General features: G+C 68.4%; 41 protein-coding genes and 7 pseudogenes. 27 read left to right on the top strand and 21 right to left on the bottom strand.

Translation table 11 applies throughout. From position 1 onward, the window contains the following. Nucleotides 1–324 precede the first annotated feature (324 nt). From WN71_RS34330 to WN71_RS34315, 4 genes are all read left to right on the top strand, one after another. On the top strand, nt 325–1,203 hold the full coding sequence (locus WN71_RS34330) for a PIN domain-containing protein (RefSeq protein ID WP_167382990.1): 879 nt from the start codon (nt 325–327) through the stop codon (nt 1,201–1,203). Nucleotides 1,204–1,225: 22 nt separating this feature from the next. Further along, nucleotides 1,226–2,068, top strand: a complete 843-nt coding sequence (locus tag WN71_RS34325; protein WP_046583998.1) for an 8-oxoguanine DNA glycosylase OGG fold protein — start codon at nt 1,226–1,228, stop codon at nt 2,066–2,068. Nucleotides 2,069–3,120: 1,052 nt separating this feature from the next. After that, nucleotides 3,121–3,264 (top strand): hypothetical protein, encoded by a 144-nt coding sequence (locus tag WN71_RS42085; protein ID WP_167382989.1) that lies wholly within the window; start codon nt 3,121–3,123, stop codon nt 3,262–3,264. Between the two features lie 12 nt (nt 3,265–3,276). Continuing rightward, nucleotides 3,277–4,470 (top strand): helix-turn-helix domain-containing protein, encoded by a 1,194-nt coding sequence (locus WN71_RS34315; protein ID WP_052742966.1) that lies wholly within the window; start codon nt 3,277–3,279, stop codon nt 4,468–4,470. 15 nt (nt 4,471–4,485) lie between these two features. On the opposite strand, the pseudogene WN71_RS43040 reads toward WN71_RS34315, so the two are convergent. After that, nucleotides 4,486–4,735, bottom strand: a pseudogene (locus WN71_RS43040) (hypothetical protein); the annotation flags it as partial. Between the two features lie 658 nt (nt 4,736–5,393). Here WN71_RS43040 and WN71_RS34305 point away from each other — a divergent pair. Beyond that, nucleotides 5,394–6,911, top strand: coding sequence for a restriction endonuclease (locus WN71_RS34305; RefSeq protein ID WP_052742967.1), 1,518 nt, complete (start codon nt 5,394–5,396; stop codon nt 6,909–6,911). Nucleotides 6,912–7,390: 479 nt separating this feature from the next. On the opposite strand, the gene WN71_RS34300 is transcribed toward WN71_RS34305, so the two are convergent. Continuing rightward, nucleotides 7,391–7,816, bottom strand: coding sequence for a hypothetical protein (locus WN71_RS34300; protein ID WP_143074917.1), 426 nt, complete (start codon nt 7,814–7,816; stop codon nt 7,391–7,393). A gap of 243 nt (nt 7,817–8,059) precedes the next feature. Further along, complete coding sequence (locus WN71_RS34295) at nt 8,060–8,365, bottom strand: DUF6247 family protein (RefSeq protein ID WP_046584033.1); 306 nt, start codon at nt 8,363–8,365, stop codon at nt 8,060–8,062. Between the two features lie 907 nt (nt 8,366–9,272). Between WN71_RS34295 and WN71_RS34290 the strand changes: the two genes are divergently transcribed. From WN71_RS34290 to WN71_RS34270, 5 genes are all read left to right on the top strand, one after another. Then, nucleotides 9,273–10,193 carry a hypothetical protein gene (locus tag WN71_RS34290; RefSeq protein WP_079178336.1) on the top strand — a complete coding sequence of 307 codons (921 nt, stop codon included), beginning with the start codon at nt 9,273–9,275 and terminating at the stop codon, nt 10,191–10,193. A gap of 20 nt (nt 10,194–10,213) precedes the next feature. Then, nucleotides 10,214–10,768, top strand: coding sequence for a hypothetical protein (locus WN71_RS34285; protein WP_046584001.1), 555 nt, complete (start codon nt 10,214–10,216; stop codon nt 10,766–10,768). A gap of 431 nt (nt 10,769–11,199) precedes the next feature. Beyond that, nucleotides 11,200–12,816 carry an IS21 family transposase gene (istA, locus tag WN71_RS34280; protein WP_167382991.1) on the top strand — a complete coding sequence of 539 codons (1,617 nt, stop codon included), beginning with the start codon at nt 11,200–11,202 and terminating at the stop codon, nt 12,814–12,816. Further along, a complete protein-coding gene (gene istB, locus WN71_RS34275) occupies nt 12,813–13,610 on the top strand; it encodes an IS21-like element helper ATPase IstB (protein WP_046584003.1) in 798 nt (265 codons plus the stop codon). The genes istA (WN71_RS34280) and istB (WN71_RS34275) overlap by 4 nt, the downstream gene beginning before the upstream one ends. Before the next feature lie 79 nt (nt 13,611–13,689). Further along, nucleotides 13,690–14,271 (top strand): suppressor of fused domain protein, encoded by a 582-nt coding sequence (locus WN71_RS34270; protein WP_046584004.1) that lies wholly within the window; start codon nt 13,690–13,692, stop codon nt 14,269–14,271. Nucleotides 14,272–14,538: 267 nt separating this feature from the next. On the opposite strand, the gene WN71_RS34265 is transcribed toward WN71_RS34270, so the two are convergent. Next, on the bottom strand, nt 14,539–16,941 hold the full coding sequence (locus tag WN71_RS34265; RefSeq protein WP_052742968.1) for a DEAD/DEAH box helicase: 2,403 nt from the start codon (nt 16,939–16,941) through the stop codon (nt 14,539–14,541). Between the two features lie 184 nt (nt 16,942–17,125). Between WN71_RS34265 and WN71_RS34260 the strand changes: the two genes are divergently transcribed. The 4 genes from WN71_RS34260 to WN71_RS34245 all read left to right on the top strand — a co-directional run bounded on the left by WN71_RS34260 (nt 17,126) and on the right by WN71_RS34245 (nt 21,623). Then, nucleotides 17,126–18,256, top strand: coding sequence for an ABC-three component system protein (locus WN71_RS34260; protein WP_052742969.1), 1,131 nt, complete (start codon nt 17,126–17,128; stop codon nt 18,254–18,256). Then, nucleotides 18,253–18,732: an ABC-three component system middle component 2 gene (locus tag WN71_RS34255; RefSeq protein ID WP_046584006.1), complete on the top strand. Its 480-nt coding sequence runs from the start codon at nt 18,253–18,255 to the stop codon at nt 18,730–18,732. Before WN71_RS34260 ends, WN71_RS34255 begins: the two co-directional genes overlap by 4 nt. Next, nucleotides 18,729–20,576, top strand: a complete 1,848-nt coding sequence (locus WN71_RS34250; RefSeq protein ID WP_046584007.1) for a coiled-coil domain-containing protein — start codon at nt 18,729–18,731, stop codon at nt 20,574–20,576. Before WN71_RS34255 ends, WN71_RS34250 begins: the two co-directional genes overlap by 4 nt. Nucleotides 20,577–20,981: 405 nt before the next feature. Next, nucleotides 20,982–21,623, top strand: coding sequence for a hypothetical protein (locus WN71_RS34245; protein WP_143074916.1), 642 nt, complete (start codon nt 20,982–20,984; stop codon nt 21,621–21,623). 94 nt (nt 21,624–21,717) lie between these two features. On the opposite strand, the gene WN71_RS41250 is transcribed toward WN71_RS34245, so the two are convergent. The 9 genes from WN71_RS41250 to WN71_RS34205 all read right to left on the bottom strand — a co-directional run bounded on the left by WN71_RS41250 (nt 21,718) and on the right by WN71_RS34205 (nt 31,097). Next, nucleotides 21,718–22,590 carry an IS3 family transposase gene (locus WN71_RS41250; protein ID WP_046584009.1) on the bottom strand — a complete coding sequence of 291 codons (873 nt, stop codon included), beginning with the start codon at nt 22,588–22,590 and terminating at the stop codon, nt 21,718–21,720. Then, complete coding sequence (locus tag WN71_RS34235; RefSeq protein ID WP_143074915.1) at nt 22,587–22,886, bottom strand: transposase; 300 nt, start codon at nt 22,884–22,886, stop codon at nt 22,587–22,589. Before WN71_RS34235 ends, WN71_RS41250 begins: the two co-directional genes overlap by 4 nt. A gap of 140 nt (nt 22,887–23,026) precedes the next feature. Then, a protein-coding gene (locus tag WN71_RS40415; protein WP_420856553.1) for an IS5 family transposase occupies nt 23,027–23,844 on the bottom strand; the annotation gives its coding sequence in 2 pieces (ribosomal slippage) (nt 23,027–23,512 and nt 23,515–23,844; 816 coding nt in all). A 181-nt stretch (nt 23,845–24,025) separates the two neighbouring features. After that, complete coding sequence (gene tpg, locus WN71_RS34225) at nt 24,026–24,583, bottom strand: telomere-protecting terminal protein Tpg (protein WP_046584011.1); 558 nt, start codon at nt 24,581–24,583, stop codon at nt 24,026–24,028. Between the two features lie 4 nt (nt 24,584–24,587). After that, nucleotides 24,588–26,711 carry a telomere-associated protein Tap gene (gene tap / locus WN71_RS34220; protein WP_046584012.1) on the bottom strand — a complete coding sequence of 708 codons (2,124 nt, stop codon included), beginning with the start codon at nt 26,709–26,711 and terminating at the stop codon, nt 24,588–24,590. A 913-nt stretch (nt 26,712–27,624) separates the two neighbouring features. Then, complete coding sequence (locus WN71_RS41620; RefSeq protein WP_143074914.1) at nt 27,625–28,167, bottom strand: hypothetical protein; 543 nt, start codon at nt 28,165–28,167, stop codon at nt 27,625–27,627. A 411-nt stretch (nt 28,168–28,578) separates the two neighbouring features. After that, nucleotides 28,579–29,472, bottom strand: a complete 894-nt coding sequence (locus WN71_RS34215) for a carbon-nitrogen hydrolase family protein (protein ID WP_240529866.1) — start codon at nt 29,470–29,472, stop codon at nt 28,579–28,581. Nucleotides 29,473–29,694: 222 nt separating this feature from the next. Then, the gene (locus WN71_RS34210) at nt 29,695–30,366 is read right to left on the bottom strand and encodes a hypothetical protein (protein WP_046584014.1); all 672 of its coding nucleotides are present in this window, start codon (nt 30,364–30,366) and stop codon (nt 29,695–29,697) included. A 266-nt stretch (nt 30,367–30,632) separates the two neighbouring features. Continuing rightward, the gene (locus tag WN71_RS34205; protein WP_046584015.1) at nt 30,633–31,097 is read right to left on the bottom strand and encodes an ATP-binding protein; all 465 of its coding nucleotides are present in this window, start codon (nt 31,095–31,097) and stop codon (nt 30,633–30,635) included. A gap of 290 nt (nt 31,098–31,387) precedes the next feature. Between WN71_RS34205 and WN71_RS34200 the strand changes: the two genes are divergently transcribed. Beyond that, complete coding sequence (locus tag WN71_RS34200) at nt 31,388–31,624, top strand: DUF397 domain-containing protein (protein WP_046584016.1); 237 nt, start codon at nt 31,388–31,390, stop codon at nt 31,622–31,624. A gap of 91 nt (nt 31,625–31,715) precedes the next feature. Further along, the gene (locus tag WN71_RS34195; protein WP_046584017.1) at nt 31,716–32,621 is read left to right on the top strand and encodes a helix-turn-helix domain-containing protein; all 906 of its coding nucleotides are present in this window, start codon (nt 31,716–31,718) and stop codon (nt 32,619–32,621) included. Between the two features lie 630 nt (nt 32,622–33,251). Here WN71_RS34195 and WN71_RS34190 read toward each other — a convergent pair. Together WN71_RS34190 and WN71_RS34185 are read right to left on the bottom strand one after the other, a co-directional pair. Further along, nucleotides 33,252–33,659, bottom strand: a complete 408-nt coding sequence (locus WN71_RS34190; protein ID WP_046584018.1) for a hypothetical protein — start codon at nt 33,657–33,659, stop codon at nt 33,252–33,254. Nucleotides 33,660–33,817: 158 nt separating this feature from the next. Continuing rightward, a complete protein-coding gene (locus tag WN71_RS34185; protein ID WP_046584019.1) occupies nt 33,818–34,792 on the bottom strand; it encodes a helix-turn-helix domain-containing protein in 975 nt (324 codons plus the stop codon). 1,440 nt (nt 34,793–36,232) lie between these two features. On the opposite strand from WN71_RS34185, the gene WN71_RS41615 reads away from it, so the two are divergent. Next, nucleotides 36,233–36,733 (top strand): hypothetical protein, encoded by a 501-nt coding sequence (locus WN71_RS41615; RefSeq protein ID WP_143074913.1) that lies wholly within the window; start codon nt 36,233–36,235, stop codon nt 36,731–36,733. A 245-nt stretch (nt 36,734–36,978) separates the two neighbouring features. Here the strand turns inward: WN71_RS41615 and WN71_RS43035 are convergent, their stop codons facing one another. Continuing rightward, on the bottom strand, nt 36,979–37,569 hold the full coding sequence (locus WN71_RS43035; protein WP_046584021.1) for a hypothetical protein: 591 nt from the start codon (nt 37,567–37,569) through the stop codon (nt 36,979–36,981). Between the two features lie 617 nt (nt 37,570–38,186). On the opposite strand from WN71_RS43035, the gene WN71_RS34170 reads away from it, so the two are divergent. The 8 genes and pseudogenes from WN71_RS34170 to WN71_RS34140 form a co-directional block, all read left to right on the top strand. After that, on the top strand, nt 38,187–38,450 hold the full coding sequence (locus WN71_RS34170; protein WP_046584023.1) for a helix-turn-helix transcriptional regulator: 264 nt from the start codon (nt 38,187–38,189) through the stop codon (nt 38,448–38,450). A 158-nt stretch (nt 38,451–38,608) separates the two neighbouring features. Beyond that, nucleotides 38,609–38,998 (top strand): annotated as a pseudogene (locus tag WN71_RS43030) (DUF6083 domain-containing protein); the annotation flags it as partial. Between the two features lie 102 nt (nt 38,999–39,100). Beyond that, on the top strand, nt 39,101–39,508 hold the full coding sequence (locus tag WN71_RS43025; RefSeq protein ID WP_240529868.1) for a hypothetical protein: 408 nt from the start codon (nt 39,101–39,103) through the stop codon (nt 39,506–39,508). Then, nucleotides 39,505–39,984 carry a hypothetical protein gene (locus WN71_RS34160; RefSeq protein ID WP_046584024.1) on the top strand — a complete coding sequence of 160 codons (480 nt, stop codon included), beginning with the start codon at nt 39,505–39,507 and terminating at the stop codon, nt 39,982–39,984. Before WN71_RS43025 ends, WN71_RS34160 begins: the two co-directional genes overlap by 4 nt. A 100-nt stretch (nt 39,985–40,084) precedes the next feature. After that, entirely contained in the window at nt 40,085–41,545 is a 1,461-nt protein-coding gene (locus tag WN71_RS34155; RefSeq protein ID WP_046584025.1) for a UvrD-helicase domain-containing protein, read from the top strand. A gap of 93 nt (nt 41,546–41,638) precedes the next feature. Further along, nucleotides 41,639–41,977, top strand: coding sequence for a hypothetical protein (locus tag WN71_RS34150; RefSeq protein WP_046584026.1), 339 nt, complete (start codon nt 41,639–41,641; stop codon nt 41,975–41,977). A 16-nt stretch (nt 41,978–41,993) separates the two neighbouring features. Then, nucleotides 41,994–42,753: pseudogene (locus WN71_RS34145) on the top strand (transposase). A 105-nt stretch (nt 42,754–42,858) separates the two neighbouring features. Further along, a pseudogene (locus WN71_RS34140) lies at nt 42,859–43,896 on the top strand (IS701 family transposase); the annotation flags it as partial. Nucleotides 43,897–43,925: 29 nt separating this feature from the next. Here WN71_RS34140 and WN71_RS34135 read toward each other — a convergent pair. After that, nucleotides 43,926–44,366: pseudogene (locus WN71_RS34135) on the bottom strand (IS256 family transposase); the annotation flags it as partial. 119 nt (nt 44,367–44,485) lie between these two features. Here WN71_RS34135 and WN71_RS42080 point away from each other — a divergent pair. Further along, the gene (locus WN71_RS42080; RefSeq protein ID WP_046584027.1) at nt 44,486–44,860 is read left to right on the top strand and encodes a hypothetical protein; all 375 of its coding nucleotides are present in this window, start codon (nt 44,486–44,488) and stop codon (nt 44,858–44,860) included. 34 nt (nt 44,861–44,894) lie between these two features. On the opposite strand, the gene istB (WN71_RS34125) is transcribed toward WN71_RS42080, so the two are convergent. The 4 genes and pseudogenes from istB (WN71_RS34125) to WN71_RS34110 form a co-directional block, all read right to left on the bottom strand. Further along, nucleotides 44,895–45,665, bottom strand: coding sequence for an IS21-like element helper ATPase IstB (gene istB / locus WN71_RS34125; protein ID WP_046584028.1), 771 nt, complete (start codon nt 45,663–45,665; stop codon nt 44,895–44,897). Then, the gene (istA, locus tag WN71_RS34120) at nt 45,662–47,080 is read right to left on the bottom strand and encodes an IS21 family transposase (protein ID WP_046584029.1); all 1,419 of its coding nucleotides are present in this window, start codon (nt 47,078–47,080) and stop codon (nt 45,662–45,664) included. The genes istB (WN71_RS34125) and istA (WN71_RS34120) overlap by 4 nt, the downstream gene beginning before the upstream one ends. Before the next feature lie 175 nt (nt 47,081–47,255). Continuing rightward, nucleotides 47,256–49,343: an ISAzo13 family transposase gene (locus tag WN71_RS34115; RefSeq protein ID WP_046584030.1), complete on the bottom strand. Its 2,088-nt coding sequence runs from the start codon at nt 49,341–49,343 to the stop codon at nt 47,256–47,258. Nucleotides 49,344–49,399: 56 nt separating this feature from the next. After that, nucleotides 49,400–50,167, bottom strand: a pseudogene (locus WN71_RS34110) (IS256 family transposase); the annotation flags it as partial. A gap of 159 nt (nt 50,168–50,326) precedes the next feature. Between WN71_RS34110 and WN71_RS41240 the strand changes: the two are divergent. Further along, nucleotides 50,327–50,458: pseudogene (locus WN71_RS41240) on the top strand (IS701 family transposase); the annotation flags it as partial. Between the last annotated feature and the right edge of the window lie 220 nt (nt 50,459–50,678).

Below are 50,678 nucleotides of genomic sequence, written 5' to 3'. Positions count from 1 at the left end.
ACAGCACCTACAGCCATAAGAAACGACGTCTTAGACGGCGCTCTTCGGCGACATCCGCTCGGGCTGCATCGCTGCCAGAAACCGTCACCCGCTGACCGCTGAGCGGCACCTGACGACGACACCGGGAAGTCTCGGGCGCGGCGACCCCGCCCGGAAGGGAGCAGGCCTCAACACGCAGGAAGCAGAACTCGCACCAGACGTCATCAACGCTGGCAGGATGGCCGGGACGGGGCGCACCGGTCCCCGTCCCCGGGGGAGAGCAAGGGCATGCTGAGAGCCGGAACGACCTGTACCGACGCGATCGATTTCCTGGAGCAGGGTCTCGTGGCCGGGAGCCTCAACGACGTCTCCATCCGGATCCCTCACTCGATGAGAACGGGCGCGGAAGCCGCGGCCGAGATGCGGGCCGTGCGCAAGCGGTACGACGAGTGGACCTGGAAGGCCGCCGAGGAGCTCAACCGGCGGTTCAGCGACCGGGAGATCGCGGGACAGCTCCGCGCGGGCCGCTACCGGGCAATCCTCACAGCACCGCTGGACGAGGCCCGGCTGATGATGTATGTGGAAATCGCAGAGCTCCAGGACTACTTCAGAACCCTGGCGAACCGGGTGCGTGCCCTGCAGGAGCGGTACGGCCACGCCGGTGCTGGCCGGTACGCGGTGCTGGACACGAACACCACGCTGCACTTCACGCAGTTCGACAAGGTCCCCTGGCAGCAGGTGTTCGGGAAGGGCACTGCGGTCATGGTGCCGCACGTCGTGGTCGACGAGATCGACACCAAGAGCTACCAGACCGGGGACAGGAAGATCTCCCGGCGGGCGCGCGGCCTGTTCCGGCTGCTGGAGTTGGTGCTGGAAGGGGCACCCGGGAAAGCGTCCGCGGAGGATGGAACGCCTGTGTTCATCGCGGCCGATGAGCCCGGGCATGCCCGCCTTGCGGTGCCGGACGACGAGTTGGTGGCCTCGGCACTGCGGCTGCACCAGGCTGTGGCTCCCGCGGAAGTGGTCGTCGTCAGCCGCGACATCGGCGTACGGACCCGCACCCGAGCCTGGGGGCTGCCTGCACGGCCCCTGCCCGACACATACCTGATCGAGGGCGGCGAACTCCGCCGGCAGGAACTGGAACAGGCAGCCGCCGAACAGGCGGAGGCGGACCGCAGCAGCCCGAACCGACGGAATCCGCCGCGTCCTCCCCGGACTCGGTAGAACGTCAGGCAAGGAGCGGCTCGTGAACGAACAGAACGGGCAGGACAGGCAGGGTCGCCAGGAGCGTGCGGACGCGGTGGACCGCGAGATGGCCGCACGCCCGCTGCCGGCTCCCGTTGTGCGGGCTCTGGGCCGCTGGTGGGAGACGAATGCGTCGGCATACCCGGACGGGACACCCGGCGCGCACTCCGTCCGCTACACACCCAGCCGATGGGCGCAGATCACCCCGTGGCCCTCCACGCTGGCCTCCACCTCTGCGGACGGTGATGCGGCGGTCAGCCGGGCGGAGGTCGCCTCGGGCGTCGCCGACGCGCTGCAGCGGGAGGCGTTCCGGGAAGCGCTGGTCACGACGTATGTGTGGGGCAAGGGAAAGCGCGGCACTCCCGGCGGCAGCGGACCAGCCGCCCTCCACAAGATCCTGGCCTTCGACGGCCTCGACGCGGCGCTGGCTGCTGCGGTCACCGCACTGCACGAGCACGGTGCACCGCAGGCGTACGCCGCGCTCTATAGGCAGGTTCCCGGGCTCGGGCCGGCCTTCTTCACCAAGTTCCTCTACTTCACCGGCCTCGCGCGGCGGCCCGCCCACGGCGCGCGGCCGCTCATCCTCGACCGCGTGCTGGCCAGACGCCTGAGGCGGATGGCCGCTGCCGTCGGCTGCGAGAGCGGCCACGATGTGGACGGCTCCATCGCCGCCTGGGTCTGGTCGGACAGCAACTGGACGCCCCACCGCTACCAGGTCTATCTCTCCTTCATGCACGCCGCCGCCAACCAGCTAGCTGCAGTTGAAGGATGGCCATCCGAAGTAGCCCCTGACCTGCTCGAATACGCATTGTTCAACGCTGCTACTTGGAAGACATCTGGCTGACGTACCACAGCGCCTGCCGGCACGACCTGGGGTGAGATGCCCGTGGCGCACGGCTTCGTGGATCTGCACCGCTGCCGTGCTGCCTTCGTCGACAGCGCGCACCCCACGCCTGCCTGCAGTCGTGCGGGTGGGTGTCGCGGGCCCGGGTAGGGACCTTGGCCGTCAAAGCTGTCCCGGCGCGGGCGGGGATACAGCGGTGGCGGTCGGCGGTGTGCGTACTGCCGCCCGGCGTCATAGCGGAAACCGGCTGCCCTCCCCGCCAACTCGCGTCTGTTGTCCGGCATGTCGGCGGGCAGCGGCGACCGTCGGCCAGTGCGGGACGCGCGAGACAACTCGGGATCGTAGCCGCGCGCGACAGCGCGGCTACCAATACGCACGAGGACCAGTCCCGTTGCCGGGGCCGGCCCTCGTGTCCGCGGGCACGCGTCACCATGACCTTCGGAGATGTCCCTGTCGCGTCGGTTTGCGGCCAGTAGCGGGTCAGGGAACCCATTGTCCCCGGACCAGTTGGTCCGGTCCCCCTGCACAGCACAGACAACGGAGTTATGACGCAGCATCAATGCCTGGCGGGCCGGGGGCAAGCCAGACTGGAACACCCGCGGACCGGGGGCCGTGGGGCATGGAGGACAAGGTGCTGGTCGCGGCGGGCAAGTGGGCGGCACGCTCGCAGCCGTCAACCGGAGGCATACCTGGAACACCCACGGACCAGTAAAAAGACATAGCGCGCATATGCGCTTTTCCGGTCGAGCGGGGCGGAGACTGGACGTGCCATCCTCTTCAGCACCGGAGGACGACAGCCGTCAACTGTCGCCCGCCTCACCGGTTTTGCGGCCAGTAGCAGCATCTGAATCGGGCCGCCGGATCCCGTTCGCGGACCGGCGGCCCCGGCATACCCCCGTCAGGGAGGATCTCCCATCGTGTCCACGCACCGCCCCGGCGCGCCCGCGCCTCAGTCTGAGCCGTCCCGCACTACGGCCCGACCGCTCACCGCCGCGCAGATCTGCGGCATCACCGTCTTCCCTCTCCTGGGCACCGGCCTCACCCTCGCCGGCATGCCCGTAAGCGACGCGCTCACCCTGCTCGCCGGGTGCGGCGGGATCGGCGCGGCCACCATCGCCGCCGGCGGCGGACGGCGCCTGCGCACCACGCTCGCCGCCGCCGTTGTCCGCGCGGCCGCCGACACCGAGGTCAGGTAGGAGACGGCCGCAATGACTTCGCCCTCGCGTACCTCATGTGCTGTACGCCGCGCCGGCCGACGCCACAACGACCTCGTCGTTTTCCTGACCGCGCTCAAGGACAGCTGCCAGCTCACATTCGCCGAGCTGGCCCTGCGCACCGCCGAGCTCGAGGACACCACCACCGTCTCCGCGACCACCCTCAAGCGCGCCATCGACGCCCGCGCCGTGCCCCAGGAGCGCGTCGTGACCGCCTTCGCCCGCGCCTGCGGCGCCAGTACCCAGCAAGAGCGGGGCGCCTGGGCTCTGTGGCAGGCCGCCCGCGCCGAGCACCGCGGCATCCTCGCTACCCTGCGGGCCCCGTCCGTGCCCAACATCCGCACCCCCCAGGACCTCAACGCCGCCCTCGCCGCCGCCTACGAACGCGCCGGCGCCCCGCCCCTGCGTGTCCTGCAGAAGCGCGCCACCACCGCTACCATCGACGGCACCGTGCTTCTGCCGCTCACCACTCTCTGGCGCATCACCCGCCGCGAGGCCCAGGCCATCACCTGGAAGCAGTGCAAGGCCTTCCTACGCGCCCTTGGCGCTGCCCACCCTTACACCGTGCGCCTCTGGCGCGAGGCCTTCACCCGCGCCCGCACCCCCGGGCCCGCCCCCGCAGACGGCCCACTCACCCAGTCCGCCAAACTCGCCCGCCTGGCCACCATGCACTACTCCACCAAGATCAGCACACAATTCAAAGTACTGCTGAACTGCATGACACCCCACGAGGTCGAGACCGCCCTCACCATCGGCACCGCCTACCTCACCACCGAGAACCTCCACCCCACCAATACTCCCCCCACTTACGACCACATCGCCGACGTCGGCCGGGAACTGTTCCTTCCTCCCTCCCCAGACAGCTCCGGCAGTCGGGAACGCGGCACCGTGGCGCCCGCCCACCAGGCCACGACAGCCGCACTGTCGGACGGCACTGGCACCCCCGCTCGGAAGATCTTTCTCTCTCCAGCCCTCACCCACATCCTCCGCGCCAAGGCTCGCCACAACGGCACCGCACCCGACACCGGCATCGACACCGTAGGCCTCAGCGAAGATGGGGCTCGCCTCCTGCTGCAGATCAAGCACTCCACCGAAACCACCCCATCCGGCACCAGTACCAGCACCGCCAGGCCTCCCGCCCGGCCGCCCAGCCAGCCCCGCGCCCGCCGCCTCTCCAGCGCCGGCTGACCGACCGTCCCGGCTCTACGGAGCAGCACGACGCCGTATGACGAACGCCTCGGCAGCAGCAGGCACCACCGTTGGGCACGCCAGCCAGGTACGCAGCAAGGCGGCTATCTTTCCGTCGGTGCAGGCGGGGTCTAGGAGGAGGTCCTTGAGGGCGGGTTTGACGGGGATGCCGGCGGCTTCGAGGTACATGAGGCCGGCGGCGGCCATGTTGGGGCTCCAGCCAGCGGCAACGGCCCCGGGTGTGCGCGGCCTGATTAGCCAGTGGCAGCGTGGTAGTGGGCGTCGGCCACCGGGACTGGGGTGCGGACCCGTTCCGAAAGATGTTCTGCGGCTCGGGTGGGTGCTCGGTGAGCTGGTTCGTCATCCGGGCCGGTCGACGCCGCCATTCTCTAGACCCACGCGCAGCTCGTGCCCCGCACCGCTGAACGCGTCCGCGAGGAGTGCGCTCCGCTCCTCGATGGCTCTGCCGGCTGGACGGCCCTCCTCGTCGTGTGCGCCGAACTCTTCCAGTCAGCCTCTCGGGGTGATCGCCCCGATCTGACATCCCCGCTCTGAGCCCTGGTCCAGGACGCTACAGCCGTCCGGAGCTGAAGGGTCTACGCGCCCTCGGGCGAGGACACCAGAAAGCGTGCTGCAGGACTCTACGGGCACCCGGGCCGGCTCGGGGATCAGCCCGGGTCCCACCTCATCATGCATCGTCCTGCGGCCGGAGGCGTCTCGTCATCAACAGCGCTGCCAGCAACCAGGCCGCGTGCCAGTGCCACGGGCGCCCGCTCCTTGCCGGGTGTCGCGGCGGCTCCTGCCGCTTTGGAGGTCGCAAAGACGTCCACCGAGCGACCTCTTGAGCCATCAAGCAAGTCGTTCGGATTGACGGTCTGTGCCGCAGGGCAGTTCTCCTTCTTCGGTCTGTCATAGGGGGGCGGATGGCACGCAGAAAGTCTCTGACGGCGCAGCTGCTGCAGGCGTACAGGGATGCGCAGAAGGAGAAGGCCGCTGCTGCCAAGCGGGCCGAGGCAGAACGTGATCGTCAAGCTCGCGCGGCAGAACGAGAGGCTGCTCAACGTGCCAAGGAGGAGGCCAGGCGGGAACGTGAGCAGGCGCAGGCTTGGGCCCGTGCCCAGAAGGAGAAGGAGGTTCAGCGTTCCGCCGAGTCCCGGAGAGCCGAGCAGATCGTCCGGGATCTGGAGAAACGTGAGGCAGCGCGAGCCAGAGAGGCCGAACAGAAAAAGCAGGCCGAGGCACGTGAGAAGGCGGCGGCAGAGCGGCAGGCGAAGCAGGAGGCGAGCGACCGACTGCGTCAGGAGGCGACGGCTAAGACATCCGAGCTGGAGATGCAGGTGGATCGCTTGGCGTCCGTGCTCCATGCGCGGCCTGGTGGTCTTCACGCGTATCGGCCAGAGGTGGAGGAGGCCTTCAGTGAAGGTGGCTCCGAGGGGCTGACCAACTGTGTGGAAGGGGCGCTCGGCGAAGTCCGCTACCCCGATGGCCTCCGCGGTGGACGTCGTGCGGCTTTCGCGCCGGAGGCGAGAGAACTGGTCCTGGAGGTCGAACTGCCTGGCCAGGTAGTGGTGCCGGCAGTTACGCAGTACCGGTTCAAGGCATCGGTGCCTCCGACAGTCGTACCGCAGCCGCGGAAGGAGACCGAGTGCAAGGCGATGTACCGAGACCTCGTCGCACGGTTGTCCCTGAGGGCAATTGCTGAGGCCTTTGCGGTGAGTCCGCCCTCGCTGGTCGACGTCGTGGCGTTCAACGGACACGTCCATGCCAAGGACCGCGCCACCGGGAAAGCCATCCGGCCCTGTCTGATCAGTCTGCGGGCGAGCCGGGAGACATTCGAAGACCTCATCCTGGACGAACCCGAACTCGACCCGGTCCAGACCCTGCACTTCCTCAACGCCATCGTCTCCCAGCACCCCTATGACCTGGAACCCGTCCGTCCCGTGGTCACCTTCGACCTGGCCAAGTACAAATTGGCCGCTGAGCGGGACGTCGTCGCCGGGCTGGACAGCCGGCCCGACCTCGTCGCGCTGGATCCCATCGAGTTCGAGCACCTCATCCGGCGTCTCTTCGAGAAGATCGGCCTCAAGTCGTGGGTCACCCAGGCCTCCCGCGATGACGGGGTCGACGCCGTGGCGGTCAACGAGGAACCCCTCATCGGCGGCCTGTGCATCATCCAGGCCAAACGCTCCAAGAACGCCGTGCCCGCCGAAGCCGTACGCGCACTCGCCGGCGTCATGCACGACAAAGCCGCCGCCAAGGGCATCGTCGTCACCACCGCATGGTTCGGCAAAGCCAGCTGGGACTTCGCCCACCGCACCGGCCGCATGGAACTCATCGACGGCCGCCACCTCAAAGCCCTCCTCCTCGAGCACCTCGGCATCGACGCCCTCATCGGACTGCCCAAACTCCCACCCGGCTGGGAAACCCGCGACCTCACCTGACCCCGACCGGCTCACACACAGGGGGCCTTGTCCGTGCGGGCAATGCCCCTCCGGTCTGGGCAGTCAGCAATCCCGAGGTGCGGGTGCCGATCCGCAGCAGGCAGTCGTCGGCACCGGCCTTTCGGGCCCCGAAGAAGCGAGCAGCGTACGGAGGCGACTGTCTAGGCCGAAGGGCATCTGCCAGTGCATGACCGATCGTTGGCGGCGTGCTTGTTCCACCAGATGTTGTAGCGGTGGATCACGCTGCCCTGCTCCTTGTGGCTGGCGTGGTCGGTGCCGTCCAGGACGAAGTAGCGCAGGGCGGTTGAATTGAGCTTCGATGCAGTCGTACAGGCGCCGGGAGTGGCGTCGGCCTAACGTGTCCGCGGGCGCGGGCGCGCTTGAAGGGCCAGGGCGATGCGGCGGTGCAGGACGCCACCAAAGGACCTGCACGCGGGGTTCTGCGTGCCCGCAGCCGCCAGCGCCATGATCCGGCGTTGTCAGAAGTGGGGCTGATCGGCGCCGTCGTCCGTGTCGTCGTACGCGTTGACGTAGACGAGGCGGAGCTTGGGGCCGCAGTGGCCGCTGTCGCCGTAGAGCCCCTCGTCGCCGAGCACCTGGTGCGCGGCTACAGAGAAAACGCCTTCCGCCGAGCCGACGACTTTGCCCTTCGTGTCGAGGAACTCATACCGGATGTCGTACGCCATGGAGTGCCCGGCGTGGTTGCGCAGCCAGAACGTCAGCTGCGGCGAGTCTCCGACCTCGCAGTTGCTCTTCACCCAGTACAGGTCTTTGACTGGGTGCAGGTAGCTCCGGCTCGGTGACGGGCTGGGCGCGGTGGGCTTGTCCTGCGACGAGGTGGCGGACGAACAGCCGACCGCGGCAATGGCGAGGGCCATCGCGGTGGCTATGTAGCGATATCTCACCAGGTCACATTGGCAGAGACCGAGCAGCCTGACGGTGGTTTCCCGCAGGACTTGCGAGGGTTGGCCGCCCTTGCAGGCAGCAACGGCCCGTTCTTGCGGGCTTGATCGTCAAGGGGTGGCCGAGTTGCCAGCCCAAACGCGGCCGCGTCCAGGACGTCCCACACGATGTCTTCGGCGTGCTCAGGCAGGGTGTCGAGGACCTTCGCGGCAGGTGGGAGCAGCGAATCGCATACGGCTGTCCGGTCATCGGCGTCTTCCTCGCAGTTCCGCCATGTCGATGGTCTCGCTGTCGTCGTAGCCGGAGGCGGCAAACGCGTCGACGGCCGGGGCGTGGGCGAGATGGCCCTGCCAGCCCTGGACGACCTCGTAGAGCGGGGCGAGGGAGAACGTGCGACGGGACTCCTCCAGCGCTGCGGTCCAGTCCCGTTCGAAGGCTGGCACCCACCGGTCCGCGCGGCGGTCGGCGCGCAGCTGGACGAGGAGTTCGGCGGGAGCTCCCGCTGCAGGGGCGTACGGAGTGACGGGAGCGTGGTCGGGTTGCTCGCTCATCTGGTCCTCCCGGCGGGTCGTCACCTCACGGTACGCGCGCCGGGTGACCGTAGATGCGGGCACGGGCAGATCCCCTCCGGCGGGATGAGCCGGCCGATGGCGTGCCGACCGGATGTCAGGCGGGAGCAGCGGAGGGTCCGGGGACCGCAGCGGCCGAGAAGGGGTCGTGAGTCAGGTGACAACCTCGTCGGTCAGATGCTGTAGCTGGTCGCGGATCCGTAGCATCCGTGCCAGGGGGTGTGCCCCCACTACTGGCCCAGGGGGGCCGCCGCGCTGGACTTCTGTGAGGAAGCAGATGTCTGGGTCGAGGACAGCTTCCAAGACGATGCGACGAGCAGGACTGTGATCTGTGCTGGCTGCTCGGAGCCAGGAGCGTCGGCGGCGTGCCAGTGACGCCGGTGAGCTGGTGGGTGTGGTGTGCGGAAGCGAGCGTGGAGACTCTGTCCTTGCTGGCGGCCCGGACACCCGACTGATCCACGGAAGACGTACAGAGCCCGGCTACGCGGCCGCCGCAAGTGGCGCACGAGCACGTCGAGCCCCTGCTTCCGGTTCAGACGCACCGGCGGCTTGCGGAGTGAGTGCGGGGCAGAGGCCTCGGCTGGTCTCGCTCATCATGCCGGAGCAGGGGACGTATTGCGGCGCCGGAGCAAACAAGGGCAAGCAGGGACACGCTTCGGCTCTCACCCATCAAATCACTCGTGTATTCGGATGCCGAAAGTCTGATTGAGACTTTTCGGGCACGGTCCGGCGGCGAGGGTGCCATGTGGGACATTAGTGTGACTCAGGGTGCTAGCGTCATATGCCCAACTGAGTCTGCAAGCGCGTCTGTTCGTCTCCCCGTCTCAGGGGTGCAAGTCGGCGTGCATCATCGACTGGCCGAGGAGACGCGGTGGCTTCCATCCGACGCATGCCCGAACGCACGATCGCCTTCTTCGAGGTCGTGGCGAGCGCTTCTGGGGAGCAGGTGCGGGTGCCTCCCATGGACTGGGACAGCGCTCTGAGCGACCTGGCCACGGCCAGCGTTGAGGACCGGATGGTCGCCAAGGAGGTCACTCTCGTCGGGTCGGTGGCCACCGTGCGCCAGCAGGATCACCTGCTGCTGCACCGGGTAAAGGACGCCACGGAGTGGCTGAGCGTGATGGACTGGGGCACGGGTCAGTGGCAGGAGCTGGAGCAGAACGCCAGCCGTGGTTTCGTGGACACCTCCGCGATCTGCTTCCTGCCGTTCGGGAACGTGATCGGTCTCATGCAGGGCTCCGTGTCGGCCCCGTCTCACAAGGCCTTGGAGACCTGGCTGAACGAGCTGCATCTGTTTCCCGACACGCGGCTGGTGGTCCGTCCCGTGCTCTCGAAGGCCGAGGTGGAACGGTTGGGGACCGCGCAGGGTGCGTCCCGTATCGAGATCCGTATCGGCAGCCATAAGGCCTCGGCACTGCGCGGCCGCAACGGCCGGCTGGCCAGTTTCCTGCGGCAGGCGCAGGAAGCGTACGGGGACATCAACGTCACGATGATCATCAGTGTGCCGCGGGGACGCGGACGGGACGCGGACCGCCAGGCCCTGCTGGCCGATCTGCGGGACATCGCGCCGGTGGCCCCCGATGCGGCCGCTCGCGCCCAGGCCAGGCTGGTGTTCGCGGAAGCCGACGGCGTCGAGCGCAGCCGTTTGGTGGAGCTGACCGAGCATCACATCACCGCGAAGCGGCGGGTCTCGGCGGTCGACAACGACGGCAATTCCATCCGGATCTTGTCAGCGGTGGATGCGATCCTTGACGTAGCGGCCGAGCACGAGAGTGAGCTGCGGGCAGCTGTGGGGGCTGACCTGGGCTGACATGCAATAGGGGGCGATGCGTGAGCGTACGGGAGTCTCTCGTCGACCGATGGTCGGAAGCCGTGTGGTGGGACTACGTGATCGCCCTCGTGGCGGTGTCGGCGCACGTGGCCATTGTGCGGGCCATGGGGCGGGGCGACTGGCTGTCCTGGATCGATTCCGAACAGCGTGTCTCCCTGTACGGGACCGCGGCCGGGGTCGTCTCCGCGATCGGCGGGTTGAGCTCGATCGCGATCTCCATCTACCTGTCAAGCAACGGAGAACGCATCCGCGCCGTACGTCGCCACTACCAGCAGGAACTGCGCCGCAACTGGAAGTCGTTGCTCACCGCGACCGCGCTGATCTGCGTGGGATGCCTCGCCGCGCAGAGCCTGGACAACAAGGCCGATACACATTCGGCGCGCTATCTCTTCGAGGCGGTCATGGCGCTGGCCGTAATCCGGTTTCTGCGCATGCTCTGGCTCCTCGACAGCATGATGACGGTCAACGACCGTGATCAGAGCGATCCCCCCGCTCAGCCGGCTCCGCGGTTCGATCCCGGATGGCGCCGACAACGGCGCAGTCCGTCAGCGTGAGCGGCCGGGTCTCGTCCACCACGGCACCGCCTCGCGGCGCTGTGGTGGACGTCATCGAGGTACGGGCCACGGCCTTGAATTGGGGACCCATGTGCGGAACCCGTTCGAACAGCCGGGTCTCCTTTCAGAGGAGACGCGGCGTTCCACCGGCGGTGACTCAACCTCGGAAGGCCTCCGTCATCATGTTGGACACTGCTCCGTCGAGTGAGTCCTGCCAAATGTCCGAGCGGTCCAGTCCGTTGGTGTGGTTGATCAGTATCTCTGCTATCCCTACGGGTGGCTTTATCAAGCAGTAGCGACGTCGCTTGTCGATGGGTTTGGGAGGCGCCCTGTTCCACGGATGGGTGATGTCGACGAGTTTGGGAGGCACCGGGGTTCTTGCCAGGGCAGCATCGGGATGCTCCTGGTGAAAGGTGCTGGTCATGCCGCGGATGTCGAAGGTCGAGCTGTACGCGGCGATCCGGCGTGACCACCGTGGTGGTATGTCGATGCGGGAGCTTGAGCGCAAGCACGGCGTGACGTGGCGGACGGTGCGGAAGGCGTTGGACTCGTCCTGGCCGGAGCCACGCAAGAAGCTGCCGCCAAGGGCGACCGGAGTGGACCGCTACAAGCCGGTGATCGACGAGATCCTGCGGGCGGACCTGGACGCGCCACGCAAGCAGCGGCACACGGTCACCCGGATCTTCCACCGGCTGGTCGAGGAACACGGCGCCGACGTCTCCTACGGGATGGTCCGCTACTACGTCGCGGCCCGGAAGCCCGAGATCCTGGTCGAGTCGGGCAAGGCGCCGCTGGAGGCGTTCGTCCCGCAGACTCACCAGCCGGGACACGAGGCGGAGGTCGACTTCGGGGACGTGACGATCCGCCTCGCCGGCGAGCTGGTGACCTGCTACCTGTTCTCCTTCCGTCTGTCGTATTCGGGCAAGGCCGTCCACCGCGTGTTCGCCTCCTGCGGCCAGGAGGCGTTCTTCGAAGGCCACGTCCACGCACTGCGGACGCTGGGCGGCGTCCCGCGGAGCAAGGTCCGCTACGACAACCTCAAGGCGGCCGTCGCCCGCGTGCTCGGGCTGAGCAGGGCGAGGGTGGAAGCGGACCGGTGGATCGCATTCAAATCGCACTACGGCATCGAGAGCTTCTACTGCCGCCCAGGCATCGAGGGCGCCCACGAGAAGGGCGGCGTCGAGGGGCAGATCGGGTACTTCCGGCGCAACCACTTCGTCCCGGTCCCCGAGGTGTCCTCGCTCGCTGAGCTGAACGAGATGGTTGAGCAGTGGGACCGGCAGGACGACGCCCGACGGATCGGCTCCAGGTCCCGGACCATCGCCGAGGACTTCGCGCTCGAACGATCGCTGCTGATGCCGTTGCCGGAGGAGCCGTTCGAGACCGGGCGGCTGTTCACCCCGCGAGTTGACCGCTATGGCCAGGTCCCGGTCCGCACGAACCGCTACTCGGTCCCCATCCGGCTGATCGGCAAGAGGGTGAGGGTCATCCTTCACGCCTCTCACCTGGTGGTTTACGACCAGAACGTGGAAGTCGCCCGGCACGAGCGACTGATCGCCAAAGGCGCCGTCCGCCTGGAGCTGGACCACTACCTGGAGGTGCTGGTCCGCAAGCCCGGCGCCTTCCCCGGCTCGACCGCTCTCGAACAGGCCCGCTCGGCGGGCAAGTTCACCCCGGTCCACGACGCCTGGTGGACCCAGGCCATGAAGATCCACGGCGAGCGGGACGGCACCCGCGCACTCATCGAGGTGCTGCTGCTCGGACGCCACATTGTCGTCGCCGGCCTGGCCGCCGCTCTGCGGGCCGGGGCCATGACCGCGGATGCGGTCGCGCTGGAGGCCCGCAAGGCCGCCCAGGCCGAGACCGAGCCCGCACCGGGCGCCCGGAACCTCGGCCAGCCGCCGGCGACGGTGACATCCCTGCACGAGTGGCGGCTCGCGCATCTTCCGCCGGACACCAGGCCGCTGCCCTCGGTGTCTCACTACGACCAGTTGCTCCGACGCCGCCGCACCAGCGGCAGCAGCCACCGTGAGGGAGAAGCGCAGTGACCATGCCCCGACAGCGAGGGTTGACCGAGCAGGCCGCCGACGCCGCGATCGACTCCGCCTGCCGCCTGCTGCGGCTGCCGTCGATCCGCAACGAGTTCTCCGACATCGCCGACCGGGCGATGAAGGACCAAATGACCTACCGCGGCTTCCTCGCTGAACTACTGATGGCCGAGTGCGACGACCGGGCCCGCCGCAGGTCGGAGAGGCGGATCAAGGCAGCCGGCTTCCCTCGGGAGAAGTCCCTGCGGTCCTTCGACTTCGACGCCAACCCGAACATCGACCCGGCCACCATCCACACCCTCGCCAGCTGCGAATGGATCAAGAAGAGCCAGCCGCTCTGCCTCATCGGCGACTCCGGCACCGGCAAGTCCCACATGCTCATCGCGCTGGGCACCGAGGCCGCCATGAAGGGCTACCGCGTCCGCTACACGCTCGCCACGAAACTGGTCAATGAGCTGGTCGAGGCCGCGGACGAGAAGCAGCTGAACAAGACGATCGCCCGCTACGGCCGTGTCGATCTCCTCTGCATCGACGAACTCGGCTACATGGAACTCGACCGCCACGGCGCCGAGCTCCTCTTCCAGGTCCTGACCGAACGCGAGGAGAAGAACAGCGTCGCGATCGCCTCCAACGAGTCGTTCGGAGGCTGGACCAAGACGTTCACCGACCCCCGTCTCTGCGCGGCCATCGTCGACCGGCTCACCTTCAACGGCACCATCATCGAGACCGGCACCGACTCCTACCGCCTCGCCAGCACCCGAGCCCGAGCTGAGGAACCGGTCAGGGCCAGCTGAACCATCTGAGTCCGCCCCGCCTGCGGCGGGGCGGACTCACAGCCAGGACACCTGGGCCAGCCGTGAGATCCTCTCCATCATGTTCGAGAGCGGGCGCAACCAGCGGGCGATAGCAGGCGTCGAGGCCCACGTTCGCGACTTCTTCACCGGCCACATGATCACGGTCAGCGACTACGACCTGGGACCTGAACGAAGGGAAGCGGTTCCCGACCTGCGGATCATCACCGTCAGCCCAGGACCGCGCGCCGACAGCTGGGCCTACATCACCGCCGGCTGCTGGTCCACGGTCGAGACGGCCGGCCACGGCCTCGAATTCGTCCTCACCGCTCCCGTCCGCGACGAACGCTTTGCTGAGCTCCTGGCCATGACCGCCTCCTACCACGCCGATCACCCCCTCGATGTCGAGCACAGCCTGCCCATCGGGGAGCCGTGGCTGCCCGGGTCCCACTGCGACCACCTGCTGATCAGCCTCCCCTACCTCCATGGCCCTGACCTGGAGCACTGCCCGCTGCCGGACGGCCATGCCCGCATCCTCTGGGCCCTGCCGGTCACCGCAGCCGAGATGACATACCGCCGCGAGCACGGTCATGAGGCCCTTGAGCAGCTCTTCGACGAGCACGGGATCGTCCCAACCGATCCAAGGCGTCCATCCGTTGCCTGAACCTCGCGGGCATGGTCCGGGCACGAGCGACAGCCGGGGAGTCCTCCAGTGCCGTCAAAACTCGTCGACATGTTGAGGCACAGCGATCACCGATCGCTGCCCAAAGTCATCGACAAACGCTGTCCGTCTTCATCAGCGAAGCCACTACGGGGTCTGGTTGAGCGGCGGGCAAGCCGCCAGGAGCTTCGCAGGGGAACAACAGGATCTTGCCGAGAATGCTGCGTGTTCGTGGACTCAGTTCCCTGAATGCTGGCTTCGGCCGGATCCCTACCTCAGGCCGGCGGGGGCGGCGTCTTCGGCCGTCCAGTCTCCGTCAAACAGGGTGGCGACCAGGCGAGCGTGTTCCTCGGGAAGCTGGCCGGAGCGGTGCTTGGTGCGGGCCTTGGCCAGCCAGGCGCCGATCTTGACGGTGTCGCTGTCGACGCTGATCTCTTCACGGGCGGCGGGGGCACGATGCTCGCGGTGCAGGAAGTTCTCGAGGATCTGGACGTTCTGCGCGAAGGTGCGTCGAGTGCGTCGGGTCGTGGTCAGCGGATGGGTCCGGGCGTCCAACCCGATGGCGGCGAGCAGGCGCCGCTGGTGGCCGGTGAGGGTGCGCCAGCCGGTGAGCTGGCGATGCAGCCAACTGCCGATCTTCACGGAGCCCAGCACGGTGCTGCTGTCGAGAGCGCGCGGGTCGTTGCCTGCGGCCAGGTGAATGCGCAGCAGGTGGTATTTGCGGTGCCAGTCCGGTCCGTGGGGCAGTTGCCAGTCGGGGTCGATGGCTGCGAGGTCTGTGGTGCGCTCGGGTTCGAGGCGGTGGTGGGCGGCCAGGTGGCGTTGCTCGGCGAGCCAGGCCCCGACGGGGGTGGTGGCCGGGGCGGCGAGGTGGCCGTGGCTTTGGTGGTAGTCGGCGGCGGCGGTGAGGCGGGCGCGCCAGGCCGCGTCGTGCTTGTCCCAGATCATGCCGAGGGCGTCGAGTTCGGCGGTCCACTCGTCGTCGAGGCGGCCGGCTGCTCGGGCTTCGCGTGTGGTGGTGATGAAGGCGCCGAGGGCGTAGCCGGCGGGGTCGCTGTGGTCGGCGGGGACGTCGAGGTGGCCGTAGGCGTCGTGGAAGGCCTGGGCGGCGGCGAGGCCGCGGCGGCGGGCGGTGTTGAGGGAGCCGTGGGGGTTGAAGGCGATGAGGTCCATGGCCCGGGCGATGCGGTCGGGGTGGAGGGTGAAGTCGAAGTGCCAGCGGTGCTGGATGAGGCGGCTGGTCTCGGTGGTCAGGCGGTTGGTCTTGGTGGGCAGGCGTTCGAGGATGCGGTAGTCGTGGCTGGCGAGGGCCGCACTGATGGCCCAGACGGGTTCGTAGGGGGTGCCGAGGATGTCTTCGGGGTCGGCGCCCGGCGGGATGTAGACGGGGACGATCAGGTTGGCGGTCTTGCCGCTGACGTCCAGGCGCAGGGCGCGGCCCAGGCCCTGGACGCAGCGGACGATGCTGCTGGTGGGGTCGGCGAAGACGACGGCGTCGACGCTGGGGATGTCGACGCCTTCGGCGATCACCTTGGCGTTGGCCAGGACGGCTGTCTTGGAGACGGCGAAGCGGGTGAAGAGGTCGGCGCGCTGTTCGGGGGTGTGGTCGCCGTGGACGAAGAAGGTCTCCGGGTCCAGGCCGGGAAAGGCGTCGGGTCGGACGGCGCGTACGCGGCGCAGGGTGTGGCCGAGTTCGGTGGCGAACCGTCGGGCGTCCTCGACCAGGTGGAAGAAGACCAGCACTCTGCGCAGAGTGTGCTGGGCCATGGCGTTGAGGACGGCCAGGTGCAGGGCGCTGGTGCGCAGCGCGTCGCCGGTGTCGGCGGTGGTGGCGGGCTGGTTGAGGCGGGTGCGCAGGTCGGCGTCGGTGATCGTGGGGATGACGATGCGGTAGTCCGCGGCCACGCCGTCGGCGATGGCCTGGGCGAGGGGGTATTCGAAGACCTTCTTGCCGTAGACGGCTTCGTTGTCCATCGAGTTCGCCGCCGCATCGAGGTCGGACGGCGCGCCGGTGCGGGGGCGGCGGGGCGGGGCTGCGGCGCCGGTGAGGTCGGGGGCGGCGAAGCTGCGGGGGGTGGCGGTCATGTAGAGGCGCCGGTCGGCGAGGATGCGGCGGCTGTCGTTGACGGCGGCCCATTTCTTGTCGGGCCGTCCGGCGATGCGGTGGGCTTCGTCCATCACTGCCAGGTCGAACGGGGGGACCGGGTAGCCGGTGTGCTGGGTCGCCTCGATCTTGTCGAGCGAGTCGTAGGTGCAGATCACGGTGAGGGCGGGCAGGTGGTCGGGGCCCTCCCCCACGACCGACATCAGTGCGGCCAGGGACTGGGAGTTGCTGGTTGAGCCGACCCGGCGGGCGGCGAGAGCGCCGTGGGCGGAGGCGTCCATGGAGGACACGATGACCATGTGCTCGCTGTGGCCGTCGCGGCGCCAGGCGAGGGCCGTCTGGGCGGCCAGGTCGAGGGTGGGCACCACGACCAAAACCAGACGTGCGTCGAGGGCGTCCGCGGCGCGGATCGCGACAAGTGTCTTGCCGGTGCCCGTCGCCGAGACGTACAGGGCCCGGCTGCGCGGCCGGCGCAGATGGCGCACGACCGCGTCGAGGCCCCGCTGCTGGTCCGGGCGCAGCTCCGCCTTCCGGGGCGGGCGGACGGTGGCGTCGACAGGCGTGACCATGCATCTCATGATGGCGCAGGAGCGGGTGGCAGTTGTGCGGTTGATGAGGCCAGCGCTGCCTCGGTCCACTCGGAAGGGGTTGCCTGTCGCGACTTGTCCTGGATCTGATCACGGGCTGTCGGGAACCGGTGGCGGGTGGTAATACATCGGTGAAGCGGTTGGCATCGGTACGACCGGGAGATCAATGAGCACATCGCAGCGGTCGTCCGGCCTGCCTGCCCAGTCCACGTTCACCGAGTTGCCGATGCCGTCGCAGGCGCCAGTGACAGTGGTGTCCCCCATGATGGCCCTACCTCCCGCTCTGACGCCGAAGCAGCGCCTGGTGCACTACTCGCCTGATGAATGGGAGGAGTTCATCTATGAGTGGGTGAGGTCGCTCCGGGAGGCCGGTTACGTGGACGTGGTGGGCATGGGGGGATCCAACGACCGGGGCGCGGACATTGCGGCCTTCTTGACGTCGCAGAAGACCGACGGCCGCTGGCACTGCTACCAGTGCAAGCACTACGACAAGGGCCTGGGGCCGTCTACAGCTCATCCGGAGATCCTCAAGATTCACTCCGCTGTGGCGGAGCGGCAGTACACGGTGCTGCCCGAGCGGTACGTCTTCGTGGCGCCACGTATCGGGGGCACGCTCATCCAGTTACTGGCGAAGCCGTCATCGCTGAAGGTGAGCTTCTTCGATTGGGTGAAACGGAATTCGGCCAAGCTCGCCCAGGAGTACGCGGGCGGCCTGCTCGAGCGGGCGCTGGATCTTGCCGACCGTTCCGAGTTCTCCCGCTTCGAAGCCGGCAACCTCGACACGATCCTCGAGCAGCACGCCTCGACCCCTCACCATGTGCAGCGGTTCGGGACACCGCTGCCGAACCGTCCTGCCCAGGAGCCGGCACCCGCCCAGCACGCTCCGGAGGAAGCGCGGTACGTCCAGCAACTGCTGGACGTCTACCACGAGAAGTGGGGCTGCTCTCCCTCCTCCCCAGCCGAGGCCACGGCGCACCCCCGGGCCGGCCGCAATCTGCAGAATCAGCGTGAGGCCTTCTACCGTGCGGAGCAGCTGCGCATGTTCGCCCGCGACAGCGTGCCCGAGGGAACGTTCGAATCCCTGCAGGAGGCGGTGTTCAGCGGCGTGGTGGAGGTCGAGGAGGACGACTTCCCCACCGGCTGGGCCCGGCTGAAGGCCGTGCTCGCGGCGGCCAGGGACATGGAGCTGGGCACCAACGTGCTGCTGCAGGTAGTGGACCCGGACGACCGCAAGGGCATCTGCCACCAGCTCGCCAACCATGACCGCCTGACCTGGGTGCAAGGAGAGGAAGGATGAACCCTCTCAACAGTCCGCTCGAGGTCGGCATGCGCACCCTGATGCTGCTGGCCGCGGCCTTCCCCCAGCCCCTGGACGTGGGGCAGTTGGTGTATCTGGACCATCTCATGCTGCACAGCAGCGAAGTCGACGGTCCGCCCAGCCTGCACCCGACACTGCCGGCGGGACCCGGCGAACTCGCCATGAAACGCGGTCTGATCGAGCAGGGGTTGATCGTGCTGCTGCGCGCGGGACTCGCCGACATCGAGGCCACCGCGGACGGTCTGCTCTACCGGGCCAGCGAGGAGGGCCCCGGCTTCGTGGACATCCTCGCGGCACCGTACGCGGGGGCGTTGAAGGAACGGGCCTCCTGGGCCATCGGTATCGAGGCCCTGCCCGACCAGAGCGTCCGCGCCCAGACGCAGGCCATCACACAGCGCTGGGCCGAAGACTTCGCCTCCCGCCTGCCGACTTCCGAAAGTGACCTCACCCCATGAGGCTGTTGCACCTCACCTTCGCCGGGCACGACCGTGATCCTGCCCAGGTCCTCTTCGACCCGAAGCTCACCGTGATCTACGGGGCCTCCGACACGGGCAAGTCGTTCGTCACCGAGTCGATCGACTACATGCTCGGCGCGCGGAAGCTCGGCATGATCCCTGAGGCGGAGGGATACACGCAGATCCTCCTCGGCGTGGAGTTTCCCGACGGCAGCGTCGTCACGCTGATGCGCGGCCCGCAGTCCAGCAAGGTCAGTGTGTACGACGCCGACCTGCGCAGCCTGATCTACCGCGCGGCCGACCTGGAGCTGAGCGCGCAGCACAGCGCCAGGAGCTCGAAGAACCTCTCCCGCTATCTTCTGGAACGCACCGGACTCGACGGCGCTTTGATCAGCACCAACGACACCGGCGGAACCAAGCTCCTGGGCTTTCGTGACCTGCTGCATCTGTGCCTGGTCAACGAGACCAGGATGGTTTCCAAGGTGCCGCCGGTCCTGCGCGCCACGGGCACCAGCGGGCAGACCGCCCACAAGTCCGTTCTGAAACTGCTGCTGACCGGGCAGGGCGAACCGTCGGGCGAAGGCCGACCGACCCCCGGCCAGCGCCGCGTCCACAAAGGCAAGATCACCCTCCTGGACGAACTGATCCTCGACTTGCAGCGCCAGCTCGACCCGCAGGCCGGCAACGAGGCGGAACTCACCGAGCAGCTGCGCCGCGTACTGGCGCACCTGGACGAAGCCGCCCTCTCCCTGCGGGAGATCACCCACCGGCACGCCGCAGCGGTGGCACACCAGGCGGAACTGTCGTTGAGGCTGGGCCAGTACGACCAGCGTCTGGGTGAAGTCGAAGACCTGCTGGGCCGCTTCGGTCTTCTGCGCAGCCAGTACGAGTCCGATCTCGCCCGCCTGGAGATGGTCGGCGAGGCAGGTAGCCTGCTGGGTTACTTCCGCACCGGAACATGCGTGTTCTGCGGCGCCGAACCCGAGCACCAGAGCGCCAACCACGGCCAGCAGGAGACGACAGCCCTGCACAGCGCCGTCCACGCCGAGAGCGCGAAGACGCAGCAGCTGCTGTCTGACCTGCACCTGACTCTTGACGACCTGCAGATCCAACGGCAGGAGATCTCCGAGGAGCGCACCGCGCACCAGCGGCAGGCGGCGGACGCGGACAACGTCATCGCCCGCGTCGAGGCCGAACTGCAGCCTCTGCAGGCCGAGGCCGCGGACATGATGGCGGCCCGCTCCCGCGTCGAGGCCCAACTCGGCCTGCACCAAAGGATCCAGCATCTCGAGGACGTCCGCGCGGGCCTGGTCGCCGACGGTGCCGTCCCCGGAGGACGGCCCAGCGGCAATGTCCCCGCCAGCGTCATCGCCGAGTTCGACCGCGCCATTGAGCGCACCCTAAAGCACTGGCACGTCAGGCTCCACGACGTGGCCTACGACCAGTACAACGCGGAACTGTTCGTCGGCGACCACGCCCGCTCCGGCCACGGAAAGGGGATGCGAGCCGTGCTCCACGCTTCCTTCGCCGTCTCCCTGGCGGACTACTGCCTGCGGAGGGAGCACCGCCACCCGGGATTCGTCATCCTCGACTCGCCTCTGGTCACCTACCGGCAGCCCGGCGTGCGACACACCGACGACCCCGACCTCCCCGACAGCGTCATCGACTACTTCTACCGCGACCTCTTCCACAGTTTCACCGGCCAGGCGATCGTCGTGGAGAACGACGACCCGCCCCGCGACATCGTCGAACAGGCTCTGGTGTACATGTTCAGCCGCGACCCGGCCGACCACCGCTTCGGGTTCTTCCCCGTACGGCCGGGCGGCCAAGTCGCCCACGAGTAGGGTCCGTTTGCAAGACCACAAGACAGGCAGCTGGAACCGGGTTGCATGCCAGCGGCTCGTCGTACATCGGGAGTACAGCCGGAGCGCGTCGCCCTCGAAGCAGTCACTTCGCCTGTCTGACCGTTCCCACAAGGTGGCGTAGCCATCGGCATCCTCGGGCATACAGAGCGAGCGTCCGTTCGCGTCCTGCATGCGACGGCCCAGGGGGGCTTGATGGGAAAAGGGATCACAATCGTTGCGGCCGCAGTGGCGACCGTTGCCTTGGGGCTCTTCACCAACTGGGCTTCTGAGCCTGGCCCGGACCGATGGTGGTGGATAGCCGCGTCGCTGAGCTGCGCAGCCGTCCTCGGTGCCATCGCTACTCCGGGCATCGCTCGAATCCTGCTTCGACGCCGGCCTGTGGATATGCACATCCAGATACCCCGAATCGAGACGGTACGTGGTGCTGCCCACTGGGCACTGCCCGGTCCCCTTTCGGGCCGGCATCTGGACGAAGCTAACCGTGCTCAAGCAAACAGCGGTGACATCACTGAGTGGGTGTATGCCAATGGCGGAGCTGATGTCGAGGACAGTTGGCGCGTGATCACTTTCCAGGGGGCAGGTCAGCCCACCACGATCACCGGGATGCGTGCCCGCGTCCTGTCACGCACTGAGGCTCTCACCGGCACTGTCATCGTCGCTGGTCTTGGAGGGTCCGATGAGATCGTATGCGTCGGTATGAACCTCGACGACGAGTTCCCTGCCGTCGACCACCTCGTGTCGAACATCATCAACATCGCAGCTGATGAGACGGTCGTTGTCGGTCTTCACGCCACTGCCATGTTGGCGACGGTCACTTGGGATCTGGAGATCGACTTTGTCACCGCCGGCAAGTTGAAGACAGTCACCGTCCGGTCCAAAGACGCGCTCCTTCGCACCACACCGCGGGCGGGGTGTGACGAAGCCGGCCGGGAACCGCCGGGCTATAGCCACAACTTTCACTACGATGTGTGCCTCTACGCGCATCGGGAGCGGCTGGAGCCGTGGATCGACCAGCCACGTGAATAGGCTTCAAGCCCTCCGCCTTCGCCTGCCCGCCCTCCTGCTAGAGGTATGCAGAGGTGAGCTTGTTCCGCTTTGACGGACACCATCGGTGTGGTGGTCAGGCTGCAAGTGCTGTCTCGTATTCGGCCGGACTCCGGTAGCCGAGGCTGCTGTGCAGACGGTGCAAGTTGTACCAGCCTTCGATGAAGTCGAAGATCGCGGTGCGGGCGGCGGCCCGACTGGGCCAGGAGCTCGTGTCGAGCAACTCCCGTTTGATGGTCGCGAAGAACGACTCGGCGAGTGCGTTGTCCCAGCACTGCCCGGTGCGGCCGACCGACAGACGGACTCCCAACCGGCTTGCCAGGAGGGCAAGTTGCTGGCTGGTGTATTGACAGCCGCGGTCCGAATGGAAGATCACCGGGCCGGTGGGGTGACGCTGTCGGCAGGCGGCCGTGAGGGCATCGGCGACCAGATCGGTCCGCAGATGATCGGCCGTTGCCCAGCCCACCACCCGGCGCGAGGCGATGTCGATGACGGTCGCCAGATAGAGCCAGCCCTCCGCGGTGGCGATGTAGGTGATGTCGCCGCACCAGCGGGTGTTCAGCGAGCCGGCGTCGGGCTGGAAGTCCCGGGCGACGAGATCGGGCCGCACCGCAGCTCGCGGATCGGGGATCGTCGTCAGATGCCGTCGTCTGCGGTGTCGGCCCTGGAGGCCGGCAGCGCGCATCAGCCGTGCGACACGGCGCCGGCCGCACCCGGTGCCCTGCCTCTTGAGTTCGGCATGGATGCGCGGGGCGCCGTAGGTTCCCCGCGATCGCAGGTGGACATCGGTGATCTGCCTGGCCAGCTCTGCGTCACGCACTGCCCTCGGGCCGGGCATGCCGGAACAGCGTGCGTAGTAGGCGGTCCGGGAGACCTTCAGCAGCTCACATGCTCGCTTGACGCTGTGGCCTGCACGCTTCTCCGCCTCGATGAACGGGTGCACCGTCACCGGGTCTCCTTCGCGAAGAAAGCCGTCGCACGCTTGAGGACCTCGACGTCCTCGCGCAGGCGGCGGTTCTCCCGCCTCAGTGCGGCCAGTTCCTCGCGTTCGCTGCTGGTCAGGCCGTCACGCTCGCCGGCGTCGACCTCGGCCTGCTTCACCCAGTCGCGCACCGCGGTTTCGGTCAGGTCGAAATCCTTGGCGATCTGACCGACCGAGCGGTCACCACGCCGGCACAGCTCGACGATCTCGGCCTTGAACTCCGGCGTGAACGATCGGCGAGGGCGAGGCTTCTTCTTCCCCATGCTCTCCATGATGGACATCCTCCCGGGGCTGAACCCCTGATCTCGGATGTCCGCCAAAGCGGATCAGGCCCAGAGGAGACCATTCGCCTCAAAGATCGGGTCCTCGCAGGCATGGAACAGTTGCAGGGCCGTAAGAGGTCCTAACAAAGCTGTTGGACGTGTCGGTGGGTGATGAGGCAGGTGGCGAGGCCGAGGAAGGCTTCGTGGATGTCGTCGCGTCGTTCCCAGCGGATGCGTAGGCGGCGGAAGCCGTGGAGCCAGGCGATGGTGCGTTCGACGACCCAGCGGTAGGTGCCCAGGCCGGAGCCGTGGAGGTGGCCGCGTTCGGCGATCACGGGTCTGATGCCGCGTTTCCAGAGCAGGCGGCGGTACTTGTCGTGGTCGTAGCCGCGGTCGGCAAAGAGTGCGTCGGGCCGCTGTCTGGGCCGGCCGACGAGGCCGGCGACGGCGGGGACCTCGTCGAGCAGGGGCAGCAGTTGGGTGACGTCGTTGCGGTTTCCGCCGGTCAGGGAGACGGCGAGGGGGATGCCCTGGGCGTCGGTCAGGACGTGGTGCTTGCTGCCCGGCCGTGCGCGGTCGACCGGGCTGGGTCCGCTTTTGGGCCCCGTCGAGCGGCCCGCACGTGGGAGGAGTCGATCACCGCCCGCGACCAGTCCAGCTTCTTCGCCGCCCGTAGCTTCCTCAGCAGGACCAGGTGCAGCTGGTCCCAGACCCCGGCCTCGTTCCATGCGGCCAGGCGCCGCCAGCAGGTCATACCCGACCCGAAGCCCAGCTCCTGGGGTAGGTACTCCCACTGGATGCCGGTGTGCAGCACGAACAGGATCCCGCACAAAGCCTGCCGGTCCGGGACCCGCGGCCGGCCCTCGACCAGCTTCGGCGCCGGTTCGGGCAGCAACGGCTCGATCAGCGACCACAGTTCATCCGACACGATCCACGGCCGCGACTGACGTTTCCCCACGACCCGACCAACGACCGTCCGCACCGAAAGTCACATGATCAACAACTTCTGTTAGGACCCCTAAGTGATGCCCGCCTGGGCATCCTCGACCCTTGTGATCACATGCGGCCCGGCAGGCGGGCGTGCGGCTGTCACTCATCAACATCTTAGGCCACCGCCAGAGCGCGAGCAGCTCTCGATGTCAGTAGCTCAGGTCCAGGTAGTCGATGTCCTGGATCTCGACATCGGACAGTCCCAGGGCGCGGCCCCCACCGTCTTGAAAGTAGATCTGCTTGAACCCATCGGCGATGATCTGCCGCATCTCCTGGTCGCTGGCACCGGCTTCGCGGGCGTCGAACAGCCGCTGGGCGTAGGCCGGGGTGAGGCGGACGGTGAGGCGGCGGAAGCGTCCGTCGTCGGTGGTTCCAGCGGGGGCGGTGTAGCCGAAGCGGGCGCGGGTCTCGACGGTGACGCCGCTGGTGGCGGCAGCTTGGCGGCGACGGCGTTTGCGTACGCCGGGCTGCCAGCGCTGCCGCACCGCCCGGTCGATCTTTTCTGCGATGTCCGGGCGCGGGTGCTTGCGGGCGCCGCGGCGGTAGCGGTTGACAGAGTCGGCGGTGACCCCGAGTTCCGCGGCCACGGCTTTTGCGCTGCCCAGATGGCGGATCAGGTAGCCGATCTGGCCCTTGAGGGTCTTCGGCGGCTGGCGGGTGAAGGTCTCCCGTTCGGCGCGTTCGAGGGCGTCCTCGATCTCCCCCATGGCGCTACTCGCCTTCCTCGAGGACGGCGTCGGTGCCCTTGATGTGGCGGGCGGGGTTGAGGCCCTGTTCCATCAGGTCGACCGCCCAGAGCATCGGCTGGACGCCCTCCAGTTTAGCCAGTCCGGGGGCGAGTCCGAGGCGGAAGCCGCCGGGCTGGGGCTTGCCGGAGGCTGCATAGGGCAGGAAGGCGAGCGGGCTGTCGCCAGGGCTGGGGTAGACGACGCAGTCGGACAGCACGGCCAGCGGGTACAGGCCGGTCATCTTGGCCATGTTGGTGAGCTTGCGGTGCATGTTGATCCGGGCTCGGGAGATGACGGCGGCGCGGATGTCGGGGCGCCAGGTCGGCCGCTCCAGTGCTGGCCAGCGTTCTCCGTCCTTGTAGTGGCGGCCCTGCGGGCGCTCGCGGAGTTTGCCGACGCCGCCCTTCACCGTCGCCTTGATCGCCGCAAGCACGGCGGCCAGGGCCGGGTCGGCCTCCTTGTGACGCTCCATGGCCGTGAGGAACTCGGTGTCGGTGAGGTCCTTGGTGACGCCGAGATCGGCGAGGGTGTCGACGTAGGCGTTCTTGAGGCGGTCGTGCCACGGGTCCAGGTAGGCGCCGGTCTCACGGCGCAGGTACGCCTCCAGCGGGTGGACGTTGTGGCCGAGTTCCTGGGCGTAGACGACGGTGTGGGTCTGGTACCAGGCCGGGCCCTGGGGGCGGTGGCCGGTCGGGGTGAAGGGGCTGGGCAGGCGTGGGTCGATCTCGATGTGGGAGAGGTCGACCAGCCAGGAGCCGGGGATCTTCGGGTTGAAGTGCGGGGTGTGGAAGTGTTCCGGTGCGGACAGGCCGACGGTCAGGCGGGCTGCGGCGGCGAGGAAGGCGGTGTTGAGGTCCAGGCCGACCGCGTAGGGCAGCAGGCATTCTTCGTCGGTCAGCAGGTCGACCGGCCGCACCCACTGGTAGGCCTCTTCGTCGAGGAAACCGCCCGTCCAGCCCGAGTTGACGACGACGGGGTGCTCGGGGGTGGCCTCCGGCGGTGCCGGGTCCACGGGCTCGGTGCCCAGGCTGCCCGGATTGTGGCCGGGCACCCAGTTCCCGCTCTGCTTGTCCTGCACGGCGCGGGTGGGCGGGCGCAGCGCGGTCATGAGTTCCAGCCCGGACACGGCGGTGGAGCCGCGGGGGGTGATGACGCGCTGGGCGTAGAGGGCGAGGACTCGGGCGATGTCGGCCGGTTCCATGGCGGTGACGCCGGGCCAGGACCGCTCGTCGAGTGCGTCCCAGGCGAGGACGGCGAGTTGCACGCACTGCCGTTCGCGTCCCTGGGCGGTGCGGTAGATGCGGGCCCAGGGGCCGAATCCGCGCTGGGTGAGCTGCCACTTGGCGCGGGTGATCTGCTTGATCACGGGGTGGTCGGCGGGCAGGCGCAGGCCGCGGCGGTCCTCCAGGTGCTCCGGCAGGCCCAGTTTCACGGCGGCCGCGGTGGTGAGGACGATCAGGGGGTCGGCGTCCTTGCTGTGCCGGTGCAGTCTGGTGGCGCCCAGGCCGGACTCGCGCAGCGTCCATTCCACGAGTTCCGGAACGGTGGTGGCCGGGCAGTCCAGCACGATGCCGTCGGCTCCGTAGGCGCTGCCGTCACCGTCGAGGACCGCGAGCGGGCCGTGGGGGAAGCGTGAATCTCCGGCCGGGCGGGGTTGTTCCGCAGCGGCCGGACGGCGCGCCGTCCCCTGACGGGCCGGATCGCGTTCGGTGCCGGCCGTGGACAAGCCGGCGGTCGCCGGTGCGGCATTCTCCGCCTCGCGGGGCTCGGGTGCGGCCGGGCCGCTGGTCGCGGCCGGTTTCTTCGGCTGCGGCGGGGCCGTTGGGGGCGTTGCGGGGACGGCTGCGGGAAGGTGGTGGGCGGGGTAGCGCTCGGTCCAGCCGCGCAACAGCCGCTGATACGCCGACAGTCGCGGTTCTTTCGGTTCGCTGCGGCCGTTCTCCCAGTTCTTCACGCTCTGCGTCGTCGTCTTCAGCGCCGTTGCGAGCCGGGCCTGGGTGACGCCAGCGGCCTCGCGCAGCCGGGCGCGCTCCGCTGGCGCGGGGAGCTGGGGCTCTGCCTCCAGCAGCGCGTCCACGCTCGCGAACAGCTCTTCCTCGGTGGCCATCCCGTCTCCCTTCCTTTTCGAGCCTAGCAGTTTTTAACCTCCTATTTAACCTGAAACGTAACCCAACTTCGCAGTCTCGGGGCCGACTTGCCGGCGTCGCCGGGGGCCGTGGCGAGACGGACCTCCCGAAGTTCCCCAGACGGGGGTTGCCGCCGCTCTGCCGGGGCGCCGTGGCCGCGTAAGCATCAGAGGCTTCCCGGAGGTCACTCTTCGGGGTACGCCCAGGGTCCGCCGAGAACTCGCCCACCAGTTCGGCCGGTCCACTCTCCCGCAGTCGCCCCGCGCCAAAGATGCGGCCGCCTGCCGGCCGGGAGCCGGCGCGCTTCGCGCAGGGCCACCTGCGGTCCGGCGTCAGCGGACCGCGGACCGGCGCGCGTTGCGGCTTCCGGCATGAGGGGTACGGTCGAGCGCGGCACAGGAGCAGGACAGCCCGTTGGCCGAAAGTTGCGTTGTTGTATGCGCCGATATCCAGCGGAGCGCACCCCGGACCCTGGATGATGGGTAACCAGTCAGTGACGGAAAGTGAAGAGGTGGGCGATCGTGGGGGCCGCGATGACCGCACAGGAAACCGATCACACGGGGGGTAACCCTCCGCACTGCTCCTCTCCGCACCATCCAGGCGGCGGACACCGGCACGCGCGCCCTTATGGCGCCCAGGCCCTGTCGTCCGCTGTGTTCATCACCGCGTGCACGGCTTTCGGATTGATCCTTGCGGCTGCGGCAGTTCTCGCCGCCCCCCGTTCCGCGCGCACGATGGTCTTCCTCGCCGTGCAGCCGGGTGCGAGCCTCCTGGCGGTGCTTTTGGGACTGCTGCGCCGTACGCGTCGCGGGCCGCACGTGCCGCCGGGCCTTCAATGGACCGCCCCGAGCGGATACCAGGGACCGGCGGTCAACGGCGGCGCGATTTCCGACCCTAGCTAGCACGGTGACCGCCTCGACGCCGTCCCTGCCGCTGCTTCGCACCGAGGCCGCGGGCGCTGCGGCGGCGGCTCGCAGTCACCGCCCCGGCTCCGCCGAGTGATGTCGCCGTCGTCCCCGTGGCGATCGCCCAGCCGGGGATGCCCACAAAATGAGCCACCATCACGCCTGCGATCAGCAGCGCCGCCGGCAGCGTGACGAGGAACGCGAGCTGGAGCACGGCAGACCACGGCTTGTCGTTCTTCGCGAAGAGCCGCTCCGAAAAGCGGTCCAGAAAATCCAGAAAGCTTTCAGGCGGCGTATCTGAACGGTCGTTCGCCGTATGTGTTCTCTGGACGTAGATATTTGCATCACTTGCAGGAGAGGTGCGTCCCCTCCCCTGCCGCCCCGGACCTCGTCTCCCATCGGGGCGGGCTCCGGTCTGCCGTGGGAAATCCGGCGTTCCGGAACCGGACTCAGGCACGCCCGATGCCGCGGAACGATCTGGCACCTGGAACTCCTGACTCATACACACCGACATGAAGCGCAGCGCGGGCATTCCCCTTGCACCGAACAGCTTCTCAGCCGCTGGTCACGGGCATGATGCAGGCGCACTGGGGACAGCCTGCGACGATCCGTCGGCCGCCCTTGCCCGTCCGCGCGCCGTCCCGTCATCGGCCCTGTGGGACAGCCGCGCACGGCCGGGAAACACAATCTATAGCCATTGGGCTCCCGGCAGGCGCGCGCCCAAAAAATGCGGCACCGATAACCGGAAATCTTTCGCCCGGTGTCCGACAAGAACAAAACCCGTTACATGCCTGTGTGGAGTCCTCGCACCGTCACCAGGTTCCTGAATTGCGCCCGATTCACTCCCGGGAGTGACACTGCACGCCCCCCTTGAACGCGACAAGTTCCCCGCGCCGCTCCGGATGCCGGTGGCGACTCGAAACCGGTACCCCGCCGGCCGGAGTCACAGCACGGTCTTCGCGCAGTCGTGGGCACCGCCGAAGGCCGGGTTCCGTCCGGCGAGTTCTGTTCGTGCTGCACGCCGCCAGGGGCGGGCGTAGCGGAGTGAGACGTGGATGTCCGAGTCGGACGCGTCGAGGTCGATGTCGGTGACGGCCAAGGCTGGACGGTTGTCGCCCGGGCAGCGGGCCAGCCACCGGCCTCCGGGCGCCACGATTCCCGAAGGGACCGTGGCACTGTACTGGGCGGGCACCGCATAGCCGATCCAGTAGCCGTACAGGGCCGCGTACGCCTGGGCGATGACGGCTCGCATGGCGTCGTCGACCATCACCGGCAACAGGACGCAGTCGACGTCCAGGCGCTCGTACTCGGCGAACAGTTCCGGGAAGTGGGCCTCGATGCACACGGCGATGCCGAAGCGGATGCCGTCGATCACGAAGACGCCGGGGGCGGTTCCGGGGGTGTACATGAACGAGGCTTCGGTGTGGGACAGCATCCGCTTGTCGTAGCGGAGAGCGAACTCCCCGGTGTCGCGGACCACGTGGACGCTGTTGTGAGGCCTCAGCGCCGCGCCAAGGGGGTTCGGCGCACCGAAGGCCACCCACAGTCCGAGGTCGCCGGCGAGTGCCGCGATCGACTCCTTCTCTTCCTCCAAGACGCCCCAGGGCATACGGGCCCAGTCCGCTTCAGCAAGGGTGCTGGGGCCTGCCGAGGACATCACGTACTTGCCGGGATAGGTGATCGCGCCTTCCGGGAACTGCACCAGCCGGGCGCCTGCCCGGCTCGCTTCGCGCATCAGAGCCCGGATCTGCGCCCCGCTGGTCCGCAGGTTCCGTGGATCGGTGGGGTCTTCGGGCACGGCGCTCTGGGCCACGGCCAACCTGAGGGTCTTCACCACCAGGGGACAGTACGGGACGGGGCGCGGCCGACCGTGGCGACACTCCAGCTTGCAGAGCGCCGGACGTCTGCCAGCCACGCCCGGTCTCGGCCTTGGTGTGTTCGACGCGGAAGGGCTACCAGGGATCTCCCGCGGTACGGGCTGTGCGCTCCCTCGCGAAGCGTGCGCAGCCTCATGCCTCAGCCGAGCCGGCGGGCGCCCGTTCGCCGTCTCACTGTGCAGTCAGGACAGGCCGAGGCTGCTGAGTGCGGTGGTCCAGTCGGTGACGATGGCCTGCTGCGCGGCTGTGAGCGACACCTTGCCGGCGCAGACTGCGGTGTGCAGCTTGGTCTCGACTGGGTCCTTGAGGTTGTTCACCCCGGATCCCTTCTTGTGGCCTGGGTCTGCGGGTTCCACCCACAGGTTGCGGTAGTCGTTGGGGTCGCCGCCGAGCTGCAGGCTGATCAGGTGGTCGTACTCGGCGTCCCCCATGTTGCCGGTGAAGTTGTAGGAGGCGGCGTTGAGCTTCTTCTCCTTGCCGGTGACGTAGGTGGAGGGGCGCACGCCAGAGGTGTAGCCGCCCTTGCGGCAGATCGTCGACTTCAGGTTCGCCTGGGTCACGGCCGGGGAGATCGCGCCCGGCGTGCATGCCGGGTCCTCCAACGGTTCGCCGTGCTCGTAGCGGTAGTGGCACGAGCCCGCGGCAGGCTGCTTCTGCACTGTGTAGTGCTTCTGCGGGCCGGCCCCCACCGCGATCGCCTCTCCGGAGACGGATGAGGCGGCCGTGCCCGGGGCTCCAGCTGCCGGGCTGCTGCTCTGGGACGACGCCGAGGTGCCCAGCGGGACGGACTTGCAGCCCGCAAGCAGCATGCAGGCGAGCAGGACGGGGGGTACAGCAAGGCGGACTGAACGCATGACGATCCTTCACAGGCGGCGGTGACTGAGCAGATGCTCCCCCATGCCTCATGGGTGGTGTCTCATGGGGATACGGCGCAAAGGCGCACACGGCAGCGGGGATCGGCGCGCCTTCGAGGAAGGCCCGGGAAAGCTTTGCGCCTCGCATGTCCGTTCTTCGTGCTCGGAGTGGACTTGCGAAGCGGCCGGCGCCGGTGAGATCACGGTCGGGCGGCGGGATGCTGATGCGAGCCAATGGATTTTCGCAGCGCATTTGTCGGTGTCCGTCAGAGGTCGGTTGCTGCGACGACGCGCGCCCAGACCATCTTTCCGGAACTCTGAGGGGCTGAGCAGCCCCAGGAGGAGCTGATGGCTTCGACGATGCGCAGTCCTCGGCCCGACTCGCTGAGGTGGCTTGGCTGTTGTGGCTCCGGGGCGCAAGGGTTCGGATCCGCCACGGCGCATATGACGGCGTGCGGTCTGCGGACGAGCCCCAGCCATGCCGTGGGGGCGCTGTCGCCACGGGGTTCGTGTTCGAGAGCGTGGGTGGCGGCGTTGGCGATCAGTTCGCCCACGACGATGACTGCGTCGTCTGCGCAGTGGGAAAGTCCCCATTCTTTCAGAACATTCCGGGCGAATAACCGGGCGTGGTGGAGACCGGTCGAGTCTGCGCTGAAGCGGTGGGCGCTGAACTCGGCTGCGCTGATGCCCAGCAGGAGTCCCCAGTCGCCGTCGCCGAAGAGGTCGGTCATCGTTCCTGCTGAGGCTGCCGGTTCGGCCGAATCGGATGCATCGTCAACATTCTTGGCGTGACACGCTGTAGTCGTGGCATGTGTCGGCACTGCTCATCCCCCCGCAGCCACCTGCTCCGGCGGCTATAAGAATGTCCTGCCCAAACCAGTATTGTCGCTCCGCACCCGTGGATGCAATTGCTTCTGAAATTGCATCCACACGAGGAAGGGGGATGCCAGTCATCCACAGTGACTTCCGACAGCCCGTCAGTAACATCGGAATTCGGACGCGTTAGCGAAAGAAGGCGGCAATGCAGCAGACCGTCAACGGGGTTTCCGCGAACACGCTCCAGAACGTCACCTGGATCAAGAGCAGGCGCAGTGCGATCGAGGGCAACTGTGTGGAACTCGCTGTCCTGCCGGACAGGAGTGTGGCCGTCCGCAACTCGAGGGAGCCGGACGGCCCGGCGCTGATCTACACACGGGCCGAGATGATCGCGTTCCTGGACGGGGCCCGGGAAGGCGAGTTCGACGCCCTGGTGAGCTGATCTCCCTTGGAACATGCATGACTTAGGGGACATTGCGAGCTCCGCGGTGAGAGGCTGGCCTTCGTTTTGACGGTCCCCTGCAGGAGCCCGCATGTTCGCTGCCGAGCAGAATCGGTTGCCCAGGCTGGAACGGTGCCTCAACTCTCCGCGGCACAATCCCACGGCGCTTCGCCTGATTTTGGCCTCACGGCTGCGCCGGATGCGGCTGACCTCGTCATACAGCCCCATAACGGCGAGTGATGCCCTGCGCTGTTCCGACTCCAAGATCAGCAGGCTGGAACGCGGTGAGGTTCCGCTCAAGGAGCGGGACGTCGCCGATCTTCTGCATCTGTACGGCGCCGGTCCGCAGGAACGCGAGGAGTTCGTGGCACTGGTGCGGCGGTCCAACGAGGCGGGCTGGTGGCACTGTTTCGAGGACGTGCTCCCCAAGTGGTTCGGCAAGTTCATCGGCCTTCAGGAGGCGGCGTCCGTCATCCGCAGCTACGAGGTGCTGCTGGTGCCGGGGCTTTTGCAGACTCCGGAGTACGCGCGGGCCGTCGGCGAGGGCAGCGATCTCGAAGACGACAAGGTGCTGGCGAGCCGGCGGGCCGAACTGCGTCTGGCACGACAGGAGCTCCTGGACTACCCCGATCCCCCGCAGTTGTGGGTGGTGCTGGAGGAGGCCGTGCTCCACCGGCAGGTCGCCCGGGGGGAGGTGATGGCGGACCAGATGCGTCATCTGGTGCAGATGGCCCAGCGCCCGGGCATCCGGGTGCAGGTCATTCCCTTTAATGCGCAGGCGTGCGTCACCGGCGGCTTCCCGATCACCCTCCTGCGCTTCGACCCGCCGGAGCTGCCCGAGATCGTGTATCTGGAGCATGTGGCGGACGCCGTCTACCTGGACAAGCAGGAAGATGCCGAGCAGTACCGCAGCATCCTGGACAGGCTCACGAATGCGGCGGAGTGCCCCGAGGCATCCCTGCGGCGGATCCAGGCAGCCGCTGAGCGGTACGCCTGACAGGACGAGGACAGATCGCCCGGCGGCCCTCTGGGGATCGCAGAACCCCAACGACGCCTGCGCGGCCGGCCGGCGACCGGCTGCCCCTGCCGGGCCCGGGACGAGTAGGCCCCGGCAGCCGGCTGAGCCAGCGCACAAAAGAGCGGTGCCCATGCCGGCTTGCCCGCGGACCCGGGGTGCACGGCGTCGGCCGGCCTCGTGCCGGTCATCCTGCGTGAGCAGCCCGCCCTCGATGCCGGGACACGGCTGTGCAGCGGGTACCGACGCCTGCGTGCGGAAGGAGGAAGGTAATCGGCAGCCCTGGGCGGTCGACCTCCCCAAGCCGAAGGTGTGTCCGGGACGTCTGCGGCACGTGTGCCTGGTGGCCGTGCATCTGCCTTCGGCGCCTCGGTCACGACTGTGCGTGCGGGCGGCACCCGGCCGTATGGAGGCCGGGGTGGGCGAGAGCGGAGTTCGACGCCTGTGATCCATCCGGCCCCTCACCGCCGTGTCAACACGGCACGCGGACTGTGTGCTGTCCATCGTAGGGAGCGGCTGCCGCCATGGGCCATTGTCCGGCCGGGACGTGGACGGGAGCGCTAGGGTGGGAAGTTGCCTCTGCCACAGGGGCCGTCGACGACGGTGAGACGGTCAGGTGGCTGCGCCCTCGGGGGCCTGGGAGTCCTGCTGGCGCCGCAGGATGGTGCGGTGGGCCATGCGCAGCTGGCTGGTGATGACGGACTCCTCCACCCCTAGGAGGTCGGCGGCCTGCTCGTCGCTGAGGCACAGGCGGTGGCGCAGGACGACGACGTCGGCCTGCAGCGGCGGAAGGCTCCGGTAGAGGTTGGTGCAGCGGCCGGCGACGGCGCGGGTGCGCACGGCCTGCGCGATGACCGAGCCGAGAATGTCCCAGGCTTCCGCCACGGGGCAGTGACTGGCCAGGATTCCGGTCCAGTTGGTGGCCACGCTGCCCAGCGCGGCTTCGACGAGTCTGCGGCTTAAGGCCGCATCGGCGACGCGGGCACGGGTGTAGCGCAGGTAGCGGTCCTGGTAGTGCATGCAGAAAGCGATGTAGTCCGCGGGCAGGGTGACCTCCAGGCCGCACGGACCGTGCTGGAGTACTGCTGCGCATCGGGGCTGCGGTGGGGACGGGGGCATGTTCCGCAGGGACGGCCTGGGCGGCGTCACGGTGCTGCCGGATCCGGGGCGGATCCCTCTCATGGCTGCTCGTTCCGGTTCTGGTCCTGGTCCTGGTCCTGGTGCACCATGCGGCCGCCGCCTGCATTGAAGGGCGGTGGCAGCGGGGTGTCGCCGTCGCCCGGGTCGAGGAAGACGAGAAAGGCGTAGTGCACGGCCTCCCACAGGGGGCGGATGTCCGTCGGTGTGCCGCCGACGGCCTGGATGAAGGTTGCGGTGGTCTTCCAGTCCGGGACGGTGCGTCCCTCGAGGATGTCCTTGATCATGCGCACGGTGAGCGTGCAGCCGCTGGCGTCGTGGATGCGTGCGGGCGAGGGCGCCGCGGCTGCCAGGTACAGGCCGCGCAGTGCGGCGTTGAGGCGGGCGGCCGCGTCGGGCAGCGGCTGTCGGGCCGGCGGGGTCATGCCGTGGGCGTTCTCCCACAGGACGGTGAGTTCGTCCGGGTCGCCCCGGAAGAGGTCGGCGAGCATCGCCACCGCGGACCAGTTCGGCAGCCTTTCACCGGACATGATCCGCGACACGTAGGACGGCGACAGGTCGGTCGCCGCGGCCACCTGCCGGATGGTGAGACCGCTGTTGCGGTGCAGGTGGGACAGCGCCGCGGCAAGCTTGCTGGCGGAGCGGTCGCTGGGCTGCACCCGGCTCTTGCCGTCCGTGCGCGGCGGGACGGGCAGAGTGACCGGATCACGCTGGCGCAGCTCCAGCTGCTCGGCCGCGCGCCTTTCGAACCGGCGCCGTACCTTCCTCTCCGCCCAGCGGGAACGGGCTGTGGCGGCGCTGACGGAAGCGGCAGCCGCGACCTCTTCCCAGCTGGTCCCCTTGCGGCGCGCGTCCTGGACCGCCGCGCATATGTAGTACTCCACCTCCCGCGTCAGCTCGCCGGCCTGGCGCAGCAGCGACTCGAGATCCTGCTCGCCGTAGTCGGACGCCAGCAGCGTCTGCGCCAGTGCCTGTACGGATTCGGCGATGTTGCGGGCCAGCGGCAGCGGGTTCACCGTGGCGGGGGCTGCGACATGGCTGCGTTCACGCTGTGCTTGGCGACGGCACTGCGGGGTGCAGTATTCCTGCCGTCGTCCTGGCTTGCCGGAGCGTTCGAAACGCCGTCGGCAGCGGCGGCACTTGCCGTACTGAGGGCCGCTGAGCGGCATTGCTTCCTCCAGGGAGGCACGAGGGGCGTTTCTCTCCGGGCCACCCGCAGACCTTCATCGCTCCGTGGTGACGTCACAGAGCCGGATCCGGCTCCGGGTGGTCGTGCTCTGCACCGTGGCGGCCGGCTGCCGAACTGGGCGAGCCGGCCGCCGAAGTGCCCTCAGTGGATGCGAACTCGCAGGTGACGGATGTGAGATCGGCGCGCAGCGGCACAGGACGCGGCGAGTGCCGCAGCGGCTTCGGGGGCCTGCCGGGCCCCCGTGATGAGGATGAGAGGCAGCACAAGCAGGGCGAGGAACGCGCTGAGCTGCAGCGTGCCAGCCCAGGCACTCAGTCGGCGGGTTTGGGCGCCTTGACCGTGCGGAATGTTAGCGTCGTAGCCCGATTCCGGCTTCTTAATCGAGCCGGAACGGGAAAGGAGACGGATCACTGAGAGGCCTCTGTTTCTCTTGCTGGTCGGTCAACACCTATGAGGGACCCCGGAGTTGGTTAGCTGCCCACCCGGGGTCTTCTCGTGTTCAAGGACGCTAGCGGCTGAAGGTGACCTTCCGCCATCAGGTTCAGTTCATAAAGCAAATCTCGCGTCTCCGGAAAGACGAATGCGACGGCGGCCACGCACGACGCGCTCCGAATGCAATTGCAGCCCATTCATCGCCGCCACAGAATCGGTCGGAACCGGTCGCTTCGATTCATGAAGTCGCCGCCATCGGTTCATATCGCGCTGCTGGGCGTCGAGTTCGGGTCATCGGGGCGCAATCACAGCCACTGACGGGGGTGTTCCACTCGGCAGGCAACAGGGCGGCGCGGGCCGCCGCATCAGGTATCCTTTCGCGCCCCTCCCCCACCACCGGCGCACAACTTGTTCGCCATGCACATGCAAATGGACTGTCCGTCGGGCCGAGCGAACACCACAGACGGGCGGCGACCACGGCAGAAGCGCCGAAGGAGCGGCACTCCTCCTTGCGGCCGGCATCCCGCCCGGGAGACGGATCTTCATCGGGCTCGAGGGGCGCGCGGCCGGCCGCTGAAGCTGCAACGCGTCCTGTCCTGTGCCCTGTTGTGTGTCGGCTGCCGCCGCCGGGGAGCCGTTCGGGGCACGTGGATGCCGACCGGGTGTTTCGTGAACATCGAGCCGGCGCGACCAGGCCGGGATGGACACCACCCGCCGCGACCCGCACGGACCGGACGGGGCCGGTCCGCCGGCTCGCTGTCGTCCAGCAGGCACGAAAGGGTGAACATCCGCAGGCTCATCCCAGGGTGATGACGCGCTGCCTACCCTCACCGGCGTGGAAGTCGAATACCTGCGCCAGGGCGTGCCCTTGGCGGACTACCAGCTGACCAAGGCGGACCACCGCCGGCAAGAAGAGGCCGTGGAAGCCCATGAGTGGGTTCAACGCCATCTCGCCAAGGCGCCTCCCTGGTCGGAAGAGCGTTGGGAGCAGATGCGGGGGCTCCTGGGATCTCCGTCTCCCGCTCGGGAATACCAGCGGTGGCGGCTGCGCCTGTACTGCGGACACATCGTCGAGGCCGCCCGCCCCCGGACAGCTCCGCGACCCGACGAAGGCATGTGCAACAACGAGGCGTGCTCGCAGTGCGGTCTCGACCCGTCCGTGATCGTCGCCTTCGAGCCCTTGGGCTCGCTCTCGGATCCACCGCCGAAGGAGCGCCAGCAGAGACCGGGCCGCTCGCCGCACAAGCCGCGCGTTGACCGGCGCAGCAGAGCCGAACTGGCAGCGGAGAACGCTGCGCTGCGCGCGGAACTCGAGGCCCTGCGCCATCAGACGTAGGGCCTTCCGCGGCTACCCGGACTGCCGATGAACTGTCCAGGCCGAACGGGTGCAGGCGGGACGCCTGCAGTCCCTCGGGACGTCATACAGGCGCAGCCCGGTCCCGCACCTCCGGCCGTGCCTGCAGGTCTTCTTGGGTGGCACGGACGTCGCCCGCCGTAGCCGCTCACAGCAGCTTCAGCGACCAGTGCGGCGATGCGGACTCTGGCCCCCGACAACGTGCGGTGGCTGCCGCGACCGAGGCATCAGCTCGTTCGAGATCCCTGCGCCTCTCCCGCCGCTTGGGGGCCGTCGGCCGAGCGGAGCATCCAGTACAAGTCTTCGGAGTCCGGGCAGCTCCACCACGCCGTAAGCAGCCCGGACGCTCGCAACTGATCCAACAACAACATGAGTTGCGCCGTCGAAAGGCCGATGGCTCTCGCCATCTGGTCGTGTTCCTTCCGCCCCTCGCCGGATGGGTCGGCGTACGCCGCGAGGTATGTGGCGGCCAGTTGCTCTAGCGGGCCGTTTCCTTCGGTCCGGGGCGAGCGGCCTACACGCATGGCCCAGTCCGCGGCCCGGCGCCGGTCCGGGCGTGCCGGAGCCTGGCCGAGCAGGGCGGTGTCGAGGAGTCGGGCGGTGATCTCGCGGGTGGTGCGCGGGGCCGCGATGTGGAGCCAGTTCGCCCGCTCCAGGTCGCACCAGGGTTCTGGGGCGTCGAGGCGGAGGCTGCGCAGTACGCCTCGGGGCAGGCGGACGTGCAGGGTAGCGTCCGCGCGCAGCGCGCATTGCAGGGCGAGCAGGCGCGCCGAGGGTGGGTTGTTGTCGGGGAGGGTGGCGGCCAGGTAGCTGAGCATGTCGCGGACGCGCGTCTTTTCGTCAGGCCCTTTGGGCCGTCGCCGTCGGCGGGGCGTGGCGGTGGGCGGTGACGGGACGAGGGCGGTGTCGGGGACGAGGGCCGCCTGGGCTGTTGCTGCGGCGCAGGCGGTGCAGGTGTCGGCGAGTCTCCAGATCCGTCCGCCGTGTTCGCTGGCGAGGAGGAGGCGGATGGGGCCGTTGCAGCCGCGGTGGCGGGGGTGCCAGCGGCAGCCGCGTTCGCGGCACTGGCAGATGCGCAGGTGAGGCGGTCGGAGGTCGCCGCGGGCGTGCCGTGCGAGGTGGGCGAGGGCGGCCGAGCGGGCGGAGACCGGGGCGATCCGGCGGTAGCTGTGGGGACATTGACGGCAGACCAGGGCGAGGCCGTCAGGGTACGGGCGCAGTTCGACGGTCCAGGTGCGGGGTGGTGCTGGGCATGCTGTGCGCAGCCTCATGGGCGCGTGGTCCTCCTGCTTGTGCGCGCCGGTCTTCTCGCGGGGGTGCGGGGCGGCGGCCACCTTAGTGCAGACCTCTGCCCTTACGGCGGTGGGTGCGACCTGCGGAAATAGGGCAGAGGTCTGCACTGACAGGGCATGGGTCTGCACCGTCGGATGGACGGGTGACGATCTTGCCGCCCGATCCGGACCTCAACGCGCTGCGTCTGGAGCTGGCGCGCCTGCGGGCCGCGCACGGATGGACGTACGACGAGCTCGCGGCCCGCAGCGGCCTGGCCAGGCGCACTCTCATCGAGATCGAGCAGGGCCGGACCGTCGGCACCCTGAAGACCTGGCACGCGCTCGCCCACGCCCTGGGCACGCCTCTGGACGAGCTGTTCAGCACGCTGTGCCACGGGCACGACCTGCCCGGCGCAGCCGACGACTGACCTCGGGCCGCACAGCTGCGGCAGACCACCCGAACCGGTGAGGGCCACCGAACACGCGGCCGCACGCTCGTACGTCCGTCTCATCGGATGCGGCCGGCCGGGCGATCGTCCGGCGGCGCCGGCGCGGATCGGGCGTGTCGGCTGGCAGGTTCGCCCGCATGCGCTCCACACCCCCTTCCCCGGCCCGGCACTGGGACGGCAGCCCGCTCACCGCGCGCCGTCTCCTGCAGGTCTCCGTCGATGGCAGCAGCCGCCCGCTGCGCTGCGCCCAGCGCGACCGGTGCTCTGAATGCGGCAGCCTGATCGAGTGGTACCCCTGCGGCGCCGGCCCGCACCGGCGCCCTGTCCGCCTCCATCCCGGCGAAGTGTCCGCCGCCCACGTGCCCGGCCCGTGCCGCTGGCACGTCAGCTCCAGTGTTGCGTTTCCGGCCGGTGGCAGCAGCAGCTGGTGCCGCCTGCCGCACGCCGTCGTCCGGCCCTCCCGCGCAGCCGCCGGGGCGCCCCGGGCTCTGGCGGGACTGCGCAGGTCGCTGGCGGTGCGCACGCGCCGCCTGATCGATGCCGGGGCCTTCACTCCTCCCCCGGACTCGCCGAAGAGCCAGGCCCTCGAGGCAGAGGGCGCCCGGGGCTGCCGTCCACATCGGCCCGTCGTGCAACGGCTGTACGTGCGCTACCTCGCATCCCGGTTGGTGGAGGAGATCCGCTGCATCGCACAGGCCCGGCGCCGCAGCCGCTGTACCAGCCCGGTCCTCATCTCGGATACCCCGGCAGGTGCGTGGAAGCTGATGGCCGCCACCGGGGCGGGCGGCCAACTGGCGCTGCCCGCCGAGGCGATGGCCGTCTGCGACCCGGGCCGCGCACCGTACGCCGAGCAGCTGCGCTGGCGCGCCCAGCGCTGCCCTCAGCACGTCGTCACACCTGCGGCCGCCGATCTGGTGGTGGCCGACTGGGAGCTCTTCGATCTGCTGCGTCATCACGAGCACGTCCGTACCCGTCTGCCCGATCATGCCAGGCGTCCCGGGCCTGCCGTCCGCGCACGCAGGGCGGTACGCCCGTGAGGTCGTGCCACGCGGTCGAGATCGTCCTGACCCGGCCGGTCGCCCTCGACGAACTACGGCGGCTGGGGCGCGGCGTTCCCTTGGCCGCGAGCTCGGACCGCACCCGGCTGATGGCGGTGCAGCCCGCGCGCAGCGCCGCTGCCGCCCTGCGGGGGCTGCGGCGACGGCTGGAGGGGCGGCTGCCGGTCGATGTGCTGCACACGCACTACCCCGACAGTCAGGGGCTGTTGCTGCTCGATGTCGACCTCGGCCCGGACGCCGAGCAGGTCCTGTCCATGGCCGCGGCCGCCAGCGGCTTTTCCGTCGCAGAGGTGCTTCGCCGGCGCGTCCTGGCGGCGCTGGCCCGCGTGGAGGACGAGCGGGCCCGGCACCTGCAGGAGAACCTCGACTCTCTGCTCACCCGACACTCCCCCGAAGAAATCCTCGTCTGCATGGCCGCCCGCTGTCTGGGACGCAGCGCTGCGCAGACACCCTGACCGCTCCCTCCCCGCGCAGGCGCACCTGCCCGGCCGCCTCCCGCACGGACGCGCCCGGTGTTGCGTCGCTCCCTGTGCCTTCTTCTCTTTCGGAGTCTTCGTGCAGACACCCACCGACGAGCAGGCCCACGCCGCCGAGGTGTTCCAGGACGGTCAGCACCTGGTCCTGCAGGCCGGGGCCGGTACCGGGAAGACCAGCACGCTCGAGCTGCTGGCCGCCGGTACCCGTCGGCGCGGCCGCTACCTGGCCTTCAACAAGGACATCGCCCGGGATGCCGCTGGTCGTTTCCCGCGCACCGTGGTGTGCCGGACCGCCCACGCCACCGCCTACGCCGCGCTCGGCCACCGCTACGCGAGCCGGCTCAACAGCCCCCGCGAGCCAGCTTGGCGGACCGGCCAGGCCCTCGGCATCACCCGGCCCGTCCGCATCGGCCCGCACGAGATCAGTCCCCGGCTGCTCTCCCACACCGTGCTGCGCACCGTGACCCGCTACTGCCATTCCGCCGACCGCGACCTGGCCGACCACCACGTGCCCGGCGTGCGCGGCCTGGACGGCCCGGGCGCACAGAAGCAACTCGCCCAGACGGTGCTGCCGTTCGCGTCCAAGGCCTGGGGCGACCTGCAGTACCCCGATCGCGGTGCGGTCCGTTTCGAACACGACCACTACCTGAAGATGTGGGCCCTGACCGGGCCCAGGATCGAGGCCGACTTCCTCTTCCTCGACGAGGCGCAGGACACCAACCCCGTCCTCGAGGAGGTCTTCGCCGCCCAGCGCGACCACGCCCAACTCGTCATGGTCGGCGACTCCGCCCAGGCCATCTACGGCTGGCGCGGCGCCCGGGACGTGATGACCGGCTTCGACGCCACCCCTCTCGCTCTGACCTGCTCCTTCCGCTTCGGCCCCTGCATCGCCGCAGAGGCCAACCGGTGGCTCGCCCTCGCCGATGCGCCCATCCGCCTGACCGGCAGCCGCGGCCTCGCCACCGAGGTCGGTGCCCTCGCCCGGCCCGATGCGGTGCTGTGCCGGACCAACATCGGCGCCATGGCCGAAGTCCTGCGACTGCTCGCCGCAGGCTGGCGCGTCGCCCTCACTCGCGGCGGGCACCAGCTGACCCAACTCGCCCTCGCAGCCCGCGATCTCCAGAGCGGTCGCCGCGCCACGCACCCCGAACTCGTTCTCTTCCCTTCCTGGGGCGAACTGCAGGAATACGCCGCCTACGACCCCGCCGGACGCGACCTCCAGCCCTTTGTCGACCTCGTCGATACGCACGGCACCGACACGATCCTCACCGCTGTCCGCCAGCTCACCGACGAAGCGAGCGCTGATGTCATCGTCACCACCGCACACAGCGCCAAGGGCCGCGAATGGCCCACCGTCCGCATCGGCGACGACTTCCCGCCGCCCAAAAGCACCGACCAGACCGACATGCAGGGACGCCCCGTCCCCAAACCTGTCAGCGACACCGACGCCCGCCTCGCCTACGTCGCCGTCACCCGCGCCCGCCGACACCTCGACCTCGGCGGCCTGAGCTGGATCAACAACGACCCGTGGCCTGGCTAAGGGATGTCCCGCAAACGCTGGCTGGGCCGTGCACCGGATGCTGAACGGGATACTCGCGAGACTCTGACACAGCAGCTGTGGCAGCCTGCGGACATGTCAGAGCTGCGCGTTCATGCAGGCCGTCACTACGCCCTCCAGTTCCACTACGCCTTGCCGGACGATGCCTGGTGTGTGGAGCTGAGCGAGGCTGTCCCGGCGCCGGCCGCGTGGGCTGAGATTCCCAACGCAGAGACACACATGCCTGGAGCTGCCTTCCTGGTGGCCGTGATACCCGACGAGGATCCGGACCTGGAGCCGACCGTCCACATCCACAGCCACGACGAGCACGTCATCCCCTACGAGATCATGCGCTGGTTCATGGAGCAGGTGGCCGAACAGGTCGAACGCTGCCGCATCGCGTTCGAGCAGGGAGGACCCGAAGCAGTGGAATGATCACGGAACGACCGGTGTGATCACGGCGTCGGAGCCGTCCTGGATAACCCCGTTGCGGACTGAGCCCACGGCAGTTTGGCAAGCTCACCACCGCGCTGCGGCGCGAGGGCGCAGATCCGGTGTGCAGGGGCCGGCCGTGGAGCCTTCCGCTGGAGGACCGGGTGCTGCTGGTTGCCGCGTACTGGCGGACCAACCTGACCCTGCACCAACTGGCGCCGCTGTTCAGGGTGTCCAAGTCTGCAGCCGACCGCATCATCGACCACCTCGGCCCCGCGCTCGCCCTCCAGCAACGCAAGCGATTCCGCAAGGACACCGTCCTGATCATGGACGGCACCCTGGTCCCCACCTGCGACCACCAGGTCGCCGAGCAGTCAAAGAACGACCGGTACTCCACCAATCACCAGGTCGTCACCGACGCCGACACCCGGCTCGTCGTGACCGTCGGCCGACCACTGCCCGGCAACCGCAACGACCGCAAGGCGTGGGAGCTGTCCGGCGCGAAGGGCACCGTCGGCCGCACCACGGTCATCGCTGACGGTGGCTACCGGGGCACCCGCCTGCTCATCCTGCACCGCCGCAAACGCAGGCAGGACGAGCTCCCGCTCTGGAAAGAGGAACACAACCGTTCGCACCGCAAGGTCCGCGTCCGGGTCGAGCACGCCTTCGCTCGGATGAAGACCTGGAAGATCCTCCGCGACTGCCGCCTGAAAGGCGACGGTGCCCACCACGCCATGCTCGGCATCGCCCGCCTCCACAACCTCACCCTCGCCGGGTGACCGGGAAACGACGCTGGTCAACCAGCATGCCGTAGATCAGGACAGCGCTTAGTACTGCAACGGTGCTTGCCGTGACTGGTGGCCAGCTGGGTCGTTGGTCTGGTTATGGGTGGGGACCTTGCTGATGTCAGGTTGTGGGCGGGTGAGCTCGAAGCGGTGCATGAGCGGTTCGTGCACCGGTTCAGCCGGGAGGAGCCGCGTCAGTCGGCGCTGGCCTATATGCGCGGGCTGGTCGCGCCGCTGGAGCGGAAGAACGGCTGGACACTGGCGGAGGAGGCCGGTCATGGCGGTCCCGATCGCATGCACCGGCTGCTGAACCGGATCGAGTGGGACGCCGACGAGGTCCTGGACGACGTACGTGACTACGTCGTGGAACACCTCGGTGACGGGGATGCCGTGCTCATCGTCGATGACACCGGCTTCCTGAAGAAGGGTGTCCGTTCGGCCGGGGTCCAGCGGCAGTACTCCGGCACCGCGGGACGCACCGAGAACTCCCAGATCGGTGTCTTCCTCGCCTACGCGACGGGCCGCGGACGCACACTGATCGACCGGCGGTTGTATCTGCCCACGTCGTGGACGGATGACCGTGAGCGATGCCGACGGGCGGGCATCGACGACGGTGTCGCCTTCGAGACGAAGGTGGCGATGGCCAAGGCGATGGTCCGCAAGGCCATCGCCGACCGTATCCCGTTCGGCTGGGTGACGGCGGACGCTGCTTACGGCTTCAGCAAGGGCTGGCGGTTCGAGCTGGAGCAGGCCGATGTCTTCCATGTCATGGCCACCACTCGGCACGACACCGTGGTCACCCGCTGGTCGATCGACCACCCCGTCCATGATCTGTTCCCCGCTCTGCCCCGGCAGAAGTGGAAACGCCGTTCCTGCGGTGACGGAGCCCACGGCCGGCGGATCTATGACTGGGCCCGCGTTGAGGTGAGGCCCTGGCATCGCGAGGACCGCCGGCACTGGGTGATCGCCCGTCGCAGCGTGAGCAGGCCCGAGGAGATCTCCTACTACATCGCCTACTGTCCCGCCGACACCACGCTGGACGAGTTGATCCGCATCGCGGGCAGCCGATGGGCGGTCGAGGAGTGCTTCCAGACCGCGAAGCAGGAGTGCGGACTGGACGACTACCAAGTCCGCCGCGGTCGTGTCCCTTGTCGTGGTGTTGGGGATCAACTGGTGGGCGTGTTCGGAGTATTGGGTAGCGCCGGGGCGCTTTCGGGGAGTTCGCGGTAGATCTCGCCCATGCTGCCTTCGGGGAGGTAGCGGCGGGGGAAGGCGATCCATTCGTCGTGCATCTCGAAGAGCACGGCGGTGACCAGCCGGATCAGCGCGTCGTCGTTGGGGAAGACCTGGACGACGTCGATCCTGCGCTTGATCTCCCGGTTCACCCGTTCCAGCGGGTTCGTGGACTGGATCTTCTTCCAGTGCCTGGGCGGGAAGTCCGCGAACGCGGTCAGATCCTCCTTCGCCTCCGACAGCATCGCTTTGACCTTGGGGAACTGGGTGCCGAGCATGTCGGCGACGGTGTCCAGCTGAGCGCGCACGAGGCCGGCGGTGGGCTGGGTGAAGACCGTGCGGATCGTCGCGGCGACCATCTCGCCGGAGTCCCGGTGTCGGCGTACGGGCTTTTCTCCCCAGTTGAGTACGGATCAACGTCCCCAGATCTGGTCGCGGGCAGCGACAGCGGATCTCGGTTGAGATCGCTGTCCCGAGCAGGGACACTCGCGCGATGAGCCGCAGCACATCATCTGAACCGATCGAGCGAGGGTGGGACGAGCCCTGGTATCGGGTCTGCATGGAGGACTTCGAGGCGTCGTTCCTGCCCAGTGACGGCGAGGACTTGGACGAGGTCTGCAACGTCGATGTCTTCGTGACTCTGAAGGATGGATCTCGTTGGACCGCGACCGTGTTCACCGTCGTGGAAGTCGAGCGCCTGATGAAACTCTGGGCAGGGACCGACGAGGCCCTCGGAGGCCGGTACTTCTGGGTCTCTGACGGCCTGATCGTCAGGGATCCCGGCGTCGACAACATGACCGCCGTGATCGCCGGGCTGATCGAGAACGGTGAGTTCTCCGAGATCTTTCAGCGGGTGATCAACAACTGATCAAACGCTCGGTCGCAGGAAGCGACGTGGGTGGTCAGGCCACGTCGTTGTCCCGCTCGATGGCCTTGAGGCGGTTCTTGAGCCGGTAGCTGGGGCCGTTGACGGAGATCACCTCGCAGTGGTGGAGGAGGCGGTCGAGGATGGCGGTGGCGAGGACCTCGTCGCCGAAGACCTGGCCCCATTCGCTGAAGGTCTTGTTCGAGGTCAGGATGATCGAGCCCTTCTCGTAGCGTTTGGAGATGACCTGGAAGACCAGGTTCGCCTCGGCCCGTTCGAGGGGCTGGTAGCCGACCTCGTCGACCACGAGAACGCTGGGCCGCAGGTAGGTGCCGAGCTTATTCGTCAGGCGACCGGCGGCCTCGGCGGCTTTGAGGTTGCGGACCATGTCGTCGAGGCTGGTGAAGTAGATCGAGTAGCCGGCCCGACAGGCCGCGACCGCCAGAGCGACGGCGATGTGCGTCTTGCCGACTCCGGGCGGCCCGAGCAAGGCGGCGTTTGACTTGCCGTCGACGAACGAGAGGGTGGCGAGGTCCTTGACCTTGCGCGGGTCGAGGTCCGGCTGGAAAGAGAAGTCGTACTCATCGAGCGTCTTGTGGTGCGGCAGCCGGGACAGCCGCAGGCCCTGGCGGAAGCGGCGGTCGTCACGGACGGCGAGTTCCTCGGATAGGACCAGGTCGAGGAAGTCGAGGTAGCCCATCTTCCCCTCGTCGGCCCGACGGGTGTACTCGTTGATCGTCTCGGCCAGGTGGGGCAGGCCGAGCTTGCCGGCCGTGTTGCGGATGCGGGTGGAGACCAGCTCGCTCAAGACGTTTCCCTCGTGCTCGGGTGGGTGGTGAAGGGGCGGGTGCCGGTCAGCTCGTCATAGACCGACAGCGGACGGCGGCCGACCTCGACGCGGGTGGCCGCGGCCCTGTTCAGCAGGGCCTGCAGAGGCCCTGCCTCCTCGCCCCGAGGGCGCTCACGACGGGGCTGTGGCAGGACATCGCCGGTGGTGGTCCGGCGTCCCTTGCCCGTGGGCAGACCATCCCAGTGGGACTCTTCGACGACTCGGACCCCGCGGCCGATCGCCCGGGGATGCGTGGCCAGCAGCGTCTCGCCGTCGGTGCCGGTGACAGTGGAGTGGAGCATGATCTGCGACTTCGTGGCCCGGATCTCCACCAACTGCCGGGGACGGACCTTGCGGGCGGGCACCGAGTAGAGGTTGCCGGCGAAGGCGACCAGGCAGTCCTTGCCGACTGGCCGCAGGTGCCGCTCGGCCACCAGATACGGGATCGACGGCAGAGGCTTGAGGGCCACGTGATCACGGGCCGCCCGCTCTCCGATGATCTGCTGATGGGTCCTGTGGGCCTGGGCCCGCCGGTGCGGGACCCAGGTGGTGAAGGCGGCGTCCATCTCCTCGACGGAGGAGAAGGATCGGCCGGACAGGACGTGGTCGCGGACGATGAGGACCTGCCGTTCGACACGACCTTTGCCGGTGGGCCGGTAGGCGGCCAGGACGTCGATGTCGAAGTCATAGTGGCCGGCGAAGCCAACCGCTTCCGGATGCAGCGGGACCGCATCGCCCGGGGCGACGTGCCGGCGGACGACGGTCTTCGTCCGGTCGTAGACAATCGTCATCGGGACGCCGCCGAAGTGGGTGAACGCGCGACGATGGCACTCGAAGAACGTCTGGAGGTCCTGGCTGGTGGTGAAGCAGCAGAACGGGTCGCGCGAGTACGACAGCGTCATATGGAACGAGTAGACCTTCGCAATGCCCATGTGGGCGAGGATCTTGCCCTCGTCGCCCCAGTCGACCTGGGCCTGAGCACCCGGGATCACCTCGAACCGGCGGTGCATGCCCGCGAGTTCCTTCGGCGTGATGCCAAGTTCCTCGGCGACCCTCGGGCGGGCTTCCTGAACGTAGAGCTTGACGCGCTGGTAGTTGCCGGTGAACCCGTACTCCGCCACCAGCCGCCCGTGGATCACCGCGGCCTTCATCAGGATCTCCGCCCGCAGCATCGAGTCGACCAGCGGCGCGTACTCGTCGATCACCCTCGCCTTCGACCGCCCGTTCGGCGACCGGCGCGGCGGGGTCGCCGGCCCCGGCGCTGACAGATACTTGCGGACCGTCTTGCGGTCCAGCCCGGTCTCCCTCGCGACCTCCGACAGGCTGATCGCCCCAGATTCCAACAGGCTTCGAAAACGTCGAAGTTCCAACCAACGACGCGGATCCAAGACCACTGCCGACCGCCTTCCGCCACCTCTCGCCGACCAGGCAGAAGAGTGCCGAGCAGCAGGTCTCACCGCATCAACATCTGTCCCTTTTCATCCGTACGCGGGTGGGGACGTTCACTTGTACGCCGACACCCGGTCGATCACGCTGAAGACGTTGCGCAGGAAATGGAGCTGTACGGAATTAACTTGGTGGATCCTCCTGTTGGGGAACGGCAGCCATGAGGGCGCCGACAGTTCGGTACTTCCTTGGGGCTGGTTTGAGGTGGAGTCCGTCTTCCTCCAGGAGTGGGCGCACGTCGAGAAGTGCGTTGCCGATGGTGCGGCGGCTCACCTGGAACATTTCGGCCAAGACCTCGCCTGTGCAGACCCGGCGGTGGAAGAGCACGGCGGCCAGCACACGCTCCGCGTCGCCGATCTTCTGGGGGAAGACACCGCCGCGGGTGCCCGGCTGGCGAGGGCCGCCTCGTTGTTGGTGGCGGCGCCGTTCCACTCGGGCGGCCTGTCGCAGCGCGAGGCGGTCAACGAGCACGGCGAGATCCGTGCGGCTCATGCCGGTCAAGGCAGGGTCGGACAAGATCTCGGGCAGCGGTTCGCGGCTGCGGGATGCCAGCTGTCCGGTGCGCAGGAAGGCCAGTAGCTCGTCGGGGGTGCTGAAGAGCAGGGCGGTCGGCTCGATGCTGACCTTGTGCTCTCGCAGCAGCAGGCGGGTGTCAGTGACGACTTGGCTCATGGTGCGGTCGTTGATCTCCAGCATCTCGCGCAGGACGCGCTGCGAGCAGACGCGCCGCAGGTAAAGAAGGGTGACGAGGATGCGGTCGCGCCCGTTGAGCAGGGGCTTCTTGCCGTGTATTGCGGGGCGCTGGCGGCGTGGTCCACCGCGCGCTTCGTATCGTTGCTGTTCCCACTGGGCCCGCTGGGCTGTGGCCAGCTTCTCGGCCATGGCGTCGAGATCACCGCCGGTCATGCCGGTCAGACGCGGGTCGTCCAGCATTTCCAGCACCGCGGCCCGTGACGTGGTCCCGGAAGCGGCTGGTGCGGCTGCCTGGTCGGTTGGTGCCGGGCGCAGGGTGTAGTTCCAGGTGCCGCGCACGAGGTGCGGGTCGATGGGCAGGGCCTGCATCCGTGCCTTGCTGATTGCCACGCCGAGCGGATAGGCGCCTGGGTCCAGCTCGGCGTGAACACGCAAGCCGGCGCGGGTGGTGGTCGATGCGATCGTGTTGACGACGACTTCGTGGCTGGTCAGCGGCCTGCCTCGCCAGTTCATCGTGATCTGGGAGAACAACCGGTGCTCGATCTTGTTCCACTTCGATGTCCCCGGAGGAAAGTGGCAGACCGTGATGGCCAGACCCGTCTCGGCGGCCAGGGCGGCGAGTTCCGCTTTCCAAGCCCGGTAGCGGTAGCTGTTCGAGCCGCCCGCGTCGGCGGTGACCAGCAGTCGCGTCGCGGCCGGATAGTCGAGTCGGCCGCGTGCCTGCCACCAGCGGCGGATCGTGGCCACCGCGAAGGCGGAGGTATCGTGATCGACGCCGACGCTCACCCAGCCGGCATCGGCTGTCAGGTCGTAGACGCCGTAGGGGATGGCGGTCTCGCCCTTGGGGCCAGTGAAGAAGCTGTGGTCCTCAACCTCGGCCGGCTCGCCTTTGGGCCGCCACTCTCGCCCGGCGTTCGGCAGCCGGCCAAGCATCTCCTTCTTCTTCGAGTCGACGCTGATCACCGGTTCGCCAGCCGCCTGGAATCCTTTGACGTGCTCGTTGATGTAGTGGAACTGGGCGTCTCGGTCCGGGTGTTGCTTGCCTTCCAGAGTCTTGGCGGTCCCTTGCAGGCTGAATCCGCTCGCCCTCAGGAGCTTGCCCACGGAGCCCGGAGAGACGGGGTGGCCTTGGCGGGTCAGCTCGGCGGCCAGCTTGCGCAGCGACTTCGTGGTCCAGCGCAGCGGCGACATGGGATCACCTCGTTCATCCGGCTCGACCAGGGCCATGAGCGCGGACAGCAGGCGCGGATCACGCTCCGTCAGGCGCTTGCGGCCACCTCCCCGTCTGCGGACACGTCCCCCGCCCAGAGGCGCACAATCCGCTTCCAGCTCGAGCAGGCCCCTGCGGACGGTGGTCTCGCTCGCTCCGGCAACCCGCGCGACGGCGCGGACGCCGCCATGGCCGAGCAGGCCTGCCTCCGTTGCCAGCATCAGCCGCCGCTGCCGCTCGTTCAAGTGCGGCAACAACACGTCGAAACGCACGGCAAGTTGGTGCCGTACCCCCTCCTTGATCCCCATGCCAGATCAACGATCTACATCGCCGAAAGCCACACCTTGATTCCGTACAGCTCCAAATGAACCCTGCACCGCTGCCAGGCCGCACCGAGCATCACCTTGCGGACCGCGGCGACCAGTCCGGCGTGCTGGTCGGTGACGACCAGGCGGACCCCGGACAGGCCGCGCTCTCGCAGCGAGCGCAGGAACTCCTTCCAGAACGTCTCGCTCTCGCTGTCACCGACCATCAGGCCCAGGACCTCGCGGTTGCCGTCCTCGGTGATGCCGGTGGCGACCACGACGGCCCGCGAGACGATCTGGTGGTTCACCCGCGCCTTGCAGTAGGTCGCGTCCAGGTAGACGTAGGGGAAGCGGACGTGGTCCAGCGGGCGGGTGCGGAACGCGGCCAGCGGCTCGTCGAGGGCCGCGCAGATCCGCGAGACCTCCGACTTCGAGATGCCGCTGTCCCCGCCGAGGGCTTTGACCAGGTCATCGACGCTGCGGGTGGAGACGCCGTGCACGTATGCCTCCATGATCACCGCGTAGAGGGCCTGGTCGATGCGGCGCCGTCGCTCCAGCAGGCTGGGGAAGAAGCTGCCGGTGCGCACCTTGGGGATCTCCAGGTCCAGGTCGCCGGCCAGCGTGGTCAGCACCTTTTCCCGGTGCCCGTTGCGGACGTTGGTCCGCGTCGGCGTGTGCTCGTTCCACTCCGCGCCGATGTGGGCACTCGCCTCGGCCTCGATCAGCTCCTGCACCATGCGCTCGGCGACGGCGCGGACGAGCTCGATTCCGTCGGTCGAGCGTAGTGACTCCAGCAGCCGTATCAGGTCAGACTGGGACAGGGCCATCGCGTACTCCTCGTGGTTGAACTGGGCGTTCACCAAGGAGAGTTACTCGATGGCCCGCCTCCTGTTCAGGGAGTGGCACGCACCCGTGGAAGTGCGCCCCGGGCAGACGCCCGCGCACTCCCGGCCGCTGATCCCGTACACCACGACGAGGGACACCATCTCCGCCGCTATCCCGGCTGGCACCGCCACATGACTCTCGCCATGGCCGCCCATGCCTGCCTGACAGTGCTGCGGGCCCGTCAACTGGACACGGACAAAGCAGAAACGGATCCTCCCAGCTCATCCGCCTGAGCCTTGCCGAGATCCGACGACTGATCACCCGGCTCACCGACCGCCGTCCCACCCCGGTCGAGCACATCCTGCATTGGTCGACATGGCGCCGCAGACGCCAACACCAAGCCCGCCTCAGTCACTACAAACGACGGGGCCACAGTCCCTGAAAACTGCCCAGCAATCAGAACAAGCACCGTTGCAGTACTAAGAGGTCGTTTCTTATGGCGTGATCGGTCGT

It is taken from the genome of Streptomyces mangrovisoli (genome assembly GCF_000974985.2).
Classification (GTDB): Bacteria; Actinomycetota; Actinomycetes; order Streptomycetales; family Streptomycetaceae; genus Streptomyces; species Streptomyces mangrovisoli.
This window is presented reverse-complemented; position numbering and strand designations above follow the sequence as displayed.

Bases quoted from the DNA above. Each gene is read 5' to 3' on its own strand.
- tap (WP_046584012.1), bottom strand. From the start codon at position 26,711: ATGGCCACCGAGGAAGAGCTGTTCGCGAGCGTGGACGCGCTGCTGGAG.
- WN71_RS34255 (WP_046584006.1), top strand. From the start codon at position 18,253: ATGAACCCTCTCAACAGTCCGCTCGAGGTCGGCATGCGCACCCTGATG.
- WN71_RS34290 (WP_079178336.1), top strand. From the start codon at position 9,273: ATGCCCGAACGCACGATCGCCTTCTTCGAGGTCGTGGCGAGCGCTTCT.
- WN71_RS34265 (WP_052742968.1), bottom strand. From the start codon at position 16,941: ATGGTCACGCCTGTCGACGCCACCGTCCGCCCGCCCCGGAAGGCGGAG.
- WN71_RS34210 (WP_046584014.1), bottom strand. From the start codon at position 30,366: ATGCGTTCAGTCCGCCTTGCTGTACCCCCCGTCCTGCTCGCCTGCATG.
- WN71_RS42080 (WP_046584027.1), top strand. From the start codon at position 44,486: ATGAGCCGCAGCACATCATCTGAACCGATCGAGCGAGGGTGGGACGAG.
- istA (WP_167382991.1), top strand. From the start codon at position 11,200: ATGTCGAAGGTCGAGCTGTACGCGGCGATCCGGCGTGACCACCGTGGT.
- WN71_RS34270 (WP_046584004.1), top strand. From the start codon at position 13,690: ATGTTCGAGAGCGGGCGCAACCAGCGGGCGATAGCAGGCGTCGAGGCC.
- WN71_RS43035 (WP_046584021.1), bottom strand. From the start codon at position 37,569: ATGCTCAGCTACCTGGCCGCCACCCTCCCCGACAACAACCCACCCTCG.
- WN71_RS42085 (WP_167382989.1), top strand. From the start codon at position 3,121: ATGCCCGTAAGCGACGCGCTCACCCTGCTCGCCGGGTGCGGCGGGATC.
- WN71_RS34150 (WP_046584026.1), top strand. From the start codon at position 41,639: ATGTCAGAGCTGCGCGTTCATGCAGGCCGTCACTACGCCCTCCAGTTC.
- WN71_RS34205 (WP_046584015.1), bottom strand. From the start codon at position 31,097: ATGACCGACCTCTTCGGCGACGGCGACTGGGGACTCCTGCTGGGCATC.
- WN71_RS34250 (WP_046584007.1), top strand. From the start codon at position 18,729: ATGAGGCTGTTGCACCTCACCTTCGCCGGGCACGACCGTGATCCTGCC.
- WN71_RS34115 (WP_046584030.1), bottom strand. From the start codon at position 49,343: ATGGGGATCAAGGAGGGGGTACGGCACCAACTTGCCGTGCGTTTCGAC.
- WN71_RS34190 (WP_046584018.1), bottom strand. From the start codon at position 33,659: ATGCACTACCAGGACCGCTACCTGCGCTACACCCGTGCCCGCGTCGCC.
- WN71_RS34235 (WP_143074915.1), bottom strand. From the start codon at position 22,886: ATGGGGAAGAAGAAGCCTCGCCCTCGCCGATCGTTCACGCCGGAGTTC.
- WN71_RS41620 (WP_143074914.1), bottom strand. From the start codon at position 28,167: ATGCCCGCGCTGCGCTTCATGTCGGTGTGTATGAGTCAGGAGTTCCAG.
- tpg (WP_046584011.1), bottom strand. From the start codon at position 24,583: ATGGGGGAGATCGAGGACGCCCTCGAACGCGCCGAACGGGAGACCTTC.
- WN71_RS34295 (WP_046584033.1), bottom strand. From the start codon at position 8,365: ATGAGCGAGCAACCCGACCACGCTCCCGTCACTCCGTACGCCCCTGCA.
- WN71_RS34315 (WP_052742966.1), top strand. From the start codon at position 3,277: ATGACTTCGCCCTCGCGTACCTCATGTGCTGTACGCCGCGCCGGCCGA.
- WN71_RS34245 (WP_143074916.1), top strand. From the start codon at position 20,982: ATGCACATCCAGATACCCCGAATCGAGACGGTACGTGGTGCTGCCCAC.
- WN71_RS34305 (WP_052742967.1), top strand. From the start codon at position 5,394: ATGGCACGCAGAAAGTCTCTGACGGCGCAGCTGCTGCAGGCGTACAGG.
- WN71_RS34260 (WP_052742969.1), top strand. From the start codon at position 17,126: ATGAGCACATCGCAGCGGTCGTCCGGCCTGCCTGCCCAGTCCACGTTC.
- WN71_RS34195 (WP_046584017.1), top strand. From the start codon at position 31,716: ATGTTCGCTGCCGAGCAGAATCGGTTGCCCAGGCTGGAACGGTGCCTC.
- WN71_RS34200 (WP_046584016.1), top strand. From the start codon at position 31,388: ATGCAGCAGACCGTCAACGGGGTTTCCGCGAACACGCTCCAGAACGTC.